Genomic DNA, 57,671 nt, shown 5'->3' with positions numbered 1-57,671 from the left:
AATGAAGCAATAACAACTTCTAATGGTTTTTGACTTTTATTGCTTAACAATAAAATAGCCATCGTAACAATAGCTGTAATTACCGCCCCTTCCATTAAACTAATACCTAACAACAATTGGAAACCAAAAGCTGCGCCTATAAATTCAGCTAAATCTGTTGCCATCGCGATAATTTCAGCTTGAATCCAATATGGACCTATTGCCCATTTAGGCAGATGATCACGTAAATGTTCAGCAAGATTTTTGCCAGTTACAATGCCTAATTTTGCAGACAAATACTGGATCAACATAGCCATTAGGTTTGCCCAAAGCACAACCCATAATAACTGATAGCCAAAAGAAGAACCCGCTTCTATATTTGTAGCAAAATTACCTGGATCAATATAACCAATTGCTGCAATAAATGCTGGACCTAAAAGTAGTAGTTTCTTCTTTAGTCTTAAACTGAAGGTAGCCATTTCGGGCTTAATAGAAATAGTTGTAGAGGCCATAGCTAACTCCTTAAATAGTAATCTCATCATACACCCTCACAAATGAGAATCAATATCACTTAGGTGCTATTCATGGTTGGTAAGATTTCATATATGATTAACGCCTAATTGATAGTTTACGACTATCAATTGTGAGGTTAGTATTTATAATGTGATCTATTATTAATTTTATATTAACAATTTCATAAAATAGTGTACATATAATTCCTTTATGGTACGGTCTGCATCGTTGCTTATAAAATATTATGACAATAAATACCTTATAAAGATAAAGGACCTTATATGGATATAAATAAGAAAGGAGATCATTTATCACATGGCGGAGATATTATTCATTTATATTTAAAAGAGATCTCAGAAAAACCACTCTTAACGAAAGAAGATGAAATTTTATATAGTCGGAAAAGTCTATGCGGTGATGCTAATAGTAAGAAAGTATTAATAGAGAGTAATTTACGCTTAGTAGTCAGTATTGCAAAAAATTATCGTGGCAGTAGCATGCATTTGAGTGATCTTATTGATGAAGGAAATATCGGATTGATCACTGCTGTTGAAAAATTTGATCCTGAAAAAGGCTTTCGATTTTCAACTTATGCCACATGGTGGATAAAACAAACTATAGAACGTGCGATACATAACCAAGGAAGAACGATTCGTTTACCTGTTCATGTATCAAAAGAAATCAATACCATTGTTCGGACACACAAACAATTAATAAAGAAAAATAATCAAGAACCTAATACAGAATTAGTCGCTGAAGTTTTAAATAAAACACTTGATGATGTATCTACAACTCTTTCTTATGACACCCCTATCGTTTCGTATGATCAATCTATAACAAGTGAAGCAAGTTCCCAGTCAATAGCTGTACTAATCGCTGATGAAAATAGTGCCAAACCTGATGATCTCGTAGATGATTTAGCAATCCAAAAAATAACAACTAATGTGCTAAATTGTTTAAATAATCGCGATAAAGAAATTATATGCCGAAGATTTGGTTTATTAGGTTATGAAGCACAGACTTTACAGGAAGTTGCTGAAGAAGTGGGTCTTACAAGAGAGCGTATTCGGCAGTTACAAGTTACCTCATTAGCAAAACTAAAAAATTCACTGAGCCGTGATAACTATGATCTCTCAGTTTTGTTTGCTAACAATTAATATTCATGTTGAAAACAGAGGCACGTAGGTTTGGGTGATTTTTTTGGTTATTATGAGCTATAAATAAAACTATCTTTATTTACTTAAGGTTATTTATGAAATTAAAAGCTCTAATCATTGCGAGTTCTGCCTTCATTTTCGCTGGTTGTAGTAGTTACGGTGTTACTGAAAGTGAGATGCAAAATTATATAAACAAAGAAACCAATGTTGAACGATCTGTTGGTATTCAAGGTATCGCCTACGCTACAGGTAAGTTTGAAAAAGTAAAAGTGGGTATTGGTCGTGTCGCTGACAATCGTGTAAGTATTGATACGACTGCTAGCGCCCAGCTAGAACTTGCAGGTCAAGCACCTCAAGATATTGTTGTTAAAGCAAATTTCAGTGCCATCCCCTATTATAATCAAGACGAAGGGGCGATATATTTACGTGGTTTAAATATTGAATCATTGGCAATAAAACCTGAGAAGTTTAATAACATGCTCACCAAACCGGTTATAACACCATTTGTTTCACTTATTGGTCAAGTTTTATCAACCAAACCTGTTTATAAGCTCGATGAAAACGAAATGAAACAAGCGCTACTTAAATCTACTAAACCTGAGTTGATTATAAAAACTCATCAATTAGTTCTCGATTGGTAAGTTGTTTTTATTATAGACTATAAAGTTATAGTGCATTAGATGTTAAGCTTTATACCACATCCAAGCCTATAATCTGTTTAGATTATTCCATAAAACAAGGATCTGTATAAAGCAGATCCTTGATAATAAAGCGATATTCAAATTAAATCATGATGAAATATTTGCTTATAAATAACAAGATAGCCAACAGCCACACTGGACATTTGAAGTATTTAAACGCAATAAATCCAATCACCACAGCGACAGCATCTAATCCTGTCTTCACCCCACTGGTAATAATAGGGCTGACTAATGCGCTAGCTAATAACCCAACAACACAAGCATTTACTAGCTTGATTGATTGCTTTAGACGTTGATGCTCAAACAATGCTTTCCATGCAGGAATAAATGCAAAAAGTAATAAACTTCCCGGTAAAAACACTGCAATGGTTGCAATCAAGCTACCTAATACGGGATGCATTGAATCAATCGAAGCGCCTAAGTAACTAGCCATAGTGAACATTGGACCAGGTACAAGCTGTGCTGATGCGTAGGCATTAATAAAGGTAGACTCCCCTACTAACCCATCCATCATAGGTTGTAGAAGTGGTAGTACAACATGCCCACCGCCAAAAACAAAACTGCCTGCTTGGTAGAAGATATTAAATAAATTAATACTGCTGCTGTAAGGCGCTAACAACGGTAATCCAACTAACAACACGCCAAACATAGTTAAAATACCAAGATGTGGTTTAATGCTAGAGGCTTGTTTTTTTGTTGGCGTAATCTCTGTTTTATATGACAATGTGTAGCCCACAGCTGCCGCTACACATATAGGTAACACTTGGCCAAGTAGACCTGTACTAAAATAGACCCAAATAGCAGTAATCACTGCCACAGTAATCGTTAGCGCTGTCGTTAAATTCTTTTTAGCCATTCCCCATAACGCATCAGCAACGACGATAACGGCAAGTAGTTTTGCTGCGATGATTAAGCTATCAACAACAGAGTTAGACGTTACGCTGCTACTAACAATGGCAAGCCCTGTTAACAATGCAAAAGAAGGTAAAGTAAAACCAATAAAGGCAGCAACAGCTCCTAAATATCCCGCTTTCTTATAACCAATATACATACCTAGTTGGCTACTGGCAGGTCCAGGTAAAAATTGACATAACGCTACAGCATGAGTGAAATCATCATCAGAAATCCATTTTTTTTCTTGTACAAAAGAACGTTGAAAGAAACCAATATGTGCAGCTGGGCCGCCAAAGCTATATAAGCCCAATAATAAAAAGGTCGTAAAAACAGTAAACATGCATTCCTCCATTAGCAATATCATCATCATAGCGTTTCCATACGAATTATTTAAATCGTTTAAAATGATGTAAGTTATTATTTATATTCATACATATAGATTGATGTTTATGAGGCAAAAAATGATAATGAATAGATAGTGTTAATTGATTATTTTTGTCACACTAGACTATCGTGACAGCGTAACTTGGAATGCCAAATGCTAGATAATTTGCAACAGATGGTAATACTGGCTGCTATTGGTCATGAACAAAATTTCACCAAAGCTGCTGATCGCTTGGGAATATCAAAGTCTCAGGTAAGTAAGCAAATAAAATGTTTGGAAGAAAGATTAGGCTGTCAGCTTGTTCAGCGCAGTACACGGACTGTCGCATTAACTGAAATTGGCGTGCAATATGCAGATTATGGTCAACAATTAATTGATACTGTTAATGAAGCGGAAGCCATGGTTGCCGGTTACAGAAATGAAATCACAGGCGTATTACGCATTGGTATCGCCCAATCATTCGGTAATATTCATATCACTTCCGCATTAGCTGAGTTTCAAAAGCAAAATCCTGAACTAGAGCTTGAGATTAGTTTATTTGATCACCGCCCAAACCTTTTAGAAGAAGGTTTTGATTGTTGGATTGCCATTCATGAACACCCACCAGAGGGTATGGTTGCCAGAAAGCTCGCAAAATGTGAATTTGTGGTTGTCGCATCCCCAGATTACATTGCACAACATAGTGAGCCTATTGTTCCAGGTGATTTACGACAACATAACTGTATTACTTACCAAAGTCGTGAGCGTAAATATGTAAATTGGGAATTTGGTCGAGATGGTTTAAAACAATCTATTCGAGTTAATGGGAATTATCGAATAGATAATGCACCAGCAGTACTTGATGCTGCAGTAAGTGGTTTAGGCATTGCTTATCTTTCCACCTATCTCTTAACTGATGAGATAAAAACGAATAAGTTAGTAACTTTACTCAATGATTGGAAAACGACGGTTGAATTACCCATTTACGCTGTTTACCCAAGACGTAAGTACCTTGCACCAAAAGTTCGTTGTTTTATTGATTTTATGGCTGAGCGTATGGCTTTACCACCCTATAAAAACATCAATCCAGTTTTAGATAGTCATAAACAAGTCGAATAACAGTAATATTAATCTTTCGCTATTAGCATTGTACTAAACTGATAACCAAACACGTACAATGAGCATTTTATGTCACACTTGGCTTCTTATTTTCTTCCTAATCGATTATTCATCTACTTAATAGCAGTAATTTCAATGTTACTGCTATTGTCATCAATAACAGTACCAGCATACGCTATACACAGTTTTAGCCATTCTGATCCTATAGAGCAAAATATTGTACAAATTAAACCCTATATTCCTAAACAAGCATTATTAATTGAGCTCCAAAATCAATACAATGTTGTTTATTTTCAAGATAACAATAGCCAGTTAAGCGTAGAAATTAAACGAGTATTAAACGAATTTGGCTATACTCTTCAAAACTACCATCAAACCTATGTTGTTATTGCCCAACATATTAATACTCATTTAGGTTATGAGCGAATATTTAATATAGCGACATATATAGCACTTCAATTCGATATTGAAGAAGAGAGGATTCAGTTGTTATTCATGTCTGAAGATGAGTCTAGACTGTATCAAAATATGGATGATAATTGGCAAAATAGTGCTGAAGTAATGATACCTAAAGCAATTATTATTACCTATGACCCTGAATTTGGTATCTATTAAAAACGGTACCAATTCGACTCTGTATAAGAATTGGCACCGTTAAGTGTTATTACGTTAAGTATTATTGCTGCTTTTTAAGTGCAGGTAATGCATACATCTGTTTTAGAATTTCATTTACACTGTCACTATGATTTTCAAGCTTTTGAGCAAACTTGTTTCTCTCTTCGTCTGTAACTATTTCTGAATCAATATTCGCAGCAATAAAATTAGCAGGAAATAAATGATAGTTTTCTGTAATTTGACGATCAATTTCTACGGCTAATTCTTCAGGAGTCTCTGGCGCATCGTTAATAACATCACCAAAGCTAATATGAATACGGCGCTTTTGCCCTACAATACCTTGTACTATACTTTCGATGTCTTCAAATTCACCTTTTTCGTAGCTACCTGTTGTTGCTTTTTTATGAAGCTCTTCAGCTTTTGCTACATCACATGGATCGTTTTCGTAAGAAATCGCAACAGGAACAATGTTTAACTTACTCATGAATTCAGCGAAAGGTATTTTCTGCTTACGCCCTTCCATAAAAAACATTTTTAAAATAGCAGGATCCGTCTTATCGTTTCCGTCTTTGGCACGCCCTTCTTTTTGAGCAATCCAAATATTATTACCGGTTTCCAGTGAGTGATAAATATAACTTGAAAGTAGTCCAAGTGACTTCATCAACTCACGCGGGCCTTTAGCAGAACGTTTTACAATAAAGCTTTTATTTAAACGCATAAGTTCGGTTGCACAAGGCTTCTTCAATAAGTTATCACCAATGGCAATGCGTACTGTATTGAAGCTTTCTTTAAATAAACACCAGTTAACCATTGCGGGATCCATCGCAATATCACGGTGATTAGACACAAATAAGTAAGCCTTATTTGGGTCTAATTTATCCAGCCCCGTATACGTTACGCCGTCACATGAGTGCTCAATTGTTCCTTGCATATATTTGGCAACTTGATTTTGAATATCTTTTACCGTGTTTATGCCAGACCATTTCTTTACAAGGAAACGTTTAATAAGTGGGATAAGTAACCAACCAAACATGCCTGACGCATGTGGGAAACGGTACTTTAAAATAGCGTTGATAAAATCTTTATCATCAATGAGTCGTTGAATCGCACCACTGACTTCATCATCATTATACGGGCGAATTTCTTTATAAATATCGTTATCTATATGCACAGTAATGCTTCATGTTGAAAAAACTGAGTTATTTTACTGATAAATAATGATTAACCAAACAACCTATGTCAATAACCGTGATGGTTGGAGGTCATACCTCACTAACTTGTATGTTTTTTCATCGATGGCGCTATTTTACACGCCAATTTGATCATATAAGCAATGATATCTACAGTATTTAGTTAATACATAATCCTCTTTGTTGACGCTATTAAAAAAAAACACGAAGATGTGCATGCTTATGTGTAAGAGAGTCAGTATGAAACAAGCTATTGAGTTTTCAAATAACGAACACCCTTTTCTTTTTGTTGGTTCGCGCAAAAAGAGCCAATCTTCTTACTTTATTGTTGTTACGAATGGTTGTGTGTTAATCCGATTAGGCAAACAAGAACACATGATCACTAAGGGGCATGGTTTTTGGATCCCGTTTGATTGTTTACATGCCATCACAGTGTTACCAGGTGCAACATTTTATAAAGTTGCATTTTCTGTTCGTATGACACAGCCACTATGCACTGATGCTGGCTTTTTTGTTGTGTCACCACTTATAAGAGCAGCATTAGATGAATTGGTAAAATCACCCGTTCAAGAGCATCAATGGGATGGAGCTGAAGGGCGTTTATTAAAAGTCATTGCTGATCAAGTTGAAAAGCTATCGGTATCGACTCAATCACTTTGCCCTGCTATTAATAAACAGCATCACAATTCATTAGCGTTAATGCTAACGGGTAATAAAATCACAGAGAAAACAGCAATCGCAAGCCTTGAGTCTGTAATGAATATGACGGTGAAAGAATGTGAAGCCTGTATTCTAATGCGAGAGGTGTTGAAGCTAAGCCGTTCAGGCCGAAAACTCCCGCAAATAGCAGCTCAACTAAATACGACAGAACACATGGTAGAAGCACTGTCATTGCCCATTTTAGGTGAAAGTTTACGCTAAACAAAAACGCCCTTAAACGGGCGTTTTTTAATTTAATGGAATGTGAACTTGCATTGATACGCCATCTTCAACATGGCTATTATTATGCCAACGATAATCAAATCTAACGCGTGGTTTGTGACCTTTTATATCACCAAAACCTAAACTCATTTGTAATCCATGATTGAATATCCAATCTTCTGCTCCTGCCGCATTTGTTAGATCTTCATCGTCATATTTCGTTGGCATCCAAAAACCTAAACCATAAAACGTCGATGAGTTGTGATCCATCAAAACAGGTGAATCTGCAAATTGATCGTCCCAATGCAACCAGAATTGATCTCCATAACTACTAGAATCAACTTTCCATGGAATATTGTTAGCTTGTAGTGAAGGCACTGCCTTATGGTTTATCTGACTATCACGCTCAATGCTATAAATAGGAACAGAGCAACGTTGGCCACTATTAGCATGATCGATACTAAAAGGTTGAGATACAGTATCTAAAGAATAATAATTATTGCAATTGAACGCGTAAACTGACGAAGACAACATGAAAAAAAAGCAACAAAAAACACCCAATGGGATTTGTTTAAGCACTTCGTCATTTCCCCTAAGATTTAAAAATGAAACCGCTTATCCGCCATTAATAACTGACAAACACTGACTGTTGTTAAGTCACTGATATTTTTATTTTCTGTTAATGCGTCTCGAATTTGAGTACTTCTTACTGATAACGTTTCCGGACAAGCAAGCACTTGCCATTGGCTAAGTATTTCTTTTGACATAAAAAACTTATTAAAGTTCAAGAAATTATCAGGACCAACAACAAAAGTAATTTGATAGCTCGGATAGCGTTTTTGTAACTCAGCCAGTACCGCATACGTTGTTACAGCTTGATCACCAACAGCGATATCTTGCTCTAATGTTGATAAGACTAAATTATCTTGACCAATATCATCAATAAAAGCAGAAACTAATTCACAACGTAATGAATAATCCAACATTTCCTTCCCCCAAGCATGATTGAAACTTGGAAGTAAAAGCACTTCGTCAAAATGTGTTAATCGTTCTAAAACGGAACGATGTCCTAAACTAGGTGGGTTAAAAGCGCTGCCAAATACAGCAAGAGTGTGTTTCATCCATCTAACCTTTCGTTCTATCAATCTTTTATTTTTACACTAGAGATTTCTAATGATGTAACTATTATTTAAGCATTTAATAGGAAAATGCCTCTTAATTTTAGTAATATCTGTCTTTAGCATTGATCATAATAACGAGTTATCGCATGATTTTGCCAAAGGTGTAATGGTTTAGATCTCATTTAGCCATTATATCGCTTCAAATGATTAATATTTGGGCTAACTCTCTTAAGGATTCATATACCATGGAACAGCTTATCCGCACTGAAATGCGTGTGCTACCTGTCATTGACGTTGATTTTGAAATCCAACGCCGAGTTGAATTTATTCAAAAAAAACTAAAACAATCAGGCTGCAAATCACTTGTACTAGGCATTAGTGGTGGCGTGGATTCAACTACATGTGGTCGTCTTGCTCAACTCGCTGTTAATGGTTTAAACCAACTATCTAACAGCCATGATTACCAATTTATTGCCGTTCGTCTACCCTATGGTGAACAGCAAGATGAAGACGAAGCACAGCTAGCATTACGTTTTATCCAACCTAGCCACTCTGTAAGCGTTAATATAAAAGAGGGTGTTGATGGCACTCATGCAAGTACACTTTTCGCTTTACAAGGTACAGGGCTTATTCCTAGCGACAACGCTAAAGTTGATTTCGTGAAGGGTAATGTGAAAGCTCGTACGCGTATGATTGCTCAATACGAGATTGCAGGGCTTGTTGGTGGTTTAGTTATTGGTACGGATCATTCTGCTGAAAACATCACCGGTTTTTATACTAAATTTGGTGATGGTGCTTGTGATTTGGCACCTCTATTTGGTTTAAATAAACGTCAAGTTCGTGCTATTGCTGCAAAACTTGGTGCACCAGAACAATTGGTTTATAAAGTACCTACTGCTGACTTAGAAGAATTAGCACCACAAAAGGCGGACGAAGACGCATTACAGGTTTCTTACGATCAGATTGATGATTTCTTAGAAGGTAAACCTGTAACTGATTTTGTTCGTGAACGCTTAGTCGGTATTTATAAAGCAACACAACATAAGCGCCAACCTATTCCTACTATTTATGATGAGGAATAATATCTGACACCTATTATGTCATTATCCTAAACAAATAAAAAAGGCCAAAATATTTATCAAATATTCTGGCCTTTATTATTAACTAACGATTTGGTTTCACCGATTAAACACAGTTTACACAATCTTTTGAATGTATAAGCGCATCTAATTGTTGCCATAATGGATCACATAGACCGGCACGATAAACAGCATGCTTAAAAGCGTCATGTTCAGCTTGATACATTAAAAAGTGACGACGTGAATTATTACTGCTCGATTGCACATTAGCTAAGCGATCACAGGTTTTAACTATTAATGCCAAACGTGCTGCATCCTCAGCTGGATCAAGCGACAATAGACGTTGGTTTATCTCTAATTTTCGCTTCGCTCGATCCTCTAACTTTACATCAGTGACATAATTCACCGCATCAGCAATGGTAAAGCCAAATAAATCTGCTAATTCATCAAAACTGGTATCTGTATCTTCAATTACATCATGAAGTTGAGCTACAATCATTGCATCAGTACCATATGGTCGAGCAAGTTCAGCAACAGTATCTAAGTGAACGTGGTAAGGATAATCTCCGTATTTTTGCTCGCCATGTCGACTTTTAGCAAAAGCTTGAGCCTGTAAATATCGGTCATTCATATAATTACCCTATTAAAATTATGCTTTTATTCTTTGTATAACAAAAACACATAATTGAACACTCTTTTATTTGAAAAAAAAGTATCCAATTATAAAAAAAGAGCTGCTAAGCTCTTCTTTTAGTTACTCTTCTTCATCACTGAAAGTTTCACCAGCCGCTTCACGACGTTTAATATCCGCTTCACGGATTTGATGAGCAACAATCATAATCGCTTCACCACTACTAATACCTTGAGCCATCAGCTCATGGATACGCTCAGCAGCTTCTTGTTGTTGTTCATGATTGAGCGTTGGAGTGTGATTATACATAACTATCTTCTTGTTGATGAACGAAGCGTCATTTTAGAGTGAATAGCTGATAATGTCACTGATTATCAAGCTTATCAATACCGCCTCTTACTCTGATTATTTACCCAGGATGACCATCAACTCGAGGTTTTGTAAGTACAGGAAAGTAGACTATGGTAAAAATTCCAAAAGCTACAACCCACAGACTTGCAGAAATCACATAGCCATCAAGCTGCATATTAGGCGCAACTGTAATTAATAGTACTCTTGCTAGTAATGACAAAAACAACGCGATAAACGCAATCTGCATGAAACGCCCAACTTGTAATTTACGCCCTGTGTGCCCTAATGACACACGCGAGATCATTGCTAGTATCATTCCACCTAGCCCACCGATAGTAATAATATGAATAGCAATAGACTCACTGATCGCTGTCGTATAAAAGCTGCAACCTAGCAAAAATAAACCAATAATTAACGACAAGTAAGCAAGGTGCAAAGACCACAACAGTGGAATACGTAGCGTTGAGATTGTCCGCCAGCGATAAAGACGAACAAAGTTCGTTGTAGCCGCAACGATCGATAAGGGAGCAATAAATCCATTTATTATTGCGTTATTTATAAAGAATGTTGCCAACAGCAACAACCAAGCAGGTATAAGCGCAAGATATTCAATCGTTTTAATTCGTTCAATAACTTCAGTATTTGTTCCGCGTGATGTAAAAAATGGGATAACCCGACCACCAACAACTAAGGTAATCACTGTTACTACCAACACAACTGATAAAGATATATCAGCGATAGATTGATGGCTCTTTCCTAACGCAATAAAATGAAATTGGATATTAGTAAAAGCAAACAGTAGTAATACGGGCACAAAGAAAAGATTTCGCCACTGTTTAACTTTTATGATCGGTATTGCAAGATAGTAGATAGCTACAACAATCCATAATGTATCAATAAACAGCCAAATACTGCTCACAGAACCCATCATTAAACCGATACGAGCAATCAACCATAGGCTGAAAACCAACAGTAATTTAGTGCCTTTAATGCTTGTTTGCCCTGTCCAGTTTTGTACCGCAGTCAATAAAAATCCAATAATGACTGCGCCTGAAAATCCAAACAACATTTCGTGGCTATGCCACCAAATAGGGTTTGAATACATAAAACGAGATAATTGAGATTCCCCTGACCAGAACAATGCCCACATTATCATTGCGATAACTGAAAAAACACTTGCTCCAAGAAAAAACGGTCGAAAGCCTAATCGTAAAATTGCAGGTATTTTATCTTCTTTTGCTTTATCGATGATTTGCATAATTTCCACCACTATAAACATGCATTTATTATACATGTTTATAGTGGTAAAAAAACCACTCATTAAAGTGGTTTTTCAATTAATGTGTATCATCAGAATAATCTATGGGGCGTGTGATACTTTGAATATCTAAAATAGATATTTCACCTTGCCATCGGCTTTTTATTAGCCCAACATCAAGCCAATAGCGTCCTTCAGGAATATTTAACTTGGGTAGCGTAGCCGGTAAATCCGTATCCGTTTGTTCACTCCATAATGGTCGCCAATCTGTATCATTTAAATCGTACAGTTTTATCGACAAAATAGGTGCAGGACAAGATGAGTTCAATTTAGCTACGTGATCGATACGCCAAGAGTTACTGTCTTTCCAACCTAAATTTTGTTTTGCCGGTGGCTCATTAAGCACAACCCATTTATTCCAAACGGGCTCACCTTCAGCAATGATCGTTAACTTATATAATCCAGCTTCTACTTTATGCTCAAGCTTATTTGCTTCAACAGTAAAGTATCCCCCATCATCAATAACAGGCTGAGCATCCACTAAGTTATAATTAGGCCATTTAGAAAAACTTATCTGGGTAATGTTAACTCGTGTTAAACCAACAATTGATAACTTAAGTAACTGTTGGTTAATATTTTGGATCACAGAGCGTTCAATTGATAGCTTTGATAGCCAAGAAGGCAGTACTGTTTTATCAAGGCTATGACCACAATCTTCTGTAATCGCGAGATCCAGTAAACCGTTAAGATTGGTTTTCTGATCTGTTGTCGGAGATTGTTGCCAAGCCTCTACTATCGATTCAAATGATTTATCAGTTTGACCTTCAAGCAAATGTTTATGAGCAGCTGCATAAGAACTTTGATCGACAAACCAAGCAGCATTGGCGTTAGGTACTAAAAACAGAATGTTGATAATACCTAACTGGCACAATAAAGAGGTTATTCTTCTCATTCAATAACCAATACTTATGGCTTCATGCGGTAGCCGACACCACGTAATGTTTCGATATCAATGCCTGGCAATTTTTGACGTAATTGAAGAATATGGGTGTCAACGGTACGTGTTGTTGGATAATGATTATAACCCCACACTTGATCAAGTAACTCGTCACGAGTAAATACGCGACCTGCATTTTTTGATAAAAACACAAGAAGTTCAAATTCAGTTCGCGTTAACGTAATATTTTCATTATCAAAAATTACTTCTCGGCTTTCTTGGTTGATAATGATATCGCCAACTTTAATGATATTAGCCGCTGCAGTATCTTCATCATCACCACGAAGATGTACACGCACACGAGCAAGTAATTCTTCTTCAGCAAAAGGTTTAGTTAAATAGTCTTTTGCACCTGAATCTAAACCAACGACTTTATCGTTAATCGATACCATTGCAGTTAACAAAATAACTGGAACATGCTTCTTCTTAAGCCATGAACCTAAATAATTTAATGAGTCACCTTCAGGTAACTGACGATCTAAGACAACCAGATCGGCCTCTTTCCATAAAGCATCTACTTTACTAGCACAATCTGCATATAAGCAGTTATAGCCAGCTTGCTTTAAGCAATCGAGTAAACCATCAGCAAGGTTGCGGTCATCTTCAACCAGTAGCAGAGTTTGATTCACACGGTATCTCCAATATAAATGTGGTTGGTGGGCCAATTAGTTTCAATTTCCCCCCCATTCTATTAATCATTGATTCTACAATCGTTAAACCTAAACCTAAACCTTGTTCACTAACAAAAGGTTTACGTAGCCTAGACCAATCTTTGGCACTTAATGGACCTTGGTCTTGAACCACAATTTTAAGTTTTCCATCATAGTATGATGTCGTTAATGTAATTGGTGCTACGCCATATTTATGTGCATTAGAAAATAAGTTATCTAAACATGTTCCAAGCCAATAAATATTTACGTGAACACTTCTATCTTCAGCAAGATGTAAAGTTACATCATACTCTTCAGCAAGAAAGCCTAACCATTCATTAACGGACTCAACTTCTTGCGTACTTAATTGTTGTTGATTAGCTTGTAAGTAATCTTTACTTGCTTCAGCTAATTGTCGTAATCGTCTTGAATCATCAGTTAAACGCCTAAACTCATCATACAGACCTTCAGGTAATTCATCAAAGTGACGTCTAAATCCTTCAACAGTCATCGCTAAACTTGCAATAGGCGTTCTTAATTCATGAGTCAAGATTTGCAGAACCAGCATACGCTCTTGCATATCTCGTCGACGAATACGGAAACGATAAACGCCCCAACTAAGTAATAACAAGGCATTACTGATTAATAACCCTATTAGTAAGTAGTATGTTATGTGCGATTTATTCTCTTCGCGCCAACAGATATTCCCATTTTGAGCTAAGCAAAAATCATGACGATTCAAGCGTTTTAAATGCAAATCATGTTGAGTTAACACCTTTAACCATGTCGACTGATTATAAATATTATATTCATTACCATTGCGAACCCACAGCTCACCATTAGCAATGAAGAAACGAGCACCAGAAATTAATACTTTAATTTCATCGCTATTCATCCGCTGTAAACGACCTAGCAAGGTTGTCGCTGACGCTAATGGGCGCTCTTTAATATGCAAATACTTACTGAGCTCTGACACCTTTCCTGGATGTTTGGCTAAATAGCGATATGCATAACTACCACCGCCGGGATGAATATATCCTGAACGAACAAACCACCCTTTGGGTAAAATCGTCTTATTGCAAATGGCACGAGTAAAGACCACCGGCTGTGTTACTAATGGTGAATAGGGCCAAGGCCCCTTACAAGTTAACGAATTTTGATATAACTGCCTAAGTGCTGAAAGTGGATACTCTTTGGTTTGAGGCAATAAGCTAGAAGACAACAGTAAAGGTGATGGATAAGTACTTTGTAATTTACGAAAGTCGTATGTTGATACAGGTTCACTTTCCAATAAATCTGTTCGAACAGCTGCCAATCTTTCAGGCAATGAAATGCCTTCAGCATGGCTAGCTGTAGTAAATAATAGTGAGAATAAAAGTACATACGTTTTCATTCACATACTTTAACATTGTTTTTCATAAAATTGTCAATGAAATGTCATGTAAAAGACTGCAATCATTACTTTTATATCTATTTTTAATCATTACCTTATGTGCTTTGTTGTAGCTGAACTCTGGTAAAATCACTACAAAGAAAAATGCCACTCATTTGAGTGGCATTGTTTTCTTATCAATCAACGATTAAAGATGCTCAAGTATTTTCAAACATGAGTCTTTAGCATCGCCGAACAACATATGGCTATTATCTTTGAAGAATAATGGGTTTTGAACTCCAGCATAGCCAGTATTCATTGAACGTTTAAACACAACCACTTCTTTGGCATTCCAGACTTCAAGTACAGGCATACCAGCGATTGGACTGTTAGGGTCTTCCATCGCTGCAGGGTTAACAGTGTCGTTTGCACCAATAACAAGTACAACATCTGTTTGTGGGAAATCATCATTGATCTCGTCCATTTCTAATACGATGTCATAAGGTACTTTCGCCTCAGCTAATAGCACGTTCATGTGTCCAGGTAGACGACCAGCAACAGGGTGAATGCCAAAACGAACATCAATGCCTTTTGCACGTAACTTATCAGTGATCTCGTGAACAGGATATTGCGCTTGAGCAACGGCCATGCCATATCCTGGAGTAATGATAACCGAACGTGCATCTTTTAGCATTTCAGCTACTTCTTCTGCTGAAGCTTCACGGTGTTCACCGTATTCTTCATCAGAGCTTGCTGCTGTACCATCCGAACCGAAACCGCCAGCTATAACACTAATAAATGAACGGTTCATCGCCTTACACATAATGTAAGAAAGGATAGCACCAGAAGAACCCACCAATGCACCCGTTACGATAAGAAGGTCGTTTGCTAACATGAAACCCGCCGCCGCTGCTGCCCAACCAGAATATGAGTTAAGCATTGATACAACCACAGGCATATCAGCGCCACCAATTGAAGCAACAAGGTGGTAGCCAAATACAAATGCAATAATCGTTACTAAGATTAGTGCAGTTAATGAACCTTCTGACTGTACAAACCAAACTAGCAATAGAGCTGAAACAACAAGCGCTAACAAGTTTAATTTATGACGGTGAGGAAGCATAAGTGCTGATGATGAAACTAATCCGCGTAACTTAGCAAATGCAACTAAAGAACCTGTAAAGGTTACTGCACCGATAAATACGCCAAGGAAGATTTCAACTAAGTGAATGTTTAACATTACACCTGTAAGGTCGCCGTGATCTAAGTAAGTATTAAAACCTACTAATACCGCAGCCATACCTACAAAGCTGTGTAACATAGCCACAAGCTCTGGCATCTCGGTCATTTCTACTTTTTTAGCGTAGAAAATACCAATTGCACCACCAATGATCATCGCAAGGATAATCCAAACAGTGCCTTCAGTATGAGGACCAAAAATAGTAGCAATCAAAGCGATTGCCATACCAGCAATACCAAAGTAATTACCGTTTCGTGCTGTTTCTTGCTTAGACAGACCCGCTAAAGACATGATAAACAGTACGGCAGCAACAATATAAGCTGCTTGTACAATTCCTGCAGACATGTGTTACTCCTTATTTATCTTTACGGAACATTTCTAGCATTCTCTTGGTTACCGTAAAGCCACCAAAGATATTAATACTAGCGATGAGAACAGCAATAAACGCGAGGAAGGATACGACTCCATTTCCCTGCCCAATTTGGAGCAAAGCACCAACAATAATGATGCCCGAGATAGCGTTAGTTACTGACATTAAAGGAGTATGTAAAGAATGAGATACATTCCAAACTACGTAGTATCCAACCACACATGCAAGAACGAATACAGTGAAGTGCGCTAAAAACTCTGCTGGCGCATAATTAGCAACCCAAGCAAAAAGCGCAATACCCGCCCCCATTAAACCAAATTTCTTAACCGGTGATGTTGGCTCTTCAACTTTAGGTTCAACTTTTGCTGCCACTTTGGGCTGTTGAGCTGCGGCAGAAACTTTAATTGGTGGCGCAGGCCATGTTAATTCACCCGCTCTCACAATCGTTAGACCGCGTAATACTTCATCATCAAAATTGATATCAATATTACCGTCTTTCTCTTTGCAAAGAAGTTTAAGTAAGTTAACGAGGTTTGTTCCGTATAACTGAGAAGATTGTGTTGGTAGGCGACCAACCATATCTGTATAGCCGATAACTTTTACACCGTTTGGTGTCGTTACGACTTTATCAGCTTCAGTGTATGCACAGTTACCGCCATTCGCAGCAGCAAGATCGACAATAACACTGCCAGATTTCATTGAATCAACCATTTCTTTGGTGATCAATTTTGGTGCTGGGCGTCCAGGAATAAGTGCGGTTGTAATGATGATATCAACATCTTTCGCTTGCTCTGCGTATAAACGCTCAGCCGCTTTATTGAATTCATCAGACATCTCTTTAGCGTAGCCATCTCCCGTTGAAGTATCTTCTTTGTAATCAACTTCAAGGAATTCAGCGCCCATTGATTCAACTTGTTCTTTAACTTCAGGACGAACATCAAAAGAACGAACAATCGCACCAAGGCTACCTGCAGCACCAATAGCAGCAAGACCTGCTACACCAGCGCCAGCCACTAAGACTTTAGCTGGCGGTACTTTACCTGCAGCGGTAATTTGACCTGTAAAGAAACGACCAAACTCATGAGCCGCTTCAACAACAGCACGGTAACCCGCGATATTTGCCATTGAACTTAAAGCATCAAGTGCCTGTGCACGTGAAATACGCGGTACAGAATCCATCGCCATAATATTAATATTTTTAGACGATAGTTTTTCTAATAATTCAGGGTTTTGTGCCGGCCAAATAAAACTAACTAAGCTTGCACCCTCTTTGATGAGCTCAAATTCGTCTACACCTGTTTCAGGATTTACCTGCGGCGCATTCACTTTAAAAATAAGATCCGATTGCCATACTTCATCAGTTGAGACAACCGTTGCACCAGCCGCTTCATAAGCAGCATCATCAAAGCTTGCTAAACGTCCAGCTCCTTGTTCAACAACAACGCTGAACCCCATTTTCAATATCTGCTCGACCGTTTTAGGTGTTGCAGCTACTCGCGTCTCATGAGCGAGTACCTCTCTCGGTACACCAATCTGCATTATTATTCCCTGTACATTGGCTATAACATAATCATTTTGTATCCAACCCAACAAGCAATATCAAGCTTTTTGTAGTAAAAACACAAAAATCCCCACATCTACAAGTCAAAAACATCAATAACTGTCATTAGATTACTGAAATAAAAATACATTTATGGTTCTAGTATTTGTATTTGCCCGTTAAAAATAATGACATAAACGTTTTTTTTATCTGCTTTTGACTCTAAAACGATAATTGTCAGCTATATACTCAATAAGCAACATTAAACCTAATCAACTTATTGTTTTTAAAAAACAACTAACGATAAAACATACCTAACTGATAAATTTACTATATGGATATTCACAAAAAGGATAATTATGTAATGTGAAATCCATTTTTAATGTTTAAGAAGATACTGGCATACCACCATGATTGCAATGAAATTTGTTGAATATTACTACAATTTTCATTTAAACATTTTATCGCCCATTTGTTTAATAAACATTTCTGATTTTTTGATCATAAATGTTTCAGCATCATGACGAGAACTGAGTAAATCTGAACGAATAAAATGGTGTGTCTTTAATACTCCGTTTATCTCTTTGCAAATTCTACCTGCAATTCTAAACTGACCGCCTTCTTGCTTCGGCTCAGGATAAATTAAGTAATCATTATAATGAGTTGGCTCAACTTCCCTCGTGTTACTCTCTGATTTATTTGAACCAAACAGCTTTGAAAAAAAGCCCATATTTATACTCCTGTGACTCAATCATTTTATTGTATTTTTGTTTTTAGCCATGAACATGACTACGTTAGCTAAAACAAAATAATACTCACTATTTTTATAAGCTTATAGCTGAATTTTTAGCAAAAAAAAAGCTGACAATCATGCCAGCTTTAAAAATATCAATACAAAATGTTAGCGATACATACCAATATCTTTCTGTAAATGGACTGGTAAATCTTGAATACTGTAAGTAACTGTCTTTTTTGATCGGTTAAATACAATATCAAATAGGTGTGCAATCAATCCTTTGATCGTTACTTCGTAACTTTTTTTATCCTGAAGATGCAACGTTGTAGCTGCGTCCACATCAAATGTATGTGCCATGATTGCCCCTGAAAAAGGTATTAAATTCAATAAACACGAGTAGTTTATCGTCTGTTTACGTAACCTATAAATGACAATATTTCTTTCATAACATTAGTTTTTCTTATGTGTTAACACTTGATTACTAGCGATTATTACTCTAAAGCACAAAAGACTATTAAGAACGATTACATTACCAAATGAGTAGTTTTTTGTTTCAAATAGCATCTTTTTTTGTATTTAAACAAAAACAATGATAACAATAAGTTAACAAAAGGATTTTTAACTTATGCTTTCTTTTATTAATAAACATTCTGCTTTTTTACTGATGCTTGCAGGCATCATAGGCTTTAGCTTTCCAAGTATTAGTCGTATTGTCTTCCCTGTTTTACCGTATATCTTATTTTTCCTAATGCTTTTTACTTTATTAGGGATTAAACAAGAGTTACTTATCCGCAAGTTGTTATCTAAAAGTGTTTGGTCTTATGCGCTTTTCCATAACCTCGGGCTCACTTTATCCGCCGTTGTATTGCTATATCTCTTTAACATTTCAACTCCACTATTTATTGCTATCACGGCAGTTACTGCGACAGGAACATTATTTGCAACCCCAGCAATAGCGAAAACCTTAGGTTTTGATGTATTACATGCGATGGCATTAACTATTGCATCAACATTAATGATGCCAATCGTATTATTTTTTAATCTTACGTTACTTCAAAGTGACACGGTAACCTTGGACTTTGGACAATATATACAACGACTGACGATATTCATTATTGGACCAATGGCTATATCTGCTTTTTGCTACAAAATGATAAACCCAAAACTATTGCATAATATCCATCACAAAATATCTAAGTTAACCGTTCTGCTTATTTTTGCTTTCCCGCTTGGGCTTGTCGCTCCCTTGAGGGAAATGTTTGAACGTTCATTACACGAAGGGATGAGCTATTTACTTCTAGGCTGTTTACTTTGCGGGTTATTTTTCGGTATCACTTACTTTGCCTATTATAAGAGTAATAAGCAATCCAAAACGCTGTATGCCATTACTGCAACTAATCGTAATGTATTACTTACCTACACCATAGCAAGCAATTATTTGGGATTTGAGTATTTAGCACTGATGGCAGCGATTCAAATTCCGACTTATGCCTTACCTGTTATTATCAAACTCATCGCCAAGACTAAATTTGATAACCGAAATTCATTTGTCGATAAAAAGAAAGCCGACTAACAGTAAATAAATTGTTAGTCGGCTTAAACTTTATTTCTATCGATGAGTTTACCTAGTATTTAGGCGACATCTTTATTGCCAGTACAGGGAATATAAACCGTTTTATTATCTACTGGTGCATCAAAGTATTTTTTCTGTTTTGCATAAGCTTCAAAAGCATCAGCCATTGTAACATTTAACGGCATAGGCTCTTTAACGTAATCTAACAATGGCGCATAGCCTTCTTTACCTGTTGCGGTATAGCCCGATGAAACTGAACTATAAACTTTCTCATCTTCAACAGGTATCCACTTACCGTCTTGTAAATGCTCTAATAACTCAATACGTGTACCTTTTACAGCACAACAGCGATAGGTATAACGAAGATCTGCCACATAAGGAAAACTTCCATCACCAGTCCCATCAACACCGTTATTTATCGCATTATCAATCGCTCCTTCAAGCGCTTGACGAATACGTTTACCTTTTACGCTATAAATCATAATACCAATAGCAAAAGGTAGTAATTTCCCTGCGATATCTGCAGGTGTAATAATACCTGGATTTAATGAGCACCTAACACCACCAGCGTTATGAATACCAAAATCGACGTTATGACCTAGCTCACGGGCTTTCCAGACAAAACTTTCAACAACCCAAGGTGCAATTTGACTTGGACCTCGTTGATCGGGAATACGAATATGACGAAGCGGCTCATTAATAACAGCAATTTCTTCAGTTTGCAGTGCACGTACCGCAGGACGATAATGCTCATTGAGAATATTTTCAATGATAGGATCTTTCACCACAAAACGAATGTTATCTTGCTCGCTTAAAAAATGACGAACAATTTCATGATCATCACTTTCTAAATGCTCGGTTCGGCTTGCATCTACCGTAAATTGGCGGCCTAGTAATAATTGATTAGCACCAAACGCTCGCTCAATTGTTCCGTCTTCAGCAAACTCCAGTGTTATATGTCCTACCGCCAACGCATTACAGCCCGCTTGTACAACACAGGTATTATTAACACTGTGTGCGTATTGATCGGTTTTACCGTAACCAATGTTGGTGAAATCACCTTGCATAGTATGAGTATGACCACCAATAATAACGCCTATTCCATCAACCGCTTCTGCAAGCTCAATATCGTGGTCGTAGCCTAAATGGCTTAACACAACAATCTTATTAATACCCTGCTCATGTAGATGCTGAACAGTATTACGCGCAACCGTCTCGACATTCATAAAGTGAGTATCAGGATCTGGGTTCGCAATGCCTGCCATATTTTCGATAGCTAAACCAAAAATCGCAACAGGCTCACCATGCACATCTTTTACAATATATTTCGCAGTTTCAGTGCTATTGTCATAAGCGTAAACATTGGCTTTATCTCGCAGCGGATTAGACTTGGTTTGATCTTCTTGCGACAGATCCCAATTACCAGCTAGTAACGGGAAATGCGTATGATCAAGAAAATCAGCCACACAGTCGTTACCCATATCAAGTTCATGATTTCCCAATGCCATCGCTTCAACACCAATAGCATTTAGTAGTACAGCATTAGCCATACCTTTATATAGTGAGAAATACAACGTGCCTTGGAAGCAATCACCCGCGTGTAAAAACATGAATTCACGCTGATTCAAATAGGCTTCAGCTTTTAATTCACTTACTGCCGATGAAATACGAGAAAAACCACCACAACTGGCATATACCGAGGATTCAGTATCTAAAACGTGTTCAGGTAAATTCAGTGATATAGATGATGGTTCAAAATTTGAATGCGTATCATTGATATGAGCAAATGTAATCTTTGCTTTTTTATTATTCTTTGTCATAAAAAATTACGTCTCTCCCTGAAGGACTCATATGAATGAGAGATATGTTTAGTTTAAGTCACCTATTTGGCCTAAATGATTTCACTATAAGACAAAATAACTGTGATAAATATCAATATAGCATGATTCATGATGATCATTTAAGGAATAGTAAGACTAATTGCTATTTATCATCTTACTATCCATTAAATCTTCTATGCTTAAATGTTAATGGTAACGAGCATGGCGTTGTAAAAACTCAATTTTGTAACCATCCGGATCTTGTACAAAGAAAAACTTCGCTAATAAAGTTCCCTCACGGAAAAACTCTTTAATCTCTAAAGGCGCATAACCACATTCAGTTAATTTTGCATGTTCAGCTTCTAAATCGTCAACAGCGACAGCAGTATGACCATAACCTGTACCATGGGTATACGGTTCTTCCGTTCCCTCATTCCAAGTCAGCTCAAGCTCCATATCATTTTCATCGTTACGTAAGTAAACCAGACTAAACCCTTCAAAATCTAAACGCTCAGCAATCTCTAAATCTAATGCTTCTTTGTAAAATTTTAATGAAGCGTCCAGATCTAACACACGGATCATTGAGTGAATTATCTTAGCCATCTAACTCTTCCTTCTATTATTATTTGTTTGAAATCACTTAACTATTTAAAGCATATCATGCTATCAATATGTGATCAGTTCTCGCGAATCAACGAGTGATTTACTATATCGTATACAGGAATAAACGAGGTTTGTAGAGTTTTATGCATTTAGAAAGAATTGAAATATCCGGTTTCCGTGGTATTAAGCGTTTATCCTTGTCTTTTAAAGAGTTAACAGTCCTTATTGGTGAAAATGCGTGGGGTAAATCCTCTTTGCTCGATGCGCTTTGTTTAGCATTGTCTCCAGATGCTGAGTTTTACGAGTTTAATTTTTCCGATTTCCATATCGATCATGCGTTGGGTAATGAACGAGCGACAGAAATTCAGATTGTTTTACATTGGTATGAAGATTATAAAGGCGAACATAATGCCCGACGCTATCGTGGGTTTCAGCCTTTTCTCTCAGAAAAAGACGGTATAAAACATTTTTATTATCAAATTCACAGCCATATTGAAAACGATAAGATCATTACTAATAGACAATTTTTACATCCAAATGGTCATGGCATTTCACATCCAGATACGGATAAGTTTATTCGCCAGTTAATGGTGCTTCACCCTATTGTTCGTATTCGTGATTCGAGACGTCTACACGAAGAACGTCATGACGGTAATAATGAGCAGCCTTCAGCGCAAACGCCGCAAGAACTTCGCGTACAAAAGCGTTTAGATAATACCTGTCGGCGGTTAATGATTCAGCCCGGTCATGTCAGTACAGCTGAAATTAAAAGTAGTATTACTACGTTAAGATCGTTAGTCGATCACTACTTTGCCTTTGCGCCCCACCAGCGTAGTAAAGCATTGTCGCCACACTACTCTTCATTACAACAAACCAATACGCATGGTTTATATGCAAATCCATTCGATCAACTCATTCAGCCCAACATGACAAAGCAAGCACGTTTATTGTTAATGGGGTTATTGAATGAATATATTCGAGCGAGAGGTCCTGTCGAGTTAAAACGCATTTCACGGCCTATCATGATCTTAGAAGATCCAGAAGGTCGTTTGCATCCGATCATGCTCCATCAAGCATGGGCGTTTATTCAAAACATGCCCATGCAAAAGATCTTAACGACCAACAGCCCTGAGCTTTTGACTTCTGCGCCGTTAACCGCGATCAAGAAATTGATCCGTCAGCCACATAAAACGGAAGTATATGGCGTAGATAATGGGGAGTTGAGTAAAGATGATACCCGTAAAGTCACTTTTCACGTACGCATGCATCGCCCGAGTGCTTTCTTTGCAAGAGTATGGCTGTTAGTTGAAGGGGAAACGGAAGTATGGTTATTTAATGAAATGGCACACCTAAATGGTTATAACCTTGCCGCAGAAGGAATTCAAATTATTGAGTTTGCACAAAGTGGATTAAAGCCATTGATCAAGTTGGCAAAAATACTCGGTATTGAATGGCATTTAGTGGCTGATGGTGATCTAGCGGGTAAGAAATATGCAGAGAAAGTCCGTAATATGCTTGGCGATGATCCCGAGCGTGAACGTTTAACCGTATTGCCGGCAAGAGACATTGAACATTTCTTATATAAAAATGGATACGAACCTTTGTTTCGTGACTTAGCGAATATCACTGATAATAAAGTGCCCATGCGTAAGATCATTCATAAGGTACTAAGAAAAACAGCGAAACCCGATATGGCATTGGCAATCGTTAAATATACTCGCGATGAGAAAGACAACCGCACACCTTTGCTCATTCGTTGGGTATTAAAACGTATTGTCGCAATGTCACGTGGTTTTGGGTAATAACCAACATCAAGTTAGTGAAATCAAAGCCTGCTTCTTAAATGTAGGCTTTTAACCTTTAAATTCAAAATGTACTAAAGCAGAACAATTCCTCATATTTAATGGTTACCGTTTTCTTCTTTCTGTTTCTTTATCACTTTTAGATATCGAATTTCAGCAAATATCCATCCAAAGTATTCTCTAGATTCCAAAGTACCGATTTAAATCAATTTAAGGGAGATCACGTGATAATTCGAACAAAAAAGCCAGTAATAAAACTGGCTTATTAGTGCATATAAATAGATAAAGAAATTGTGGTATTACATAATTAAATTAATCATCTTTTTGGAAAAATAATGTCACTTTGCCTACTTCAAACCCAAATTTGGTCATAGATGCAACATTGAACATGTGTTTTTCATCCTGGCGGTACATCCAGTCATTAAACTTAATATTATAAACGGAATCATCTACAGGAATCGCTAAAGTATATTGCCATTGCAGCGCATTACCGACCTCAACCCCTTGCGCTTCACCAATAACATCGCCCGCAGTTCCGGTATATCGTCCATCAACTTGTTTTTCTATCGTCCAAATACGCTGTTGGGTTTCACCGTCATCAAAAACAAAGTCTTCTACAAGGGTTAAAGTATCATTTTTTACTGTACCAACAATATCAACCGTAAATCGCCGTGTTTGTTTGCCTTTATAATCTTGCAGCATTCCCCATGCCGTTGTTTTACCGGCAAAGTAACCAAATAAATCAAACTTTGGTTGTGAAGATTTATAATCAGAAATAGACGCTGTGCACCCTGTCAAAAGCAACATTAATGCTAATAATATTGATGTTATTTTTTTCATGTAATGACCTTATTCCACTGTCTAACTTTGCATAATTAACATATAGAATGGTTAATGCTTGTTATTTACCAATTAACTGCTGACGTAATTCTGGGTACGATGTCTTTGGTGATAACCAAATAGTAATAAAGCTTTGTGATAACGATGGTGATAGAACTTTCCCTAGTGGCTTATTTTGTTGATAAAACTGCCCTTCACCATTACGGAGAACGAAAGTTAATCTGTCTCCCTTTTTAACGTCTGGCCATATTGTTGATAACGTTTTTAGCCATGGTGTTATTTGTTGGCTGCTATAACCTAAATGTTGCCATTGTTCTTCAGTCGCATCCAACAAGGCATCTTTATCAATATTACGTAAATAATGAATAATTAAAGCTAAATCATCTTCCGTGCCTGTGTAACGTCCTGTTGGCGTTTTTAGCTCTGAGTTGTAAATATCCCATATTCCCCACTCAAGTGTTGCTTCACCCACTTTTTTCCATTGATACCATGGGTATTTATCACTGAGGGTCTGTAACTGTGAAGATACGTTATTTTGTATCTGTTTATTGCTATTGCCCGTTTCTGCTTTAGCAATATTGGAGCACATCAATAAACCAAAAAAGATAACGAGTGATCGCATTTATTGCTCCTTTGCTGTCGGATTATTTTGATCTTTATTTAAAATACGCAGTAACCATAAAAGATACACCGTTACAGAAAACCAGATCATTATTAACACAAAGAATGTATCTAACGTTTCAAGTTGCCAAATTACCGCACCTAATTTCATTCCAGACCAATAACTCAATGCACCACCAAGACTGCCTGCCACCAGCAACCAATGTGTAGTAAAGCCACTAATTGATGTGCGTAGAACCCAAACAAAGGTTGTGAACCCCAACCAAAGCAATATAAGCCAAGTTGGTATCAACCCAATACTCTCGACATTAAAGAAAAGTGGCGTTCGATTAGGTATTGGAAAATCAAACACCTGCCAATGTCTTAGTATTGAATCAATCACTATGCCAGGTATCGATGCTAATACAGAGAAACGCCACGCCTTAGGTTCCATAAACCATGTAGCTATTAGTATGAAAACCAAGATATAAGTAAAACGATATTGCCCCCACACAGCGAGTAACCAATAGAAGTTAAACACCATACCGGCCAATAACACTTTTAGTTTGTTTCCCAATGGATTTACTCTCTCCATTGCGGGCGACTTGCTACAAATTGAATAGTACTAATGGTGCGCTCTAAGAACCCCCCTTCGCAATAAGCAAAGTAAAAACGCCACATCCTCATAAATCTTTCGTCGTAGCCATATTTCTCCAATGCTACGGTATTCTCATTAAACTGCTGATGCCAATCTTCAAGCGTTTTCGCATAATCTAAACCAATGTCTTTGATGTCTCGCATCACGAAGTCACTGTGCTGTGTTAGATTTTCAAGCAATACGGTAATTGAAGGTAAGAAACCGCCAGGGAATATATGTTTTTGAATAAAGTCGACACCACGACTGTAACTATCATAACGTTGGTCGGCAATTGTGATTGCTTGAATCGCCATTAAGCCAGTTGGTTTTAATAATGACTGACACTTTTCAATATAGGTTTTAAGGTATTGTTTACCGACAGCTTCTATCATTTCAACCGATACTAACTTATCGTACTGCCCCGTTAAATCACGGTAATCATCCATGAGTAAGGTAATACGGTCGGATAGGCCTTCTTTTTCAACTCGCTCTTTAGCCCATAAATATTGTTGCTCAGAAATCGTGGTAGTGGTGACACGGCAACCGTAGTATTTCGCTGCATGAATCGCCATACCGCCCCATCCAGTACCAATTTCTAGTAAATGATCGTCTTCAGTTAATTTTAATTTTTGGCACAAACGATCCATCTTATTCCATTGTGCTTGATCTAACGTGTCATTTTTATTGAGATAAATTGCTGAAGAATAAAGCATATTAGGATCAAGGAAGTGGCGATAAAGATCGTTCCCAAGATCGTAATGTGCTGAAATGTTTTTACGCGCATTCTTAATGGTATTTTTACGTAGCAAGTGTCCGATCTGTTCGGAGATTCGACTCATCCAACCCATTTTTGCTTCAAGCTTATCTAACGTTATCAGGTTCTTAGCCAAAACTCGTACAACATTGGTTAGGCTTGGTGAATCCCACCAGCCTTCCATATATGCTTCACCTGCACCAATGCTGCCATCAGTTAGTAAGCGTTTATAAAAAAGTGGGTTATGAACATTAATACTCGCTTGTAGCGGTGCTTGTTTATCACCAAAGAAAACGGTGCCTTCCGTTGAATCTGAAACACTTAAACCCGCATTAGAGAGGTGTTTTAATACTTTAAATAAAATATGCCGAGATGCATGATCAGAGGCTGATACATTAACTGTTGATGATTGTTGTACGTCGCTTCTAAGCATTGTCATTCCCTCGTTCAATCTTGTGTTTATTTACTTTTTCATACTCAGTGCTATTTGGGTGATCATAAATTGGTACGCCTTTAATAAATAATTTAAGCGCTTGCCAATAAATACCTATAACAACCTTTATTGTCATAATCGGTGTAAGCAGTAATTGCTTGATAAGTAGTGCAGATGTGAAGTTTGCCTTACGCATCTGCATCGTGGCATCAAATACTTTTTGATGGCTATTTTTTAAATCTTTCGAATGCTCGCTCGGAGAGATGCCATCTTTACTTCGACTCACCGATAAGTTAACCAGTAAATTGCTATCAGGCTCTGTTACTCGCCAATGATACTGTTGATGTATAGGATTAAACGGTGAAACATGAAATGCCTTATCATGGCTATATTCACGTCCCTGCCAATATTGCGGTGCCGGTATCGCATAGTAATGACGTTCGTTCCAAGGTGTATTACTTACTTCGGCTAACATATATTGCCATTGACCTTCATTATCATGGAGGTAATACAAATTAAGTGGGCTAAAATACAATCCGCAGTAACGTAAGTGGCATAACATAGTGACATTGCCATCAATCATTTTTCCTGTTAGCGCATAGACCTTATCTTTTACAGCTTGGGCTAAATCAGGATCACCTTTTACGTAATCATCACGCCGAAATCGAGCAAAATTGAACAGCGACAATCCAAAACCTTTTACTTGTTTATCCAACTGATCTAATTCGTTTAAGTGGATATGTGGCATAAACATTGAATAGGTGAATCTATGATCCACTGGTGTAAAACGTCGATGTCTAACCCATCCTTGAAAAATGCCGCTTTTAAGCTGGTTATCTTTACCCATACTAATAACTTCGTATGACACTTTTATATGAGGGTTCATTAGAAACATTCAGAGATTTCGCTGTTACAACTTCATCTTCTGATTGCGTTAATGATTGTATTTTTATTGCTTCGACAACGTCTAACGCGCTACGTACCCCGTCTTCATGAAAACCGTTATACCAATACGCACCACAGAACCATGTTTGATTTTGTCCATTAATTAAATGACGTTTCTGTTGAGCCGCAATACTTTGAGTATTAAAAACAGGATGAGAGTAAACAAATTTACGCAGTATTTTGTCTTTATCTATTGATTCAGTTTGGTTAAGCGTTACACAAAATGTTTCAGGGGCAAGAATACCTTGCAGTATATTCATGTTGTAAGTCAGTGACGCTAAATTACGTTCTCTATCATCTCGAGATTGAGGTAACGAATAATTCCAAGATGCCCATGCCGCCTTACGTTTGGGTAATAACGATGTATCAGTATGAAGAACCACTTCGTTTTCTTGGTAATGAATATCTGATAACACGTAGTTTTCTTCTGATGTTGCATCAGATAGCATGGTTAAGGCTTGATCGCTATGACAAGCAAAAATAACTTGATCGAATTCTTCTTGCTTACTATTAACCGTAACAATTACCTTGCCTTTACTACGCTTCACCGAAGAAACTGGGCTATTTAGTTGAATACAATCTCCGATGTAAGACACCATTTTCCTAACATATTCACGAGAACCACCCGGTATTACACGCCATTGAGGGCGATTAGTTATATCTAACAAGCCATGATTTAAGAAAAAGCGCAGAAAGAAAGCTAATGGAAAACGACGCATGTCTGATAACGTTGAAGACCAAATGGCAGCCCCCATCGGTAAGATATAATTTTCGGCAAAGTAATCACTAAACTGATGCTGAGTTAAAAAATCACCCAGCGTTTGGTTCATTAACTCACTATCACCTACAACCTGTTTAGCAAGCTTATTAAACTGGGTGATTTCATACAAAAATCGATAAAAAGCAGGGTTCAATAAATTACGTTTCTGGGCGAACAGTGATGAAATAGTATGCCCATTATATTCAAGCCCCGTACGCTCATTGTGAACACTAAAACTCATTTCGCTTGGCTTTCCTGCTATTTCGAGCTGTTCAAGCAAATTTTCAAAGTTTGGATAAGTACGATCATTAAAAACAATAAACCCAGTATCGATGGCATAATCACCGCTATCTACAGTGACATCTACCGTTGCAGTATGCCCACCGACATAACTGTTAGCCTCGTAAACAGTAACTTCGTGTTCTTGATGTAAATACCAAGCGGACGTCAAGCCTGAAATACCGGAACCTATAATGGCTATTTTCATTATGATTTCCCCGTTATTCGTTTAATTACTGCCAATCGAAATGTAATTGGCAAAAGCGCAATAGATTTAAGAAACAGTGTAAAAGTGGCAGGAAAACTAATTTCTTTTTTTCCAGCTGCAATACCTGATCTTATTTTTTTTGATGCATATTCGGGTGACACTAACATTGGCATCGTAAAATCGTTTTTATCTGTTAATGGCGTTTTTACAAAACCAGGATTTACTAACGTAATTTTCATATTCAAATAAGCAAGATCAACAGCAAGTCCTTGAGTGATATAACTCATTGCAGCCTTAGAAGCGCCATATGCCTCTGCACGTGGTAAAGCGACGAAACTGGCAGAAGAACTGATAATGACTAAATGCGTTTTTTCATTAAATCGCGCTTGTAAGGCTTCTATGCAATGGAGAACTCCGTACAGATTGACATCAAAAACGCGTTTAACTAATGCGGTATCAATTTTTCCTTCATCGATGTATTCACACGTGCCTGCATTTAAAATAATTAACTCTGGTAGAGTCTCTAAGGATGTAAGCGCTGATAGTGTGCTTTCAAAATCCGTCACATCGAAACGTAATGTTTTTATCGCTTGATGTTCTTCTTCTAGTTTATTTAAACGCTGCGCATTTTGACCGCAAGCAATAACACGCCACCCATCATCTGCATAATCACATGCAAGCTGTTTGCCAATCCCTGAACTTGCTCCTGTGATCAATACCTGATTCATTGCCCTAACCTTGATTTAATGTGTCGAATAATGCGCCCAAACATGGGTAGACCTTCATAAATCATTTCCCCCATATCGAAATAGTCACGATGATAAATCACTTTATCTTGTTCAAATTTCAGCTGAGTACAGCCTTCTAAACTGCGTTCTTTACCATTTTGTAATCGAGGATGTGAAAAGTGCATTGTCCATTGAACAAATGCTTCATGATCATCTTCTACATAGCTATTAATAATAAATTGACAGCTGTTTATGTTTTGATAAAGGTTAAAAAAGTAAGCTTCTAAAGCACTAAAACCTTCAATTTTATGTGCAGGATCTTCAAAAATAACTAAATGATGATAAACGTCAGACAGTTGAGAGAGGTTGTCCTTTCCTAATTGTCCATACACATTAAAAAACTTATTTAATGCAGGGTTTATCACTGCGTCCATTATTTATTCCTCCACCAGTGTTATTGATCAATATCCATATAAGCCTTTGCTTGTTTAAAAGAGTCAATTGCGATTAGGCGAGCTTCCTTATGGTCGACAATTGGCAATGGATAATTCAGTGATTCTGCACACGCCCATTGATGTGGCGTGTGTATGTATTTATCTGGAACATGTTCTAATTCCTTAACCCATGTACGGATAAAATCACCTTTTGGATCAAATCTTTGCCCTTGTAGTGTTGGATTAAATACTCTGAAATAAGGTTGGGCATCGGTACCTGTTGAAGCGGCCCACTGCCAACCGCCATTATTGGAAGCGAAATCGCCATCAATGAGATGCTGCATAAACCACTGTTCACCGGTGCGCCAATCACATAACAGATCTTTAGTTAGGAAGCTTGCAGTGATCATACGTAAACGGTTATGCATCCAACCTGTTGCTCGCAATTGCCTCATGGCTGCATCGACAATTGGGAACCCCGTTTTCCCTTCTTGCCAGGCTTTGAGTAATGCTGAGTCATCTTTCCATTGCACAAACTGAGTAAACTTTTGAAATGGCTGATGTTGGCTTAATTCAGGGTAACGATGAAGTAAATGACCATAAAACTCTCGCCATACAATCTCGTTCAACCATGTGAATGCGCCATCATCCTTATTAATTTCTAATGCATTTGGAAAGTGCTGCAATAGCTGATGCAAACACTGCCTAGCTGATAGCGCACCAATTGCAAGATAAGGAGATAAGCAACTAGTACCATCAATAGCGGGAAAATCTCTGTTTTGGTGATATGATTCGGCTTTTGTTTCACAAAACGTTTCTAATCTTTGTGCAATAGTTTCTTCATCAACTGGCCATAACACGCTATCAATAATGGGATAATTAAATACTGTAATTGAATTGCTGGCAGACAATAGCTTTATCACAACTTCGCTTGTTACAGTGTCATCTTTATTTGTTACAGGGTAATAAGGTGATAACAAGAAACGCTTGATCCACGCATTTCTAAATGGGGTGAATACTTTGAATAATTCCCCATCACGGGTCAAAACCATTTCAGGCTGCAAAATATAATTATCATCAAACGTGCTGAATTTTATACTATTTTTTGCAAGTAATTCCCCTACAGCCATATCACGTTTATGCTCATTAATTGGATATTGTTTATTCGCAAAAACATGCACAGCATTATAATCAAAACAAACCTGCTCAATAATATGAACTGTTTCCGAGAAGTCATTAACTTCAATAACTTGCAAAGGAATATTTCGTTTAGCCAACTGTTGCTTTAATACTTGTAACCGACGATGAATAAAGTCTACTTGAACTGCTGCCATATTATGTTGGTGCCACTGCATAGGCGTTGCAATAAAGAGTGCGATGATAGGAAGCCCGCTGTCAATTGCATGATTTAATGCTGTATTATCAGCAACACGTAAATCTGAACGAAACCAAATAATAACGTGCTGCTCTTTTACTGTTTTATTTGTCATCATCGCTCCTATTAGCTTATTAAAAGAATAATGCTGGTGGATATTTTACTGCTATTGCTGATGGATCATTTTTATACTTCCAATGAAAGAAACTTGAACGTTGCTTTCTTTTTCTATTATTTCAATTTCAGCTAACTGTTTATTATCAAGCTTGTTTTCTCCAACAATGTAGACACTCTTAATATCATGCTCTGTTATAAATGCTGATAATCCCGTTAATTTTCCTAACAAATCAGATAAAACAATCGCGTAATAACCTTCATACGCTAATTTTAAAGCTTGTTGCCATATAAAATGATTATCAGAAGATGAATAACTCAGTACGAGACTTGGGGTGTTTTTATCTGAATTCACTTTCGCTAATACGGTAATAAAGCATTGCGTTAGTGCTGAGTTCCACACACTTTTTTGTAATGTTTTTAATGGATTATCACTACGTGTTATATGTTGTTCAATTGGCTTTAAAAACTGCTCTTCTAAAACAGTAAATGGATAAAGTTTTAGTGCTTCACGTACACGTTTTTCTATTTGTTGTACTTTACCCTGCTCAATTAAATAGATGGTTTCATCGACTATTTCTATTTTTTCAACATTTAATTCATGATGTTCAGCAGTTCCTTCTAATAAAGGTTTAACCTTACCAATTGATACCCCTTTCGCTAACCAAGTTAAAATTTCATGAATTTTAGCAATATCGCTATCAGTATAAAGACGGTGCCCTTTAGGTGTTCGTTGAGGAACTAATAAACCATATCTGCGTTGCCAAGCACGTAAAGTTACAGAGTTAACCCCCGTCACTTCAGATACTTCACTAATTGAATACAACTTAATTTCAACGTTCAAATTATTACCTTTATTCGTTATTACATAATTAGCTTAAGAACATAACAATACAAACTTGTACAATTTCCTTTTCATGTATAACTATAGTGTTAAACTTATGGCTTGTACAACACTTTAACTTTGTACAAGGTTGAAGTTGGAGTTGTATCACATCACAAAAGAGGAAATGAGTAGAAATTAAAAGCAAGCTAAGTATTGTGGCAATCAAAATAATGATTGCCACCGTAAAAGACGTTATGCGTTAAGTGCTTGTTCTAAATCAGCAATAATGTCATCAATATGTTCAATACCGATAGAAAGTCTGATCATTTCAGGATGAACACCAGCTTGGCACTGCTCTTCTGGCGTCATTTGTCGATGTGTGGTTGAGGCAGGATGACAAGCCAATGATTTAGCATCACCAATATTCACCAAGCGTTTAAATAAACCGAGCGCATCATAAAAACGTACGCCCGCTTCATAACCATCTTTTAATCCAAACGACAAGATGGCAGAGGGTTTACCCTTGGTATATTTTTGTGCTAACTCGTAATAATCAGAATCTGGAAGGCCGGCATAGTTAACCCAACTCACTTGATCATGGTTGGCGAGATATTGCGCAACTTTAAGTGCATTTTCAGTATGTCTCTCCATGCGTAATGGTAAGGTTTCCAAACCTTGCATCAGCATAAACGCATTCATCGGAGACAGCGCAGCACCTGTATTTCTTAGTGGCACAGTTCGCGCTCTACCAATAAATGCCGCTTCACCAAACGCTTCATTATATACAACACCATGATAAGACGGTTCTGGTTGGCTAAATACAGGGAATCTATCTTTGTACTGTGCCCATGGGAATTTCCCTGAATCAACAATAACGCCACCTAATGTCGTTCCATGTCCACCCACATATTTAGTCAATGAATGCACAACAATATCAGCGCCAAATTCAATCGGTTTACATAGCGCAGGTGTTGCAACTGTGTTGTCGACGATAACAGGTACACCTTTATCATGTGCTAACTGAGAGACTCTTTCGAGATCAATGATGTTACCACTAGGATTACCAATACTTTCACAATAGACCGCCTTGGTGTTTTCATCGATTAACGCAGCCATAGACTCAGGTTTATCATCTTTTGCAAACCGAACTTCAATCCCTTGGCTTGGTAACATATGAGCAAATAACGTATAGGTGCCGCCATAGAGTTGTGGTGTTGATACGATATTATCCCCTGCTTGAGCTAAGGTTAAAATCGCATAGTTAATCGCAGCACTTCCAGCACTGACCACTAAACCGGCAATACCACCTTCAAGCGCAGCCATGCGTTTTTCTAATACGTCATTGGTAGGGTTCATGATACGAGTGTAAATATTGCCCGGTACTTCTAAATTAAAAAGATCTGCACCGTGTTGAGCATCATCAAACTCGTAGGCAACTGTTTGATATATGGGCGTTGCAACTGATTTCGTTGTTGGATCTGTTTCGTAACCACTATGAATGGATAGCGTTTCATCTTTCATTTTTCTACCTTGAATAATTGAAAAGAATAATAAGGATACAAACTACATTTAATAATTGATTGATGTAGCCTAATGGTTATTTTAGTTCAACAAACGGCGTTATATATCTTAAAGCCCACAATACGTATTTATAATGAATAACGTAACTTCAACGCTTCAGGATATGGCGCTAAATAAGCTTGTTTTGATAAATACTCATTAGGATTTAATGATAAATGATGATTAATGAGTGTTAACGGCGCGATTAATGGCAGGTTACCTTCACGATAACGCATGATAACATCGCGTAGTTCTGCTTTTTGTTGTTTATCTAAATTACGTTTAAAGTAACCTTGAATATGTAGCAATACATTCGTATTCGTTTTGCAATTTGAACGATGCTTTAGACCGTCCATTAATAATTGACGATACTCTACAAAGAACGCATTAATGTCACTCCATTGATGACTTTTGGCTAATAACTGACCCAGCTTACGGTACGTTGCTGGGTGGTTTGCCATCAACGCTAATTTATAACGAGCATGGAATTTCATTAATTTATTACTAGTAATTCCGTCTTCACCTTTAACACTCTCATATAAATCATTAAGTGCATAAACCCGAAAAACAAAGTTCTCCCTTAATACGGGATCGCATAAGCGACCATCTTCTTCAATCGGTAACCAAGGCATTTTCTGCATAAGACGTTTAGTATAAATACCAACAGAACCGCCAGGTACTGAGTGACCATTATCAAGATATAGTTTCACTCGCTCCATACCACAAGAAGGCGATTTAGCACATACAATGTAACCACACAGTGTTTCTAATGAAGGTAAAACGTTATCAGTAAATGCGTTCATTTTATCCGTGTAATCAAGCGTATTATCTTTACTATCAACTAAACGAACATCAATACTATTATCCAATAAACGAATAACTGGACGTGGGATTGTCATGCCAATGCCAACCTCTGGACAAACAGGCTTGAACTCAAAATAATCACTTAATTCTTCGTCTGCGAATTTAAAACGCTTATGACCACCGTCAAAACGAACTTTCTGTCCTAAAAGGCAACCACTTATTCCTACTACAATCGCCATAAATACTCCGTTGGCACTTAACTATATAAACCATAAATATATTAAGGTTAATATTGCTATAAAATAATATTGAATGTAATAATACCGTAATGATTAGTTACATCTTTTCTATTAATAACATAGCTCACATTATTTCCACCCTTGATGCCATAACGAAGTATTTCGTAAATCTTGCCAATTAATCATAAATTCACGTTTAGACATTACTGCTTCCATTGTGCAATGCTGCACCTTACCTTCCTCATTAATTTCAAGTTCAGTAATAATAAAATGTTTTTCTTTATTTTTAGGGACTGCAGCAGTCCACTTACTGTTTAACAACTTTTTAGGGTTGAATTGATTCATTATATTTACCCTTAATTTCATTATTACAATGAGAAACGAAGCTTTAGTTTTTCAGGGTAAGGCGATAAATATGCTTGCGTGGCAAGATATTCATCAGGATTTACCGTTAAGTGATGATTAATTAGTGTTAACGGAGCAATTAAAGGAATATTTCCCACACGATAGCGCATAATTACATCACGTAACTCTGCTTTTTGATCCTTATCTAAATCACGCTTAAAGTAACCTTGAATATGCATTAACACGTTGGTGTTATTTTTACGGTTTGCACGGTTTTTTAGCGCATCCATAAATAGTTGACGATATTCAATGAAGAACTCATCAAGATTATTCCATTCGTGAATTTTAGAAACAAAAGATCCCAACGAACGATAAGACGCTTGATGATGTGCCATTAAGCAAAGTTTATAGCGTGAGTGAAATTTAATTATTTTATCGCGAGTGATCCCCCCCTCAACAGAACGATAAAGATCATCTAACGCGTATACACGGAAAATAAAATTCTCTCGCAGTACTGGATCACATAGTCGACCATCTTCTTCAATCGGTAGCCAAGGCATTTTTTCCATTAAACGTTTTGTATAAACACCAACAGAACCACCCGGAACTGAATTGCCATTTTCCAAATAAAGTTTAACTCTTTCCATACCACATGATGGTGACTTCGCGCAGACCACATATCCACGCAGTGATCCTAACGTTGGAATGATTTTATCAGCAAATATTTGCATTTTTTCAGTATGGTCAATGCTATTATCTTTACTGTCAACAAGACGTACATCGATACCATTATCTAAAAGGCGAATAACAGGACGCGGCGTAGACATCCCAATAGCCATTTCAGGACATACGGGCTTAAAAGAAAAGTACTCAGTTAAATCTTCCGCTACAAAACGATTTCGTTTATGACCACCATCAAAGCGTACTTTCTCGCCTAATACACATGAACTGATTCCTACAGGGATACCCATACCCGCCTCCAAAGTTGTACATTTGTTTCTTGTTGTACAATTAATGTAGACAAATGGATCACCTTATACAAGTTTTTTTATTGTATAAGTTTTAACGCTGAGTAATTAAATGTATGGCTCACACGGCGTACTCACCTGTTAGTGCTTGATTAACAATTGGTTAACTTGATTTGGATCATTATGTCAACAACGAAACAGCACTATTGTTAAGTTATTGTAAAATAGAGGTGGTATGAAATTAAGAAAAGATAAAAGATGCTATACCGATCTTTGTATTAACGGTAAATGTTTCATCATGATCACTGCACAAATATGGCTTATATGCAGAAAGGAGGTGATTCTGCTCTATTAGAATTGGAAGAATACAGGAAACAGAGAGTGAGCTTATTGGACTGCTAGAGGAAGCAACATTAAATTAACATAATGGTAAGTTCTATGATTCTAATACTGTGTAAACTTTGAATATTAATGAGAACCAAACATAAAGCGATGTATTGATAAATACATCGCTTATTTATAGCAAAAGCTAAATTAGTTCCAGCGCTCTTGGCGCCATTCTTGTTGCTGTTCTTCATTTAAGAACGTCCAAGCAATAAGACGTGAGATCTTTTGACCTTGTGACATTTCAATAGTTTTTACCGAAACCGCCCCTACTTTCTCAAGTTGCTTATAAAGTACACCGAGGTTTTCTTTCTTCGATACTAAGGTTGTAAACCAGAAGCACTGTGTTGCCTTAGTAGCACTTTGGTTGATCATCTTTTTGATAAAACCAACTTCACCACCTTTGCACCACAATTCAGCTTTTTGCCCACCAAAGTTTAATACAGGTGTTGTTGATGACTTCGCATTATTAAAAGCAGGCGATACTTTACCGCGAGAACGTGCTTGTTGTTTCTTACTCGCATTTGCTGCTAGGTTACGAACTTTTCGTTCAGAACCTGCCATTGCTTCTTCTTCAGAGCTATGGAACGGCGGATTACATAACGTAAAATCAAACACTTCTTCATCATTGATCATATCTGTAAAGATATTATCTGCATTCTTTTGTAGACGAACTTGAATAGCGCCTTTTAAGCGTGGATTGTTACCTGCAATGAATTTTGCTGACTTCACCGCAAGAGGATCGATCTCTGAACCAACAAATTGCCAGCCATAAACACGATGTCCAATAATTGGGTAGACACAGTTTGCACCGATACCAATGTCTAAACCACGAATACCTTTACCTTGTGGAATCGCCCCTTCGTTAGATTGCGCTAATAAATCAGCAATATAATGCAAATAGTCGGCACGACCAGGAATTGGTGGACATAAAAAACCAGCAGGAATATCCCAATGATCCACTTGATAAAAATGCTTTAATAACGCTTTGTTTAATGTTTTAACTGCGAGTGGATCGGAGAAGTTTACAGAAAGATCACCATAAGCATTTTCGCTAACATGCTGATCTAACTCTGGGGTTGCTTTAATTAGTGTCGCAAAATCATAACGCGCACGATGTGGGTTACGTGGGTGTAAGCCTTGCTTAGGCTGTGCGTTTTTCTTTTGGGTCATCTTTGCTTCTCGCAGAATTGGATCTTATCAAAGCGCAGCATTGTACATGCTTATCGATGATAAACTTAGCGTTTAAGCGCCTAATAATTGAATAATTCCCAAATTGTCTATTTCTTTATCACCTTATCAACACTTAATAAACACAATACTCTCTTCAATCTTCTTTATTGTTATCTATGCCTTGCATTTTAATCCTAGCCATCTCTGATACATCATCTGCCGATAACTTATCAATTAAATTAATTGGTAGCGGGAAGACGATGGTAGATGTACGTTCATTAGCAACCTCTGTTAGGGTTTGAAAATAACGTAATTGAATCGCGTTTGGCGATTTATTTAACTCGTTAGCAGCCTGCTGTAATTTTACCGAGGCTTCCAATTCACCTGTCGCATGAATGACTTTCGCACGACGTGAACGCTCCGCTTCTGCTTGTCTTGCTAAGGCTCTCACCATACTGTCATCTAAATCAACATGCTTAATCTCAACATTGGCGATTTTTATACCCCAATTATCAGTATGTTGATCAAGGATGCCTTGTAGCCCACGATTTAATTCTTCTCGTGCCGACAGTAGCTCGTCCAATTCATGTTGACCAAGTACGGAACGAAGCGTTGTTTGTGACAGTTGACTGGTCGCTTCTAAATAATTTTCTACATTGTTGATCGCCATTTTTGGATCAACCACTTTAAAATAAACAACTGCATTTACATGTACTGATACATTATCACGGGTTATTAAATCTTGAGTCGGCACATCAAGCACAATAGTACGTAAATCAACTCGCACCATTTGTTGTACAAATGGCACAATAATGACCAAACCTGGCCCTTTTACGTCATAGAAACGCCCAAGGAGAAATACAACAGCCCTTTCATACTCTCGTAAGACCTTAAACATGCTGATAATTAATATAACCACCAGCACGACAATAATCGCAATGGAATAAGTAACCATAGTACTCTCCTTACAATATCTTTTAGTAGCCAATTAGTTAGGGATCAATTTCAAGCCATAACCCACGAATTGCAGTTACAATTACCGTATCCCCTTTATGAAAAACCCCAGTGCTGGTTGCTTGCCATATTTCACCTTCAACTAATACTCGATATTTACCCGCTTCATTGTCCACATACGTCACGGTCGCTTGCTGACCAATCAATGTAGTGACCCCAGTAGTTACAGGCTTTTTACGAGATTTAACCAACATGGTAAGAATAATAAAGAAGAAGGCTGCAGATACCGCGGTAAAACCAATGATCAGAGGTACTGCAATTTGATAACCAGGAAGATCGGTATCCATTAACATAACAGAACCGAGTGCAAACGATACTATGCCCCCTAAGCCCAATATACCGAAACTGGGACTAAATGCTTCAGCAACCATTAGCATGACACCTAAAATAATCAGTGCTAACCCTGCATAGCTAATCGGTAACATTTGAAGCGAATACATCGCAAGAACAAAACAGATCCCACCAAGCACCCCAGGTAATCCGACTCCGGGATTATAAAACTCCAGTAACAACCCATACATGCCGATCAGCATTAAAATATACGCAACATTTGGATTTGTTAGAACAGATAACAACTTAAAACGCCAGTCTTGCTCTCGTTCAATAAAACGTAAATTACTTAACTCAATAGGGGTTTCTACACCATTTAGTTTCACCATTCTGCCATTGGATTTTTCTACAACCTTTTCAACATTTTGAGCAATAAAATCAATCACGTTCTTCTGCAATGCCGTTTCTGCGCTAATGCTTGCTGATTCTGTTACCGCTTTTACTGCCCATTTAGCATTGCGGTCATGCAATTTTGCCAGACTTTCAATATAAGCGGCGGCATCGTTTATCACTTTATTTTCCATAGCAGAACCACTTTTAATCGCGTCAGGTTCTTTGGACGGTTGTTCTAATCCCTCACTATTTTTTACTTCATCCTTACTTTGTGACTTCTCCTCACTTTTTTCACCATTAAACGGCGACTCACCTGCGTTTCCTCCACCGATGGATACCGGTGTTGCAGCACCTAAATTTGTACCATTTGCCATAGATGCAATATGGCTTGCTAATAAAATATAAGTGCCGGCACTTGCAGCTCGAGATCCTGATGGTCCAACCCATGTTGCAACGGGTACTGGAGAAACCGTAATAGCCTGAATAATTTGCCGCATTGAAGAATCTAAACCACCGGGGGTATCAACTTGCAAGATGATCATTGCCGCGTTATTTTTTTGTGCTTCGGATATTTCACGCGTAACGTAATCACTTGTAGCAGGTCCAATCCCTCCTTTTATATTAATCACCCATACATCTTGGGCTAACACAGGTGAACAGAAAAGAATAAGGCTTAGCAGTAAGTATTGAATAAACGTTTTCATACGCTTCACCCACAAATAAATGAATAAAAGCTCTAATGATTGATACTGATATAATAAACAGTTGGTTGTTTAACTATACGTGTAACAAAAGGAATTAGTTTTCTTAATATTGAAGCCTTGCCTTATGACTGTCACAAGGCAGCCCCTCAAAGCAAGAGAAAGGATTTATACTTAAGAATAAAAACAACAAAAGGATAGTTAATAATGCCGCAAGCAAATACTCTTGTTATTTACTGTTCTCGAAGCCTTGCTAAATATCATCACCTACTTTTACTCGTTCTATTTATCATTATTTTTGCAGGAAGTTATTCACATAGCGCCATCGCAAATACACAAATGACAGCAATAACGGATACCTCAAAGACAAACCATCGAGTTGTTGATACATCGCAGGAACTAACAACATCCGCATCAAGCAACAAAGAACTGGTCATCGGCACTTATATTTGCCCACCTTTTGTTATGCAGGATCAATTTGGTGAATATACGGGATTAAGTATTTTACTGTGGCAACAAATAGCAGAAAAATTGGAACTTCCATATCGGTTTAAAAATTACCCATTGAAAGAGCTATTACAAGCGGTTGCAGCGAAAGAAATCGACATTGGATTATCGTGTTTATCGATCACACCAGAGCGAGAACAAATCATTGATTTTTCTCACTCTTTCTACGAAACACACCTTGCAATTGTTGTTAAATCTGCCAGTCATTTCGATACATTTAAAAGTATTATTACTAACAGACATCTCCTAACAATTATTGCTATTTTTGTCACGGCTGCGGCAATTATCGGTGGTCTATATTATTTATTAGAGCACCGTGTTAATGACAAGCTTTACTCGATGCGCTCAAGACCTGCGCAATTAATTGAAGGGTTTATTCTAGGGTTATTATTTATTACCAAAGGTCCTTTTAATTACTACGAATTTAAAACATTAACAGGACGAGTACTCACCGTCGGACTAGCTGTTTTCACTACGCTGTTTATTGCCAGTATCACCGCAGTTTTAGCCAGTACATTTACTATTGGGTTAATCAATAACGACATAAAAAGTCCTAACGATTTAGCGAATGTTAATACCGGTGCAAAAACTGCTTCAACGTCATCGGAATTTTTAACTCGTCACAGTATTGTTCATCACCAATACGATACGGTACCAGAGATGTTAGATGCTTTAGATCGTGGAGATATTGATGCCGTAGTTGATGATGATGCGATCGTTAAGTATCTAATAAAAAAGGCTAAACAAAACGGTAAGTACAAAAAATTGAGTGTATTGCCCTATCAATTTGAAAAACAAAACTATGGTATAGCATTAATAGAACAAAGCCCTTATGAAGAATCAGTGAACCGAGAGTTGTTACAATTTAGGCAAAGTAATGAATGGCGTAATGCATTACTTGAGTACTTTAAAATCAAATAGTGCTGAACATACAAAGGATAAAACAGTTATTCACACTATAGCGTTACAGGATTAAGCTATAGCGCGAATAATGTAACTATTAACGAATACGGAATAATTTACCTAGTTGACTCAATTTAGATGGATGGTAAGACCAACAATGATCGAACATCTCTAAAAGTTCTGGATTGCCGTATTTTGACAGGTTAACGGCATGAAAACGGTTCTTCTGAGCTTTCAGTTTTTCTACTCGACTCAACATAGCCTCAGGCTGGCTGGGCGCAATAAAGTCAGATAACACCACGAGATCAGCATTTTTATATTTACCGTCGCTCATCAAATCAATCGACTGATCTAACACAGGACCAAGATCGGTTCCGCCATGGAACGAATAAGATAAAAAGTTAACCACTTCGCTTAACCCATCTTGCTTTGTCAGCTCGTAAGTGATTTGTTGGGTTGAAAACATAATGACATAACAATCACGTTCATCAGCAAGTGCTATTTGCATCAAACCATAAGCCAGTGCTTTGGCGCAATTTTCTGGAAAACCTGACATAGAACCTGAAGCATCAATACAAACAATAAATGGGCCTTTGTCTTGATCCACCTTCTTGGTTTGTCGCTTATACGCTTTTACCTTACGCAATTTACGCTGTGTTCCTTGCATACGGTAATTCATTAAGCGTTTATCGGCTAAGTGTTTATAGAACACCACTTCCAATTCAGGATAGGCTAAAAACATTGCTTCATTAGGTAAAAGTTTGGCGAGATCGTCACTTTCATGGATCCCGACAACATCATCGGTGACATTGTCACTTTTTTCTTCCACCAGCTTGTATTCTTCCGCTTTTACACGTTCTTTATTAGGGTCATCGACTTCACTTGCCATACGCCCTAACTTTTCAGCGATATCTTGCAAGCCGTTATTGTTTTTTAAAAACTTTGCAATTTTCTTCATGACATCGACATCAGTCTGCGTCAATTTCGCTTTCGCCATATCCCATAAACGACCAGCCTTTTTCTCATCGCCAGCTTCAGTTACCTCTTCTACTTGCTTTAACGTTTCAATACGTTGATACAAGTCTTTCAGCAAATCTTCTTTATTTTCTTCAATTTCCGATTCTTGCGCTTCTTTTAAGGCATAAGCAATATACTCGTGCCATTTGTCACAAAAGAAACGTTGAAACATTGGGTTATGTTTCTGGTGCTCTTTAGCAACAAGATTTTTTGCTCTGAAATAAAATGAAGACTGCCCTTCCAGTTTTTTTACGACTTCATCAGCATGCTTAATAAAATAATCTTGATCCCATTTGCAGACTTGTTGATAAAGCTCTATTTCTTCATGAAACCGTTCTACCACCGTCCCCTTAGCGGTTTGACGAATCATTTGTCCTCGCCATTTCATGACTTGATTTTTCATCGCCGTTTTAACGCCAGGGCTAGATTCTGCCGCCATTAATAACTGCGGACGTACCATAACTTCATGAACAGCACTATCTATAATGCCTGATTCAGCAAGCATCAAAGCGAAGTTTAATCCTTCAGAGACTGGCATATGCGATTCTCCTTTATCACGTCTACCGTTAGGTATTCATCACACCCAACGGTAAACAGCTTAACAACAAGCATTATTTCGCAAAATACTCAGAAAGATGGGTAATGCGGAATGCACTCTTTTCAACAAGCCCTTTGAGATCTGCAACTTTATCAGTAGCATCACACAAGCTTTGTTCAATAAGTGCAGGAAAAGCATCATTTATAAAGTTATGTGGTAATGCACCATGGAAACTCGTACGTGACTTCTTAATGTTATGCTCTGCATCAACTATTTTCTCCATGGCACTATCAACCCCGTCTTGCCATGTTTGCTGCATTGTATTCGTTATGCCTTTATTTCCAGCAATGCCAACTAATACCGAACGATTAGCAATATCTTTAATAGTTAAGCGGTTTTGCGCATCAATTTCAAATTGTAAGCGACACAAATGCGTGTTCTTATTTACAAAACCATAAATATCACATTTCCCCGTACGGATTTTCTTATCAAACTCATCACCATCTACATATACCCAGCGGCTATCACCTGGATCTTGTTCTGAAACTGATGGGTTTTGTTGTAGCATCACCAATTTGATCATTCGTGGATTATTATTAACGTTAAATCTGGCTGCTGTCGCAAAGTTATATTTAAACCATTCTTTACGCATGGTGCTTTCTTTAGTGAAAAGCACAGACAATTTCTCGGCAACATCATCATTAATAGCATTGATGATGGTTTCTGCTTCATTCGCATCTAAACTTGATTGAGTCTGATTAAAAGCATGCTCGGATGCGAATGTATTAACAATATTGCAGATAACGTTACGTGATTCTGGGCTATGCCATAGGCAATCTTGCAGCAATAATAAATCAAGCGGGTTGATTTCACTGCGACCATTAAAAAACGCACTGGCTTTTAGTAGTCGTACAGACTTTTTCCAGCGTCGATCTGATATATACAACTCACTGTCGCTATCAATCACATCGGTTTGATTTACATGCTCTTCAACCATTGATTTAAGTTTGAAGATTTGTTCAAACGTTTCTTCACTTAATTGGATCTCATCAATATGTTGCTGCCAATGAATATATTCTTCATCTTTGATAGTCAGGCTAGGATCAATTTCTTGTAATGTTGGCCCTTCGCCCATCAGCATGGCTTTGAAATTCTTTTTCTCTTGAATACGATTAACGAACACACGTACAAGCATTCGGTCATATAACGCATCAAGGCCACTATCCTCATCTGGTAATTCATTCGACGCTGTGATCAATAAACGCATTGGTACAGGTAATACATCCTGACCATTTTTGAACGTTCGTTCATTTACAACTGTTAATAACGTATTTAGAATGGCTGGACCTGCTTTCCAAATTTCATCAAGAAATACCACTTGTGCTGTAGGTAAGTAACCATCAATTAAGCGGACATATTTACCGTTATCTTTTAATTCTTGAATAGATAAAGGGCCAAACACCTCTTCAGGTGTTGAAAAACGCGTCATCAAGTAATCAAAAAATTTGCTATCGTCAAAAGCTTGAATTAACCGTTTTGCAATTAAACTTTTCGCGATCCCTGGCGGTCCTAAAAGAAAAACACTCTCTCCTGCTAATGCAGCAAGCAAACACAGTTTAATCACTTCCTCACGTTCATAAACGCCATTAGAAAGCCCTTTAATCAATTTTTGAATCCGTTCAGATAAAATAGCTTTATTTGGTGATGTTACTGTTGTTGCCATTGTAAGCATATAACCAACCTTGTGTGTATTTCCTATTAACGCTGTACAGCGCCTACATCAATCATTAAACGTAAAGTCCTTACACTTAATGTTATATCTATTAATCGACTTTAGCATTCTACTATGTTGATTCAAAATTTTATCTTATATTAACAATAATATTAACCATATATACTCATAACATTAACGTTTAACAGTAGCTATTTCTAACTTTTTAAACTCATCAATACATAACCTTTCGTTATGATATTCACAATCCTGTCACAGTATCGTAATAACATACGCACGAAATAACTAAGCTCATGGAGTAATAAATGCTTAAAACAGTAATTAGTTTAATGACATTAGGTGTATGTCTGTCATTAAATGTACAAGCAAAAGAGACAGTGACGGTTGTTGGTTCAACATCCGTAAGCCATATAATGGATGTGCTCGCAGATACCTATTCGTCAACTCATAAAGACACCACAATTGAAGTTCAAGGCATCGGTTCAACCGCAGGGATAACTGCTGTTAAACAAGGTGCCGCTGAAATAGGCATGAGCTCACGTGTCATTTCTCCTTCTGAGTTAGATAGTAATTATAAAGCTGTTACTATTGCGCATGATGGAATTGCAGTCGTGGTTAACAAAGAGAACCCTGTAACAAACCTAACACGCGAACAACTTATTGGTATTTACCAAGGTAAAATTACTAACTGGAAATCAATTAACGGTAAAGATTTAGACATGGCAGTCGTAAGCCGTGAAAATGCATCAGGATCTCGCTTTTCATTTGAACACTTTATGGGGCTCACCCAACAAGTTTCTGGTTTTACTGTTTCTAATATCAGTCCACGTGTACTGGTGGTTAGTACCAATGGCATGGTGAAAAGTTTAGTTTCACGAAATAAACATGCAATAGGTTATGTATCTCTTGGATCTATTGATGATTCGGTCAAAGCCCTATCGTACGATAATGTTTTACCGACCGCTGCAAATATTGAATCTGGCGAATATAAAATTGCTCGCCCGTTTTTGTTGATGTTTAAACAAAAAGACTTAGCCAATAATGCGCAACAATTTATTAAATTTGTCCTTTCTAACCAAGCACAAAGCATTATTAAAAATAAAGGTTATGTTGCTATTGATAAGAAAGCCTAACGTTTAAATATTCAATATAAAAGGCGGCAGTATTAACTATTACACTGCTCGCCTTTATATTTCTCTTTTAACGGTCTTTATTTAACAACGGGGTAACACTCAGTTGCACCCCATTCAGTCCAAGATCCGTCATAAACAGTAAGTACTTTACAACCAATCAAATTTGCAGCTAAAGCTAGAATACATGCTGTAACACCTGAGCCACAGCTAAAAATTAAACGCTGTTCTGGTGCTGATAACGCATCAAACTTGTCTTTTATCTCTGATAGTGCAATAAAGTGGCCATTATCGAGTAAGTCACCAAACGGTAGATTTTTTGCGTTTGGCATATGACCACTTCGAATGCCCTCACGCGGCTCTTTCACTGAGCCCAAAAAACGTGCACGTGGTCTTGCATCAATTACAGCAACATTATTATCAGTTAGTAACTCATTAAGGTGTTCAGCATCTATCACCCATTCTGATTGTAGCTGGGCGTTAAAATGCATTGGGATAATACTTTCTAGCTCACCTGACTCAAGTTCAAACCCTGCTTCTATCCATGCTGGTAATCCACCATCTAAAACAGAAACATTATTGTGTCCCATCGTTTTAAACATCCACCAGCCGCGTGGGGCAGAAAACATGCCTAAACTATCGTAAATAACGACATGGGTATCATTGCTAATACCTAGTTTACTAACTTCATATGAGAACTGCTCAGCCGACGGTAACATATGTGGTAAATCAGAATCTGAAGCCGCTAGCTTGTTATTAAAATCAAAAAAGCGTGCACGTGGAATACGTTGTTCAATCAACTCTTGCTCTGGAGAGCGATCAACGCCAGGCATAAAAGACGTAGCATCTAATACGACAAGATTGTCCTGTGCATTATTCGCTAATGCTTGATGTAACCATTGCACTGAAACTAAGTCTTGATGTTGTACTGATGTCGTCATGACGGATCCTTTGTTATGCTATTAACAAACGTTATTTTACTACTTAATCAACAGTTTGTACTAATACAGATAGGCCATCACTTTGCCAATCATTGTTTTCAGCCATGCAAAGTACATCATCTTCACTGTATAAAATGCCATCATAAACGACCACAATACTGGAATCGCCTGATTGCAAGAAATGTGTTTCTCCGTATGGCGTATAACGAGTTGCTCCAATACTAATAATGGCTTGTTTAGGATGATCGGCTTGATTTAACAGCGCATTAATATTTTCAGTTGGTCCTACATCCTGCTGGTGATTCATTCGTTCAATTACCCAATCAAGCAGCTTTTGGTGAAAGTAGCTATATCCAACGACTGGGCTATCTTCACCATAACAATGAAGTTGATCATTAGAACGATGAAAACTTGCGATACGGAAACGATCTAATATCCCTCCAGTTTGGAAATGGTCGATATCAATTAAGGTTTCTGAAATCCCTTTACTGTTTGCTCCCCAATTCTTTTTCTCACTAATTTTATTCGCATCAGGCTTTCTAATAGAACAATCGTTATACGCTGCAAACTGACGTGGCGTTAAACCAACAACATTAATTTCACCATTACTTGTTTGTTGATATTCAATATCACAAATAAGCGCAACTTCAGGCTCAATTTGTAAATTATCAGCGTTGTTTGATGGCGTAATACGCGTAGATGAAAGTGGGTATACGGTTAGGAATGAATTTGTATTAGAAGGTACATAAAAAGGAAAAATGCCTTTCGGTTGAACTTCTTCTTTTACTTCGACATTTAAAAAATCGCTTGCTTCACCCGCTTGTTCTAAATGCCCTGCAAAGTTTCCTGCAACACCAAAACCAATACATGATTTAAACATAATTCAATCCAGATAATAAAAACATGCCGCGTATTCTAAATTCATCAACATAACTTTTCTGGAATTCACCTATCAATACTGTGTATATAAATTGATACAAATTCATTTTTTTGCGATGTATGGCACATTAGTGGTAATTTTTTGAACCGTTGTAGCTACGCTTTAATAAACAACAGTTCAAGGCGGAGCTGCATATGACAATACATTTATGGGTTAAAAAACTCACCTACTTAGTCAGTGTGTTCTTGGTATTCAGTTACCAATCCGTTGTGTTAGCTAATACAACGATAAATACACCAGCAATTGCAAAAGCTATTAATGGTACCGATGCTACCCTGTATGATCCACAACTGATCCCTTGGCAAGCAGCACTAAAACAAAAAGATTTTGATAGTGTCAGTTGTGGTGCTGTTGTAATAAGTGAGTATTGGTTATTAACAGCAGCACACTGCAATTCATCAGACATTGGTGATATTGCCATTGTTGGTACAAGCATGATTCAAGATGGTAATTTTAATAACATTGATGAAAAACATTTTTATAAAATCGTTACTAAAATCACCCACCCTCATTACAATGAAGAAAACTTTATCAATGATATAGCACTCTTTCGCGTTAACCGTTCAATGTATGCTGTTGCTCAACCAATTAAACTTGTCACTCCTAATGAACAAATAATGGCTGATATTACGTTCAGTAATTCTTGGGCGACCAATGTTGATTCTCCTGTCACAGCCATTGCTTCTGGTTGGGGAGATGCGCTAACTGAAGGATACCCAACGACATTGCAAGTTATTAGTCTCGCAGGTGTCCCTGATAGCCAATGCGTTGGCCTCAATATAGGTTATGAACATATTGTTTGCGCAGATTCAAACGTTAATGGCTTAATTAAAGATGTGTGTAGCGGTGATTCTGGAGGCCCACTTATTTGGCAAAACCAACAAGCAGTATCAGATAGCGATAAAGGCATTCGATTGATCGGTTTAACCAGTAATGGTGCCAAATGTTCAAGCAGAACTGACAATCCAGAAAATCAATATAATCAACTTACCGGGCAATATACTCAGGTTTCAACCCATCGTGATTGGATTGAACTGCAAGTACAATCTTATGATAATTCAAATTTCTCACTTAATGATAGTTCATTACAACCCACGCTGAATATCGACCCTTTTGCCGTTATAAAAGATGATTCAAATAATAGAGACAATACCAAAATTGTAGTCACTGCAACGGCGGAACAAGCAGGAAGCGGTGGTGCCATTACATTATCTAACTTAATGCTTATTATTCTAATACTTTACAGTCGTCGAAACCAACGTAACTAACATCGCGAAATGATTACAATGTTAAACTTGCTCTTAATTATCTTTTCATGATACTAAACGAGAAGTCTTTATGAAGTGATTGATTTTTTAGTAAACATTAGCATGTTGTACTGCTCAAAATAATGAGCTTTTTATCGGATATACGAAATGGATTTTTTCCCTGTTTTTCTTAAGTTAACCCATAAAAAAGTATTAGTCGTCGGTGGTGGTGAGGTGGCCTGCCGTAAAGTAGATCTATTACTTAAAGCGCAAGCCAATATAACACTTATCTCTCCAGAGCTTCACCCTCACCTTATATCACTACTCGATGATGGTAAATTTGAGTATATAAAAGCACCTTACGAAAAGTCACTTCTTACACAATTTGACCAAGTTTGGGCAACAACCGATTCTCGTGAACTCAACCACCAAGTTTATCATGATGCAAATGCATTAAAGATATGGACAAATGTTGTCGATGATCCTGCATATTGTGATTTTATTACGCCATCTATGATTGATCGCTCACCAATGCAAGTTGCGGTTTCTAGTGGTGGCGCATCTCCTGTTTTGGTCCGTTATTTACGTGAACGTTTCGAAACACAATTACCACAAAACTTAAGCTTATTAGCTCGTTACTCAGGTCAGCAACGCACACGCATTAAACAGCACTATAAAACTGTTGATGAACGTAGAAAGTTCTGGGAAGCGTTTTTTCGTTTACCTGCTGTTGAAACGGCAACAACAGAACAAGAGTTAGAACAGGCTTTTAGTACATTACTATTATCGTACCAAGATACAGGTGCTAACTTGTATTTGATTGAGACAGGTAACGATCCTGAGTTATTAACACTGAAAGCATTACGCTTGATGCAACAATCAGAATTTGTCCTCTATCCTCAAGAGAAAAATGATATTTTTGTCGACCTGTGTCGTCGAGATGCTGATCGTGAAAGTTACGAGTTCACAAACCTCGTTGCACGTATAGAAGAGTTACTTAGTGAAGGTATGCGAGTTTGTGTATTAGCACCTAAAGACCAACACCGACCAGCATTGAAGAAACTGTGTGCGGATCGTAATGGTATTTTTGTTCCTAGTCATGGCTAATATTTAACAAATTGTCCATATGAATTTAGCTATTATAGATAGCAATGCCGCTGATTTATCGCTTCTTGTAGGCATAAATCTAGCGGCATTTTTATACTAAGGCTAATTATAAAACAATAATTAACGTTCTTTACTTAATCCTGCGTGATAGCTATTTCAGCGTGAACCGTTTTTTTTCTGCAAGTTTAGCGTGTAACCATAAGCCTGAGCTCTTCATTAAATAGCCAAATACTACGCCCACAACTAATGATGGAATAACCAATTGCCAATTACCATTTGCAGCAAACGTTGCGCATGAACCAATAAATGTACCAGGGATAAAAGATAACCATGATTTTTTAGCTTGTGCGCACATCATGAAAGCAACCAAAGCCGTGACAACGTAACCAATAATATCAAGATTAACGACTGATGATAGCTTTATGATCACCATCGCCCAAAATACACCGCTTAGGTTTGTCGCTATACTTAAGCCAACGCCTTTTATACCATCGCGTTGAAGAGCAAAATATGTCGTGCAACCAAGAAATCCCCCCCAACTTAATAAGCCTAGTGATACTGCTACCCAGCCCCAAATTCCAGATAAAATTCCTGTTGTTAAAGCGATTGCTATAAGTACCGACATGACTCACTCTTTTACAATGACAGAATTGTTCGTAAGTCTAACCTAAGATTTATACTAATTAAGCAACAATGATCACAGCTAACAAAACTAATTACATTACATTTCAAACAAAAATCGACAAGCATCACCATTTTAGTTTGAGGGGTACCACCTATCAGTAATGATTAAACCATGGTTAGTCATTCAACAAATTCCATCATAGTCATGCCGAAAATCGTATTAAAAATTGCGGATAAAACTCACTATGGTAATTTATCGCCTAATATATTGTTAGTCGGAGCACCGTCATGGGACCTTTAATGCTTGATGTATCAAGTTATGAACTTGATGCAGAAGAACGTGAAATTATTCAACATCCTACAGTAGGCGGTATCATCTTTTTCGCCCGCAATTATGACAACCGTAAGCAACTCCGTGCGTTAGTTAAAGACATTCGTAAAACAGCTAAACGTCCTTTGCTCATTGGTGTTGATCAAGAAGGTGGACGTGTTCAACGTTTCCGCGAAGAATTTACTCAACTTCCACCTGCTCGTGCTTTTGCTGCTTCTAAAAATGGAGAAGAGCTTGCTAAACAAGGTGGCTGGCTAATGGCTGCTGAACTACTAGCGATGGATATTGATATCAGTTTTGCACCTGTACTTGATCTTGGTTATGACTGTAAAGCGATAGGTGATCGCGCTTTCTCAAATTCCCCACAAGACATTATCCGTTATGCAAGCCAATTTATAAATGGTATGGCGCAGGCTGGCATGGCTGCAACCGGTAAACACTTCCCAGGTCATGGTGGTGTGATTGCCGACTCTCACTTAGAAACGCCTTACGATTCACGAGATAATATTAAGCAACATGATATGACCGTATTTAAACACCTAATCGAAAATAACCTGCTGCAAGGCATCATGCCTGCACACGTTGTATTTGATGCTTATGACGAAAAACCTGCAAGTGGTTCAGAATATTGGTTAAAACAGGTATTACGTAAAGAGCTAGGTTTTAAAGGCGTGATCTTCTCTGATGATCTTAATATGAAAGGAGCTGACGTATTAGGCAGTTACAGTGAACGAGCCATTGCTTCACAAGAAGCAGGTTGTGACATGGTGATGTTATGTAATAACCGTGAAGGTGCTGTACAAGCCCTTGATGGTTTACCTCAAGCTCAAGTGCCAATATTGGATACATTATTGAAGAAACCTACTGCTGAATATAGAGATTTAATCAATACCCGTATGTGGAAAGAAAGCCAAGATGCAGTTTCTCGCCTTGCACAAGAGTGGAAAGAGAAAAATATTTAACACGGTTTCTCTAATCATTACAGACAAGAAAGCCGACATAATGTCGGCTTTTCTCTAATCATAAATCGCTCTATTGGCTAAATAGCTAAAAGCTTATTCTTATTTTTAATCTCAGAGTTATAGATAGAAAATTCTTCAGCATTCATTGGCATACCAAAATAATATCCCTGTTGAAGATAAACATCACGTTCAACAAGGTAATCAGATTGCTCTTTAGTCTCGACACCTTCAGCAATCATTTCCATTCCAGCCTGCTTACCAAACGCGATAATTGAGTCTAATAGCGACAGTTTTATATCTGTAGTACCAATGTTTTCGACAAACATCTTATCTATTTTAAGACTTCGTAAGTTCAATTCTTGAATATAACTAAAGCCACCATATCCTGTACCAGCATCATCTAACTTAATATCAATACCTTGAGATTTAAGATATTGAATAACTTCAGAGGCAATCGTCAAATCATCAAATTGCTTACGCTCTGTAATTTCAAAAGCAACCTGCTTAACAGAAATTTTTGATTTACTAAATAAAGCTAAAGAATCATTCATTAATTGTAAATTTTCTAATTGCTGTGGAACAAGATTGATGCTGATCACTCTATCGGTTAATTGCCAGTTGATGGTACTCAAATCTTTAATTGTTTTTTCTATCAGCAAATTAGTAATAGGGATAATTTGTCCACTTTTCTCAACATAAGGAATAAATTCCATCGGTGATATTAAGCCTCCCCCTTTTTTCTTCCATCTTGCAAGCACTTCACATCCGTAAAGCTCTTTCGTCTTTAAATTAATTATGGGCTGATAATAAGGTATAAACTCGCGCTTAACTATTCCTCTTTGCACTAATGCATGTAGTGATAAACGTCGCCTAATAAATAAACGTCGTAACAAAATTAAAAAACCAGCTATAAAAGCGCCAACTAAAAATAACGGCATTCTTAATGCTTGCGATTCTTTGTCCAATAATTCTGATTTAATATAATTAGACAACTTTAAACCATTAGGCATCAAAGCTTCATAAATAGGTGTTGTCGTATATAGCTTATTCTCATCTTGCCAAGCAAAACGTTCAACATCATTATTTATTGATACTGATGTTAATACACAATCTTCACAATATTTATTTCGTAAAATTTCTTCAACAATTGGCTCTAATGACAGTATTAAACTCCCTTTATCACCTTGCCAACGAACTTCAAAAATACGTTGTAAACTATCTATATCCGAAGATAACCACAACGACATGTTTTTACTGTAAGTTTTAATCTTGTGAGATTCAACATGACCATCATGTCGTTTTTCATAAAAACTCGAACAAGTACTTTTTCCTGATGGTGTTAAAGAAATCTTACGAATAAGGTAGTTACTATAAGCAATACGACTTAATTGCTTCTGCTCTTTATCACTACACGTAAAATCAAAATTACGGCTAAGACTTGTTATAAACTCTTGATAATCATCTATGTTTTGGATGTAGGTTTGAACTAATTCATCAGTATCTGTTTGAATTTTTGTTGATAACTGCTTAGTTGCAAAATATGGCGCAAGCGTTGTAAAACCAAAGCCAACTAAGATAACAAAAAACATTAAACCAATACCAATATGACCTGAGAATCGCATCAATAAAATATCATTAAAAATATTGGTTAATTTATCTTTATCAAACATTGAATAAACCATCATTGTTTTTATTAAAATCTACCATCCATGCAGACCTCTATGAAAATAATCACTCATAATAAAGTTAAAACCTAAACCACTTTTAGACAAGTTATTGTGAAAATTAAATAACATCAGAGATCACATGCTATAAAATATTTATTTCAGCCACAAATCACATTCTAATTTATAAAAATCAAACGTCATAATTACATTTAAAATAATTACATTCCATTTTGGAATACCCAATCCCAATTAACATTAATTAGGTGATAGTTACTTGTGCTTAATTTGATTTTTAAAAAATCTCCATTTCATTAAATTTAGATTCATATCACATCATAATGAGCAATTTTAGAAATAGAAAAAGCGCTAATCATAGCGCTTTTAATAAAATGGGATTGATTAAAATAAAAACTATAAGCTTTCCTTGCTATAATCAATATTCTTAGTACATTTTTTTTCTTTAAGGATAATATAAAATGCACCCACAATGAATGCTATAACTAAAGCGGTTTCCATTATTCACCTATGATAAAAATAATTTTCAACATTGGCTAAAAATTAACTCTTATTTTTAAGCTTAGTTAAACAAAGATAATTTTTAGAACGAAGAAATGATACAAGAATCTTGTAACTATTTCACCTCAAAGGTTATCATTTTGTAAAATTCAAAATAAATGATTTGAAAAAGTATTATTGCAAAATGTTAATTAGGATAACCCCTACTTGATAGTGAATTATCCTAACTTTAAACATAAATATTTGTTTACACTATGTTATAGCCAACGTTCTTGACCTGTAAAACTAACAGAAAGCCATGTTTCACCAAGATCAGCCTCTAATTTATCCCATATGATTTGACGAATATTATCTTGTTGCTTTGTCGTCCATCTTTTATCATCTTTGACTAAGATGTTAATTTCTAAATCATATTGACGGCCAATTTTAGCAAAATGATGAGTATAATCATCGAAGTCATATTTTTCAGAAAGCTCTGCAATAACTTGATCTACATGCTCTTGAACGCTGTCTTGTGGTGCTACGAGCAATACTTCCTTTAAATTCCGTCTCAATACTTTTATCGGTAATACTGATGCTGCGATAGATAACGTTGTAACCAAAATGGGATCGACATAGGCATTCCACTTAGAATACCCCATTGCATCAAATATAATGACTAAGATAAAGCCTACCAATATTGCAGCACTTAGTATTGCGTCAACTAACCATTCTTGTGAATCAACTCGGACTAGTTCGGAGTCAACGCTACGTGCGATAGAGGTTTCAAAGAAGTAAATCGAAAAACAACTAACGGTTGAGAGAACTGCATAGACAATCGCATCTCCCAAAATAATGTCGTGACCACCTTGCAATATTGTTTGTATGCCAGTCACAAAGGCAAATAAACATGTTACTAAAATTAATAAACCATTTACCACGTTGATAAGAGGTTCAAAATGGGCATAACCAAATTGAAACTGTTCATCATCAGGTTTTGAAACTAAATATGCGGTATAAAGACTAAGCCCTGTCATCCCCATACTTAAAAAAGAGAACATACCATCTAATAAAATAGCATTAGAACCAACATACAGACCGTATCCAATGCCAAGCGTAGCAACAAAAATTGTTCCTGCTAATGATATCTTCAGCGCCATTCTCTCTTTACTAATTTTACGGCTTGTAGCCATAATATCCCCCTAGTATTAATGATAATAGATAACGTAACTACCCGTTACGACTATAAAACTTCAATGTAAAATATCTCTACATTTAATAATATAGTGTCAAAGACAATATCATTAAAAGTACTTTTAGGGGAATTTTTGATGTTTGTTCAGTATTAAATAGTCATAAAAACAGATAGCCTAACCAATGTAAGTTTAGAGATATAAACACAAAAAAGTACAATAAGTTATTAACTTATATGAATATAATTTCGCTGTGTACATTAGGTTAAACAGAACTTCGTGTGTTACATATATTGATTATTGATCTTCACGGACAAGCTCTAAGCGTTCAACATCACTATAAAAAGAAACCATTTTCACTCGGCTCAAATCAAATTCAAAACTACTCTTATCACACATATTTTGCTTGTCTACATCAAGTTTCATTCTGTTTCTTTGTTGTTTATTAAATGATGCTATGTACTGCTCTTTTATAAATTCACATCGTGCTAGCTTTTCACATGCTTCGTAACTTTTCTGGTTGAGCATTTCCCAATGCTCGTTAAATTGTGACAAAGCAATATGGAGTTGTTTGTAATTTTGATCACTAATAAAACCTTTAAGCTCTGTAATTTTTTGATATTGAGAATCTAGAAATGAGCTAAAAAAATGAGAACCACGTTGGGATTGGTGGTTACCGCAATGTTTATCAACAAACTGCACTCCTTCTTTATCTGAAGAATTAGCAACTTCAATCCTTGAGCAAGCAGTTATTACTAGCGATATGAATATTATTGAGGTTAGCTTCATGACATGTCCGTTTTAAAACTACATGTCTAAATTATTACTCAAAAGATTGAATTATGTTTTCCCTGTAAGGATTATCTTAGAGATAAGACGGAAATACACCATATTTAATACAAAAAAATGTATGGTCCGCCCCGTTATTGCAACTACAATATTAGTAATAACGGAGTT

Annotated in this window: 55 protein-coding genes and 1 pseudogene (1 of these 56 running past the window's edge); 14 read left to right on the top strand and 42 right to left on the bottom strand. The window is 37.0% G+C overall.

The window, feature by feature from the left end; all coding sequences use genetic code 11:
• A protein-coding gene (locus tag I3259_RS10805; protein ID WP_275949790.1) for an Nramp family divalent metal transporter crosses the window boundary here: on the bottom strand, positions 1–491 show its beginning. Its footprint begins 751 nt before the window's first position; the window shows 491 of its 1,242 coding nt (coding positions 1–491); the start codon lies at positions 489–491; its stop codon lies off the left edge, out of view.
• A 282-nt stretch (positions 492–773) separates the two neighbouring features.
• Here I3259_RS10805 and rpoS point away from each other — a divergent pair, with 282 nt between their 5' ends.
• On the top strand, positions 774–1,649 hold the full coding sequence (rpoS, locus tag I3259_RS10800; RefSeq protein WP_238029625.1) for an RNA polymerase sigma factor RpoS: 876 nt from the start codon (positions 774–776) through the stop codon (positions 1,647–1,649).
• A 95-nt stretch (positions 1,650–1,744) separates the two neighbouring features.
• Positions 1,745–2,290 carry a DUF1439 domain-containing protein gene (locus I3259_RS10795; RefSeq protein ID WP_238029624.1) on the top strand — a complete coding sequence of 182 codons (546 nt, stop codon included), beginning with the start codon at positions 1,745–1,747 and terminating at the stop codon, positions 2,288–2,290.
• 142 nt (positions 2,291–2,432) lie between these two features.
• Here I3259_RS10795 and chrA read toward each other — a convergent pair whose 3' ends face one another.
• Complete coding sequence (gene chrA, locus I3259_RS10790; protein ID WP_238029623.1) at positions 2,433–3,584, bottom strand: chromate efflux transporter; 1,152 nt, start codon at positions 3,582–3,584, stop codon at positions 2,433–2,435.
• A 198-nt stretch (positions 3,585–3,782) separates the two neighbouring features.
• Here chrA and I3259_RS10785 point away from each other — a divergent pair, with 198 nt between their 5' ends.
• Both I3259_RS10785 and I3259_RS10780 read left to right on the top strand, forming a co-directional pair.
• A complete protein-coding gene (locus tag I3259_RS10785) occupies positions 3,783–4,727 on the top strand; it encodes a LysR family transcriptional regulator (protein WP_238029622.1) in 945 nt (314 codons plus the stop codon).
• 69 nt (positions 4,728–4,796) lie between these two features.
• Positions 4,797–5,342, top strand: a complete 546-nt coding sequence (locus I3259_RS10780) for a hypothetical protein (protein ID WP_238029621.1) — start codon at positions 4,797–4,799, stop codon at positions 5,340–5,342.
• 61 nt (positions 5,343–5,403) lie between these two features.
• Here the strand turns inward: I3259_RS10780 and I3259_RS10775 are convergent, their stop codons facing one another.
• Positions 5,404–6,513: a 1-acyl-sn-glycerol-3-phosphate acyltransferase gene (locus I3259_RS10775; protein ID WP_238029620.1), complete on the bottom strand. Its 1,110-nt coding sequence runs from the start codon at positions 6,511–6,513 to the stop codon at positions 5,404–5,406.
• A 259-nt stretch (positions 6,514–6,772) separates the two neighbouring features.
• On the opposite strand from I3259_RS10775, the gene I3259_RS10770 reads away from it, so the two are divergent.
• Positions 6,773–7,453: an AraC family ligand binding domain-containing protein gene (locus I3259_RS10770; protein ID WP_238029619.1), complete on the top strand. Its 681-nt coding sequence runs from the start codon at positions 6,773–6,775 to the stop codon at positions 7,451–7,453.
• A gap of 27 nt (positions 7,454–7,480) precedes the next feature.
• On the opposite strand, the gene I3259_RS10765 is transcribed toward I3259_RS10770, so the two are convergent.
• Together I3259_RS10765 and I3259_RS10760 are read right to left on the bottom strand one after the other, a co-directional pair.
• Positions 7,481–8,032: a hypothetical protein gene (locus tag I3259_RS10765; protein ID WP_238029618.1), complete on the bottom strand. Its 552-nt coding sequence runs from the start codon at positions 8,030–8,032 to the stop codon at positions 7,481–7,483.
• A gap of 20 nt (positions 8,033–8,052) precedes the next feature.
• A complete protein-coding gene (locus I3259_RS10760) occupies positions 8,053–8,574 on the bottom strand; it encodes a nicotinate-nicotinamide nucleotide adenylyltransferase (protein WP_238029617.1) in 522 nt (173 codons plus the stop codon).
• Between the two features lie 245 nt (positions 8,575–8,819).
• Here I3259_RS10760 and nadE point away from each other — a divergent pair, with 245 nt between their 5' ends.
• Positions 8,820–9,656, top strand: coding sequence for an ammonia-dependent NAD(+) synthetase (gene nadE / locus I3259_RS10755; RefSeq protein ID WP_238029616.1), 837 nt, complete (start codon positions 8,820–8,822; stop codon positions 9,654–9,656).
• 103 nt (positions 9,657–9,759) lie between these two features.
• Here nadE and I3259_RS10750 read toward each other — a convergent pair whose 3' ends face one another.
• From I3259_RS10750 to I3259_RS10705, 10 genes are all read right to left on the bottom strand, one after another.
• Positions 9,760–10,284 (bottom strand): HD domain-containing protein, encoded by a 525-nt coding sequence (locus tag I3259_RS10750; protein WP_238029615.1) that lies wholly within the window; start codon positions 10,282–10,284, stop codon positions 9,760–9,762.
• Positions 10,285–10,407: 123 nt separating this feature from the next.
• On the bottom strand, positions 10,408–10,593 hold the full coding sequence (locus tag I3259_RS10745) for a YoaH family protein (RefSeq protein ID WP_005365166.1): 186 nt from the start codon (positions 10,591–10,593) through the stop codon (positions 10,408–10,410).
• Positions 10,594–10,693: 100 nt separating this feature from the next.
• The gene (locus tag I3259_RS10740; RefSeq protein ID WP_238029614.1) at positions 10,694–11,893 is read right to left on the bottom strand and encodes an NnrS family protein; all 1,200 of its coding nucleotides are present in this window, start codon (positions 11,891–11,893) and stop codon (positions 10,694–10,696) included.
• A gap of 79 nt (positions 11,894–11,972) precedes the next feature.
• On the bottom strand, positions 11,973–12,845 hold the full coding sequence (locus I3259_RS10735; RefSeq protein ID WP_238029613.1) for a DUF2861 family protein: 873 nt from the start codon (positions 12,843–12,845) through the stop codon (positions 11,973–11,975).
• Positions 12,846–12,859: 14 nt separating this feature from the next.
• Entirely contained in the window at positions 12,860–13,519 is a 660-nt protein-coding gene (locus I3259_RS10730; RefSeq protein WP_005365159.1) for a response regulator transcription factor, read from the bottom strand.
• Entirely contained in the window at positions 13,494–14,933 is a 1,440-nt protein-coding gene (vxrA, locus tag I3259_RS10725; protein ID WP_238029612.1) for a sensor histidine kinase VxrA, read from the bottom strand. Before vxrA ends, I3259_RS10730 begins: the two co-directional genes overlap by 26 nt.
• A 187-nt stretch (positions 14,934–15,120) precedes the next feature.
• The gene (gene pntB / locus I3259_RS10720; protein ID WP_238029611.1) at positions 15,121–16,497 is read right to left on the bottom strand and encodes a Re/Si-specific NAD(P)(+) transhydrogenase subunit beta; all 1,377 of its coding nucleotides are present in this window, start codon (positions 16,495–16,497) and stop codon (positions 15,121–15,123) included.
• Between the two features lie 10 nt (positions 16,498–16,507).
• The gene (gene pntA / locus I3259_RS10715; RefSeq protein ID WP_238029610.1) at positions 16,508–18,061 is read right to left on the bottom strand and encodes a Re/Si-specific NAD(P)(+) transhydrogenase subunit alpha; all 1,554 of its coding nucleotides are present in this window, start codon (positions 18,059–18,061) and stop codon (positions 16,508–16,510) included.
• 449 nt (positions 18,062–18,510) lie between these two features.
• Positions 18,511–18,792 (bottom strand): HlyU family transcriptional regulator, encoded by a 282-nt coding sequence (locus I3259_RS10710; RefSeq protein WP_238029609.1) that lies wholly within the window; start codon positions 18,790–18,792, stop codon positions 18,511–18,513.
• A 171-nt stretch (positions 18,793–18,963) separates the two neighbouring features.
• Complete coding sequence (locus I3259_RS10705; RefSeq protein ID WP_238029608.1) at positions 18,964–19,155, bottom strand: hypothetical protein; 192 nt, start codon at positions 19,153–19,155, stop codon at positions 18,964–18,966.
• Positions 19,156–19,423: 268 nt separating this feature from the next.
• On the opposite strand from I3259_RS10705, the gene I3259_RS10700 reads away from it, so the two are divergent.
• Complete coding sequence (locus I3259_RS10700; protein WP_238029607.1) at positions 19,424–20,371, top strand: hypothetical protein; 948 nt, start codon at positions 19,424–19,426, stop codon at positions 20,369–20,371.
• 59 nt (positions 20,372–20,430) lie between these two features.
• On the opposite strand, the gene I3259_RS10695 is transcribed toward I3259_RS10700, so the two are convergent.
• Together I3259_RS10695 and I3259_RS10690 are read right to left on the bottom strand one after the other, a co-directional pair.
• On the bottom strand, positions 20,431–22,191 hold the full coding sequence (locus I3259_RS10695) for a bifunctional metallophosphatase/5'-nucleotidase (RefSeq protein WP_238029606.1): 1,761 nt from the start codon (positions 22,189–22,191) through the stop codon (positions 20,431–20,433).
• 207 nt (positions 22,192–22,398) lie between these two features.
• Entirely contained in the window at positions 22,399–22,794 is a 396-nt protein-coding gene (locus I3259_RS10690; RefSeq protein WP_238029605.1) for a VOC family protein, read from the bottom strand.
• Positions 22,795–22,937: 143 nt separating this feature from the next.
• Between I3259_RS10690 and I3259_RS10685 the strand changes: the two genes are divergently transcribed.
• Positions 22,938–24,596 carry a DUF2813 domain-containing protein gene (locus tag I3259_RS10685; RefSeq protein ID WP_238029604.1) on the top strand — a complete coding sequence of 553 codons (1,659 nt, stop codon included), beginning with the start codon at positions 22,938–22,940 and terminating at the stop codon, positions 24,594–24,596.
• A 312-nt stretch (positions 24,597–24,908) separates the two neighbouring features.
• On the opposite strand, the gene I3259_RS10680 is transcribed toward I3259_RS10685, so the two are convergent.
• The 14 genes from I3259_RS10680 to I3259_RS10615 all read right to left on the bottom strand — a co-directional run bounded on the left by I3259_RS10680 (position 24,909) and on the right by I3259_RS10615 (position 37,448).
• Positions 24,909–25,436: a DUF3833 domain-containing protein gene (locus I3259_RS10680; RefSeq protein WP_238029603.1), complete on the bottom strand. Its 528-nt coding sequence runs from the start codon at positions 25,434–25,436 to the stop codon at positions 24,909–24,911.
• Positions 25,437–25,497: 61 nt separating this feature from the next.
• Positions 25,498–26,058 (bottom strand): chalcone isomerase family protein, encoded by a 561-nt coding sequence (locus I3259_RS10675; protein ID WP_238029602.1) that lies wholly within the window; start codon positions 26,056–26,058, stop codon positions 25,498–25,500.
• Positions 26,059–26,613, bottom strand: a complete 555-nt coding sequence (locus tag I3259_RS10670) for a DUF2878 domain-containing protein (RefSeq protein ID WP_238029601.1) — start codon at positions 26,611–26,613, stop codon at positions 26,059–26,061.
• A 5-nt stretch (positions 26,614–26,618) separates the two neighbouring features.
• Complete coding sequence (locus I3259_RS10665) at positions 26,619–27,860, bottom strand: cyclopropane-fatty-acyl-phospholipid synthase family protein (RefSeq protein WP_238029600.1); 1,242 nt, start codon at positions 27,858–27,860, stop codon at positions 26,619–26,621.
• The gene (locus I3259_RS10660) at positions 27,853–28,707 is read right to left on the bottom strand and encodes a DUF1365 domain-containing protein (RefSeq protein ID WP_238029599.1); all 855 of its coding nucleotides are present in this window, start codon (positions 28,705–28,707) and stop codon (positions 27,853–27,855) included. Before I3259_RS10660 ends, I3259_RS10665 begins: the two co-directional genes overlap by 8 nt.
• A gap of 1 nt (position 28,708) precedes the next feature.
• The gene (locus tag I3259_RS10655) at positions 28,709–30,052 is read right to left on the bottom strand and encodes an FAD-dependent oxidoreductase (protein ID WP_238029598.1); all 1,344 of its coding nucleotides are present in this window, start codon (positions 30,050–30,052) and stop codon (positions 28,709–28,711) included.
• Complete coding sequence (locus I3259_RS10650; RefSeq protein WP_238029597.1) at positions 30,052–30,780, bottom strand: SDR family NAD(P)-dependent oxidoreductase; 729 nt, start codon at positions 30,778–30,780, stop codon at positions 30,052–30,054. Before I3259_RS10650 ends, I3259_RS10655 begins: the two co-directional genes overlap by 1 nt.
• On the bottom strand, positions 30,777–31,214 hold the full coding sequence (locus tag I3259_RS10645; RefSeq protein ID WP_238029596.1) for a nuclear transport factor 2 family protein: 438 nt from the start codon (positions 31,212–31,214) through the stop codon (positions 30,777–30,779). The genes I3259_RS10650 and I3259_RS10645 overlap by 4 nt, the downstream gene beginning before the upstream one ends.
• A 20-nt stretch (positions 31,215–31,234) precedes the next feature.
• Positions 31,235–32,704, bottom strand: a complete 1,470-nt coding sequence (gene phrB / locus I3259_RS10640) for a deoxyribodipyrimidine photo-lyase (protein WP_238029595.1) — start codon at positions 32,702–32,704, stop codon at positions 31,235–31,237.
• Positions 32,705–32,755: 51 nt separating this feature from the next.
• Positions 32,756–33,547 (bottom strand): MerR family transcriptional regulator, encoded by a 792-nt coding sequence (locus I3259_RS10635; protein WP_238029594.1) that lies wholly within the window; start codon positions 33,545–33,547, stop codon positions 32,756–32,758.
• A gap of 234 nt (positions 33,548–33,781) precedes the next feature.
• Positions 33,782–35,050 (bottom strand): O-acetylhomoserine aminocarboxypropyltransferase/cysteine synthase, encoded by a 1,269-nt coding sequence (locus tag I3259_RS10630; protein ID WP_238029593.1) that lies wholly within the window; start codon positions 35,048–35,050, stop codon positions 33,782–33,784.
• 128 nt (positions 35,051–35,178) lie between these two features.
• The gene (locus I3259_RS10625; protein ID WP_238029592.1) at positions 35,179–36,132 is read right to left on the bottom strand and encodes a DUF523 and DUF1722 domain-containing protein; all 954 of its coding nucleotides are present in this window, start codon (positions 36,130–36,132) and stop codon (positions 35,179–35,181) included.
• A 129-nt stretch (positions 36,133–36,261) separates the two neighbouring features.
• Positions 36,262–36,477 (bottom strand): TIGR02450 family Trp-rich protein, encoded by a 216-nt coding sequence (locus I3259_RS10620; RefSeq protein ID WP_238029591.1) that lies wholly within the window; start codon positions 36,475–36,477, stop codon positions 36,262–36,264.
• A 23-nt stretch (positions 36,478–36,500) separates the two neighbouring features.
• Complete coding sequence (locus tag I3259_RS10615) at positions 36,501–37,448, bottom strand: DUF523 and DUF1722 domain-containing protein (RefSeq protein WP_238029590.1); 948 nt, start codon at positions 37,446–37,448, stop codon at positions 36,501–36,503.
• Positions 37,449–37,680: 232 nt separating this feature from the next.
• Between I3259_RS10615 and I3259_RS10610 the strand changes: the two are divergent.
• Positions 37,681–37,867: pseudogene (locus tag I3259_RS10610) on the top strand (hypothetical protein).
• Between the two features lie 112 nt (positions 37,868–37,979).
• Here I3259_RS10610 and rlmF read toward each other — a convergent pair.
• From rlmF to I3259_RS10595, 3 genes are all read right to left on the bottom strand, one after another.
• Entirely contained in the window at positions 37,980–39,002 is a 1,023-nt protein-coding gene (rlmF, locus tag I3259_RS10605; protein WP_238029589.1) for a 23S rRNA (adenine(1618)-N(6))-methyltransferase RlmF, read from the bottom strand.
• 154 nt (positions 39,003–39,156) lie between these two features.
• Positions 39,157–39,957, bottom strand: coding sequence for a slipin family protein (locus tag I3259_RS10600; RefSeq protein WP_238029588.1), 801 nt, complete (start codon positions 39,955–39,957; stop codon positions 39,157–39,159).
• 37 nt (positions 39,958–39,994) lie between these two features.
• A complete protein-coding gene (locus tag I3259_RS10595) occupies positions 39,995–41,383 on the bottom strand; it encodes a nodulation protein NfeD (protein WP_238029587.1) in 1,389 nt (462 codons plus the stop codon).
• 204 nt (positions 41,384–41,587) lie between these two features.
• On the opposite strand from I3259_RS10595, the gene I3259_RS10590 reads away from it, so the two are divergent.
• Positions 41,588–42,808: a transporter substrate-binding domain-containing protein gene (locus tag I3259_RS10590; RefSeq protein WP_238029586.1), complete on the top strand. Its 1,221-nt coding sequence runs from the start codon at positions 41,588–41,590 to the stop codon at positions 42,806–42,808.
• 79 nt (positions 42,809–42,887) lie between these two features.
• Here I3259_RS10590 and viaA read toward each other — a convergent pair whose 3' ends face one another.
• Positions 42,888–44,345, bottom strand: coding sequence for an ATPase RavA stimulator ViaA (viaA, locus tag I3259_RS10585; RefSeq protein ID WP_238029585.1), 1,458 nt, complete (start codon positions 44,343–44,345; stop codon positions 42,888–42,890).
• 73 nt (positions 44,346–44,418) lie between these two features.
• Entirely contained in the window at positions 44,419–46,077 is a 1,659-nt protein-coding gene (locus tag I3259_RS10580; protein ID WP_238029584.1) for an ATPase RavA domain-containing protein, read from the bottom strand.
• Between the two features lie 305 nt (positions 46,078–46,382).
• Here I3259_RS10580 and I3259_RS10575 point away from each other — a divergent pair, with 305 nt between their 5' ends.
• Positions 46,383–47,210 (top strand): phosphate ABC transporter substrate-binding protein, encoded by an 828-nt coding sequence (locus tag I3259_RS10575; RefSeq protein ID WP_238029583.1) that lies wholly within the window; start codon positions 46,383–46,385, stop codon positions 47,208–47,210.
• A 77-nt stretch (positions 47,211–47,287) separates the two neighbouring features.
• Here the strand turns inward: I3259_RS10575 and I3259_RS10570 are convergent, their stop codons facing one another.
• On the bottom strand, positions 47,288–48,148 hold the full coding sequence (locus tag I3259_RS10570) for a rhodanese-like domain-containing protein (RefSeq protein WP_238029582.1): 861 nt from the start codon (positions 48,146–48,148) through the stop codon (positions 47,288–47,290).
• 43 nt (positions 48,149–48,191) lie between these two features.
• The gene (locus tag I3259_RS10565) at positions 48,192–49,028 is read right to left on the bottom strand and encodes a DUF5718 family protein (RefSeq protein ID WP_238029581.1); all 837 of its coding nucleotides are present in this window, start codon (positions 49,026–49,028) and stop codon (positions 48,192–48,194) included.
• Between the two features lie 194 nt (positions 49,029–49,222).
• Here I3259_RS10565 and I3259_RS10560 point away from each other — a divergent pair, with 194 nt between their 5' ends.
• A complete protein-coding gene (locus tag I3259_RS10560) occupies positions 49,223–50,356 on the top strand; it encodes a serine protease (protein ID WP_238029580.1) in 1,134 nt (377 codons plus the stop codon).
• 147 nt (positions 50,357–50,503) lie between these two features.
• Positions 50,504–51,442, top strand: coding sequence for a siroheme synthase (locus I3259_RS10555; protein WP_238029579.1), 939 nt, complete (start codon positions 50,504–50,506; stop codon positions 51,440–51,442).
• A gap of 151 nt (positions 51,443–51,593) precedes the next feature.
• Here the strand turns inward: I3259_RS10555 and I3259_RS10550 are convergent, their stop codons facing one another.
• Positions 51,594–52,067 carry a DUF1097 domain-containing protein gene (locus I3259_RS10550; protein ID WP_238029578.1) on the bottom strand — a complete coding sequence of 158 codons (474 nt, stop codon included), beginning with the start codon at positions 52,065–52,067 and terminating at the stop codon, positions 51,594–51,596.
• A 287-nt stretch (positions 52,068–52,354) separates the two neighbouring features.
• Here I3259_RS10550 and nagZ point away from each other — a divergent pair, with 287 nt between their 5' ends.
• Positions 52,355–53,359: a beta-N-acetylhexosaminidase gene (gene nagZ / locus I3259_RS10545; RefSeq protein WP_238029577.1), complete on the top strand. Its 1,005-nt coding sequence runs from the start codon at positions 52,355–52,357 to the stop codon at positions 53,357–53,359.
• A 77-nt stretch (positions 53,360–53,436) separates the two neighbouring features.
• Here nagZ and I3259_RS10540 read toward each other — a convergent pair whose 3' ends face one another.
• From I3259_RS10540 to I3259_RS10530, 3 genes are all read right to left on the bottom strand, one after another.
• Positions 53,437–55,029 carry an EAL domain-containing protein gene (locus I3259_RS10540; protein WP_238029576.1) on the bottom strand — a complete coding sequence of 531 codons (1,593 nt, stop codon included), beginning with the start codon at positions 55,027–55,029 and terminating at the stop codon, positions 53,437–53,439.
• Between the two features lie 770 nt (positions 55,030–55,799).
• The gene (locus I3259_RS10535) at positions 55,800–56,714 is read right to left on the bottom strand and encodes a cation diffusion facilitator family transporter (protein WP_238029575.1); all 915 of its coding nucleotides are present in this window, start codon (positions 56,712–56,714) and stop codon (positions 55,800–55,802) included.
• Positions 56,715–57,011: 297 nt separating this feature from the next.
• Positions 57,012–57,503: a hypothetical protein gene (locus I3259_RS10530; protein ID WP_238029574.1), complete on the bottom strand. Its 492-nt coding sequence runs from the start codon at positions 57,501–57,503 to the stop codon at positions 57,012–57,014.
• Positions 57,504–57,671 lie beyond the last annotated feature (168 nt).

This window comes from Photobacterium sp. Ph5 (genome assembly GCF_022129445.1).
Lineage (GTDB): Bacteria > Pseudomonadota > Gammaproteobacteria > Enterobacterales > Vibrionaceae > Photobacterium.
The sequence above is the reverse complement of the archived record's forward strand: the minus strand, read 5'-3'. Positions and strand labels throughout refer to the sequence as shown.

Excerpts from the sequence above, each read along its gene's own strand:
- rpoS (WP_238029625.1), top strand. The coding sequence starts at position 774 with ATGGATATAAATAAGAAAGGAGATCATTTATCACATGGCGGAGATATT.
- I3259_RS10795 (WP_238029624.1), top strand. The coding sequence starts at position 1,745 with ATGAAATTAAAAGCTCTAATCATTGCGAGTTCTGCCTTCATTTTCGCT.
- chrA (WP_238029623.1), bottom strand. The coding sequence starts at position 3,584 with ATGTTTACTGTTTTTACGACCTTTTTATTATTGGGCTTATATAGCTTT.
- I3259_RS10785 (WP_238029622.1), top strand. The coding sequence starts at position 3,783 with ATGCTAGATAATTTGCAACAGATGGTAATACTGGCTGCTATTGGTCAT.
- I3259_RS10780 (WP_238029621.1), top strand. The coding sequence starts at position 4,797 with ATGTCACACTTGGCTTCTTATTTTCTTCCTAATCGATTATTCATCTAC.
- I3259_RS10770 (WP_238029619.1), top strand. The coding sequence starts at position 6,773 with ATGAAACAAGCTATTGAGTTTTCAAATAACGAACACCCTTTTCTTTTT.
- I3259_RS10760 (WP_238029617.1), bottom strand. The coding sequence starts at position 8,574 with ATGAAACACACTCTTGCTGTATTTGGCAGCGCTTTTAACCCACCTAGT.
- nadE (WP_238029616.1), top strand. The coding sequence starts at position 8,820 with ATGGAACAGCTTATCCGCACTGAAATGCGTGTGCTACCTGTCATTGAC.
- I3259_RS10750 (WP_238029615.1), bottom strand. The coding sequence starts at position 10,284 with ATGAATGACCGATATTTACAGGCTCAAGCTTTTGCTAAAAGTCGACAT.
- I3259_RS10745 (WP_005365166.1), bottom strand. The coding sequence starts at position 10,593 with ATGTATAATCACACTCCAACGCTCAATCATGAACAACAACAAGAAGCT.
- I3259_RS10740 (WP_238029614.1), bottom strand. The coding sequence starts at position 11,893 with ATGCAAATCATCGATAAAGCAAAAGAAGATAAAATACCTGCAATTTTA.
- I3259_RS10735 (WP_238029613.1), bottom strand. The coding sequence starts at position 12,845 with ATGAGAAGAATAACCTCTTTATTGTGCCAGTTAGGTATTATCAACATT.
- vxrA (WP_238029612.1), bottom strand. The coding sequence starts at position 14,933 with ATGAAAACGTATGTACTTTTATTCTCACTATTATTTACTACAGCTAGC.
- pntB (WP_238029611.1), bottom strand. The coding sequence starts at position 16,497 with ATGTCTGCAGGAATTGTACAAGCAGCTTATATTGTTGCTGCCGTACTG.
- pntA (WP_238029610.1), bottom strand. The coding sequence starts at position 18,061 with ATGCAGATTGGTGTACCGAGAGAGGTACTCGCTCATGAGACGCGAGTA.
- I3259_RS10710 (WP_238029609.1), bottom strand. The coding sequence starts at position 18,792 with ATGGGCTTTTTTTCAAAGCTGTTTGGTTCAAATAAATCAGAGAGTAAC.
- I3259_RS10705 (WP_238029608.1), bottom strand. The coding sequence starts at position 19,155 with ATGGCACATACATTTGATGTGGACGCAGCTACAACGTTGCATCTTCAG.
- I3259_RS10700 (WP_238029607.1), top strand. The coding sequence starts at position 19,424 with ATGCTTTCTTTTATTAATAAACATTCTGCTTTTTTACTGATGCTTGCA.
- I3259_RS10695 (WP_238029606.1), bottom strand. The coding sequence starts at position 22,191 with ATGACAAAGAATAATAAAAAAGCAAAGATTACATTTGCTCATATCAAT.
- I3259_RS10690 (WP_238029605.1), bottom strand. The coding sequence starts at position 22,794 with ATGGCTAAGATAATTCACTCAATGATCCGTGTGTTAGATCTGGACGCT.
- I3259_RS10685 (WP_238029604.1), top strand. The coding sequence starts at position 22,938 with ATGCATTTAGAAAGAATTGAAATATCCGGTTTCCGTGGTATTAAGCGT.
- I3259_RS10680 (WP_238029603.1), bottom strand. The coding sequence starts at position 25,436 with ATGAAAAAAATAACATCAATATTATTAGCATTAATGTTGCTTTTGACA.
- I3259_RS10675 (WP_238029602.1), bottom strand. The coding sequence starts at position 26,058 with ATGCGATCACTCGTTATCTTTTTTGGTTTATTGATGTGCTCCAATATT.
- I3259_RS10665 (WP_238029600.1), bottom strand. The coding sequence starts at position 27,860 with ATGCTTAGAAGCGACGTACAACAATCATCAACAGTTAATGTATCAGCC.
- I3259_RS10660 (WP_238029599.1), bottom strand. The coding sequence starts at position 28,707 with ATGGGTAAAGATAACCAGCTTAAAAGCGGCATTTTTCAAGGATGGGTT.
- I3259_RS10655 (WP_238029598.1), bottom strand. The coding sequence starts at position 30,052 with ATGAAAATAGCCATTATAGGTTCCGGTATTTCAGGCTTGACGTCCGCT.
- I3259_RS10650 (WP_238029597.1), bottom strand. The coding sequence starts at position 30,780 with ATGAATCAGGTATTGATCACAGGAGCAAGTTCAGGGATTGGCAAACAG.
- I3259_RS10645 (WP_238029596.1), bottom strand. The coding sequence starts at position 31,214 with ATGGACGCAGTGATAAACCCTGCATTAAATAAGTTTTTTAATGTGTAT.
- phrB (WP_238029595.1), bottom strand. The coding sequence starts at position 32,704 with ATGACAAATAAAACAGTAAAAGAGCAGCACGTTATTATTTGGTTTCGT.
- I3259_RS10630 (WP_238029593.1), bottom strand. The coding sequence starts at position 35,050 with ATGAAAGATGAAACGCTATCCATTCATAGTGGTTACGAAACAGATCCA.
- I3259_RS10625 (WP_238029592.1), bottom strand. The coding sequence starts at position 36,132 with ATGGCGATTGTAGTAGGAATAAGTGGTTGCCTTTTAGGACAGAAAGTT.
- I3259_RS10620 (WP_238029591.1), bottom strand. The coding sequence starts at position 36,477 with ATGAATCAATTCAACCCTAAAAAGTTGTTAAACAGTAAGTGGACTGCT.
- I3259_RS10615 (WP_238029590.1), bottom strand. The coding sequence starts at position 37,448 with ATGGGTATCCCTGTAGGAATCAGTTCATGTGTATTAGGCGAGAAAGTA.
- rlmF (WP_238029589.1), bottom strand. The coding sequence starts at position 39,002 with ATGACCCAAAAGAAAAACGCACAGCCTAAGCAAGGCTTACACCCACGT.
- I3259_RS10600 (WP_238029588.1), bottom strand. The coding sequence starts at position 39,957 with ATGGTTACTTATTCCATTGCGATTATTGTCGTGCTGGTGGTTATATTA.
- I3259_RS10595 (WP_238029587.1), bottom strand. The coding sequence starts at position 41,383 with ATGAAAACGTTTATTCAATACTTACTGCTAAGCCTTATTCTTTTCTGT.
- I3259_RS10590 (WP_238029586.1), top strand. The coding sequence starts at position 41,588 with ATGCCGCAAGCAAATACTCTTGTTATTTACTGTTCTCGAAGCCTTGCT.
- viaA (WP_238029585.1), bottom strand. The coding sequence starts at position 44,345 with ATGCCAGTCTCTGAAGGATTAAACTTCGCTTTGATGCTTGCTGAATCA.
- I3259_RS10580 (WP_238029584.1), bottom strand. The coding sequence starts at position 46,077 with ATGCTTACAATGGCAACAACAGTAACATCACCAAATAAAGCTATTTTA.
- I3259_RS10575 (WP_238029583.1), top strand. The coding sequence starts at position 46,383 with ATGCTTAAAACAGTAATTAGTTTAATGACATTAGGTGTATGTCTGTCA.
- I3259_RS10570 (WP_238029582.1), bottom strand. The coding sequence starts at position 48,148 with ATGACGACATCAGTACAACATCAAGACTTAGTTTCAGTGCAATGGTTA.
- I3259_RS10565 (WP_238029581.1), bottom strand. The coding sequence starts at position 49,028 with ATGTTTAAATCATGTATTGGTTTTGGTGTTGCAGGAAACTTTGCAGGG.
- I3259_RS10560 (WP_238029580.1), top strand. The coding sequence starts at position 49,223 with ATGACAATACATTTATGGGTTAAAAAACTCACCTACTTAGTCAGTGTG.
- I3259_RS10555 (WP_238029579.1), top strand. The coding sequence starts at position 50,504 with ATGGATTTTTTCCCTGTTTTTCTTAAGTTAACCCATAAAAAAGTATTA.
- I3259_RS10550 (WP_238029578.1), bottom strand. The coding sequence starts at position 52,067 with ATGTCGGTACTTATAGCAATCGCTTTAACAACAGGAATTTTATCTGGA.
- nagZ (WP_238029577.1), top strand. The coding sequence starts at position 52,355 with ATGGGACCTTTAATGCTTGATGTATCAAGTTATGAACTTGATGCAGAA.
- I3259_RS10540 (WP_238029576.1), bottom strand. The coding sequence starts at position 55,029 with ATGTTTGATAAAGATAAATTAACCAATATTTTTAATGATATTTTATTG.
- I3259_RS10535 (WP_238029575.1), bottom strand. The coding sequence starts at position 56,714 with ATGGCTACAAGCCGTAAAATTAGTAAAGAGAGAATGGCGCTGAAGATA.
- I3259_RS10530 (WP_238029574.1), bottom strand. The coding sequence starts at position 57,503 with ATGAAGCTAACCTCAATAATATTCATATCGCTAGTAATAACTGCTTGC.